General features: G+C 39.3%; 41 protein-coding genes (1 of these 41 running past the window's edge). 5 read left to right on the top strand and 36 right to left on the bottom strand.

Translation table 11 applies throughout. The features are described from left to right. The 12 genes from F564_RS0100005 to F564_RS0100070 all read right to left on the bottom strand — a co-directional run. A partial coding sequence (locus F564_RS0100005; protein ID WP_028120775.1) for an ISAon1 family transposase N-terminal region protein occupies positions 1 to 236 on the bottom strand: 236 nt, incomplete at its 3' end. Between the two features lie 212 nt (positions 237 to 448). Then, positions 449 to 1,249, bottom strand: a complete 801-nt coding sequence (locus tag F564_RS0100010; RefSeq protein WP_034980346.1) for a Cof-type HAD-IIB family hydrolase — start codon at positions 1,247 to 1,249, stop codon at positions 449 to 451. Positions 1,250 to 1,318: 69 nt separating this feature from the next. Beyond that, a complete protein-coding gene (locus F564_RS0100015; protein WP_051259501.1) occupies positions 1,319 to 2,392 on the bottom strand; it encodes a UDP-glucose--hexose-1-phosphate uridylyltransferase in 1,074 nt (357 codons plus the stop codon). Beyond that, complete coding sequence (gene galK, locus F564_RS0100020; RefSeq protein WP_028120778.1) at positions 2,352 to 3,539, bottom strand: galactokinase; 1,188 nt, start codon at positions 3,537 to 3,539, stop codon at positions 2,352 to 2,354. Before galK ends, F564_RS0100015 begins: the two co-directional genes overlap by 41 nt. Before the next feature lie 113 nt (positions 3,540 to 3,652). Then, entirely contained in the window at positions 3,653 to 4,606 is a 954-nt protein-coding gene (locus tag F564_RS0100030; RefSeq protein ID WP_028120779.1) for a transketolase family protein, read from the bottom strand. 335 nt (positions 4,607 to 4,941) lie between these two features. Further along, entirely contained in the window at positions 4,942 to 5,790 is an 849-nt protein-coding gene (locus F564_RS0100040; protein ID WP_028120780.1) for a transketolase, read from the bottom strand. Between the two features lie 3 nt (positions 5,791 to 5,793). Continuing rightward, entirely contained in the window at positions 5,794 to 6,447 is a 654-nt protein-coding gene (gene fsa / locus F564_RS0100045) for a fructose-6-phosphate aldolase (protein WP_028120781.1), read from the bottom strand. Positions 6,448 to 6,494: 47 nt separating this feature from the next. Next, the gene (locus tag F564_RS0100050) at positions 6,495 to 8,528 is read right to left on the bottom strand and encodes an alpha-glucuronidase (protein WP_028120782.1); all 2,034 of its coding nucleotides are present in this window, start codon (positions 8,526 to 8,528) and stop codon (positions 6,495 to 6,497) included. A gap of 134 nt (positions 8,529 to 8,662) precedes the next feature. After that, positions 8,663 to 9,628: a glycoside hydrolase family 43 protein gene (locus tag F564_RS0100055; protein WP_028120783.1), complete on the bottom strand. Its 966-nt coding sequence runs from the start codon at positions 9,626 to 9,628 to the stop codon at positions 8,663 to 8,665. A 35-nt stretch (positions 9,629 to 9,663) separates the two neighbouring features. After that, positions 9,664 to 10,785: an endo-1,4-beta-xylanase gene (locus tag F564_RS0100060; protein WP_028120784.1), complete on the bottom strand. Its 1,122-nt coding sequence runs from the start codon at positions 10,783 to 10,785 to the stop codon at positions 9,664 to 9,666. 253 nt (positions 10,786 to 11,038) lie between these two features. After that, positions 11,039 to 12,493 carry an MFS transporter gene (locus F564_RS0100065; protein ID WP_028120785.1) on the bottom strand — a complete coding sequence of 485 codons (1,455 nt, stop codon included), beginning with the start codon at positions 12,491 to 12,493 and terminating at the stop codon, positions 11,039 to 11,041. A gap of 82 nt (positions 12,494 to 12,575) precedes the next feature. After that, a complete protein-coding gene (locus F564_RS0100070) occupies positions 12,576 to 14,486 on the bottom strand; it encodes a sialate O-acetylesterase (RefSeq protein WP_028120786.1) in 1,911 nt (636 codons plus the stop codon). Between the two features lie 829 nt (positions 14,487 to 15,315). Between F564_RS0100070 and F564_RS0100075 the strand changes: the two genes are divergently transcribed. Next, positions 15,316 to 16,002 (top strand): NUDIX hydrolase, encoded by a 687-nt coding sequence (locus F564_RS0100075; RefSeq protein ID WP_028120787.1) that lies wholly within the window; start codon positions 15,316 to 15,318, stop codon positions 16,000 to 16,002. Positions 16,003 to 16,048: 46 nt separating this feature from the next. On the opposite strand, the gene F564_RS0100080 is transcribed toward F564_RS0100075, so the two are convergent. The 21 genes from F564_RS0100080 to F564_RS0100185 form a co-directional block, all read right to left on the bottom strand. After that, on the bottom strand, positions 16,049 to 17,776 hold the full coding sequence (locus F564_RS0100080; RefSeq protein ID WP_028120788.1) for a sodium:solute symporter family transporter: 1,728 nt from the start codon (positions 17,774 to 17,776) through the stop codon (positions 16,049 to 16,051). Between the two features lie 3 nt (positions 17,777 to 17,779). Next, entirely contained in the window at positions 17,780 to 18,862 is a 1,083-nt protein-coding gene (locus tag F564_RS18450) for an aldose epimerase family protein (protein ID WP_228373815.1), read from the bottom strand. Between the two features lie 97 nt (positions 18,863 to 18,959). Beyond that, positions 18,960 to 20,456 (bottom strand): L-arabinose isomerase, encoded by a 1,497-nt coding sequence (araA, locus tag F564_RS0100090; protein WP_028120789.1) that lies wholly within the window; start codon positions 20,454 to 20,456, stop codon positions 18,960 to 18,962. Positions 20,457 to 20,546: 90 nt separating this feature from the next. Then, positions 20,547 to 21,245, bottom strand: a complete 699-nt coding sequence (locus F564_RS0100095) for an L-ribulose-5-phosphate 4-epimerase (RefSeq protein WP_028120790.1) — start codon at positions 21,243 to 21,245, stop codon at positions 20,547 to 20,549. Between the two features lie 389 nt (positions 21,246 to 21,634). Further along, entirely contained in the window at positions 21,635 to 23,332 is a 1,698-nt protein-coding gene (locus tag F564_RS0100100; protein ID WP_028120791.1) for a ribulokinase, read from the bottom strand. Positions 23,333 to 23,664: 332 nt separating this feature from the next. Beyond that, positions 23,665 to 26,391 (bottom strand): T9SS type A sorting domain-containing protein, encoded by a 2,727-nt coding sequence (locus F564_RS0100105; protein WP_154656766.1) that lies wholly within the window; start codon positions 26,389 to 26,391, stop codon positions 23,665 to 23,667. An 806-nt stretch (positions 26,392 to 27,197) separates the two neighbouring features. Then, positions 27,198 to 29,726 carry a glycosyl hydrolase 115 family protein gene (locus F564_RS0100115; RefSeq protein ID WP_028120793.1) on the bottom strand — a complete coding sequence of 843 codons (2,529 nt, stop codon included), beginning with the start codon at positions 29,724 to 29,726 and terminating at the stop codon, positions 27,198 to 27,200. An 80-nt stretch (positions 29,727 to 29,806) separates the two neighbouring features. Then, on the bottom strand, positions 29,807 to 31,519 hold the full coding sequence (locus tag F564_RS0100120; protein WP_028120794.1) for a GH35 family beta-galactosidase: 1,713 nt from the start codon (positions 31,517 to 31,519) through the stop codon (positions 29,807 to 29,809). A gap of 153 nt (positions 31,520 to 31,672) precedes the next feature. Next, positions 31,673 to 33,394, bottom strand: coding sequence for a glycoside hydrolase family 43 protein (locus F564_RS18455; protein ID WP_034980371.1), 1,722 nt, complete (start codon positions 33,392 to 33,394; stop codon positions 31,673 to 31,675). A gap of 22 nt (positions 33,395 to 33,416) precedes the next feature. Further along, positions 33,417 to 34,703: an MFS transporter gene (locus tag F564_RS0100130; RefSeq protein ID WP_028120795.1), complete on the bottom strand. Its 1,287-nt coding sequence runs from the start codon at positions 34,701 to 34,703 to the stop codon at positions 33,417 to 33,419. Further along, positions 34,704 to 35,339 (bottom strand): bifunctional 4-hydroxy-2-oxoglutarate aldolase/2-dehydro-3-deoxy-phosphogluconate aldolase, encoded by a 636-nt coding sequence (locus F564_RS0100135; RefSeq protein WP_028120796.1) that lies wholly within the window; start codon positions 35,337 to 35,339, stop codon positions 34,704 to 34,706. It lies immediately after the preceding gene. Beyond that, positions 35,336 to 36,343, bottom strand: a complete 1,008-nt coding sequence (locus F564_RS0100140; protein WP_028120797.1) for a PfkB family carbohydrate kinase — start codon at positions 36,341 to 36,343, stop codon at positions 35,336 to 35,338. The genes F564_RS0100135 and F564_RS0100140 overlap by 4 nt, the downstream gene beginning before the upstream one ends. 4 nt (positions 36,344 to 36,347) lie before the next feature. Beyond that, positions 36,348 to 37,766 (bottom strand): glucuronate isomerase, encoded by a 1,419-nt coding sequence (gene uxaC / locus F564_RS0100145; protein ID WP_051259502.1) that lies wholly within the window; start codon positions 37,764 to 37,766, stop codon positions 36,348 to 36,350. Positions 37,767 to 37,877: 111 nt separating this feature from the next. Next, positions 37,878 to 38,693, bottom strand: a complete 816-nt coding sequence (locus F564_RS0100150) for an SDR family oxidoreductase (RefSeq protein ID WP_028120799.1) — start codon at positions 38,691 to 38,693, stop codon at positions 37,878 to 37,880. A gap of 65 nt (positions 38,694 to 38,758) precedes the next feature. Next, a complete protein-coding gene (gene uxuA, locus F564_RS0100155; protein ID WP_028120800.1) occupies positions 38,759 to 39,928 on the bottom strand; it encodes a mannonate dehydratase in 1,170 nt (389 codons plus the stop codon). Positions 39,929 to 40,013: 85 nt separating this feature from the next. Beyond that, on the bottom strand, positions 40,014 to 41,963 hold the full coding sequence (locus F564_RS0100160; RefSeq protein WP_028120801.1) for a RagB/SusD family nutrient uptake outer membrane protein: 1,950 nt from the start codon (positions 41,961 to 41,963) through the stop codon (positions 40,014 to 40,016). Between the two features lie 11 nt (positions 41,964 to 41,974). Next, positions 41,975 to 44,842, bottom strand: coding sequence for a SusC/RagA family TonB-linked outer membrane protein (locus F564_RS0100165; protein WP_028120802.1), 2,868 nt, complete (start codon positions 44,840 to 44,842; stop codon positions 41,975 to 41,977). 79 nt (positions 44,843 to 44,921) lie between these two features. Next, positions 44,922 to 46,250 carry a xylose isomerase gene (gene xylA / locus F564_RS0100170; RefSeq protein ID WP_028120803.1) on the bottom strand — a complete coding sequence of 443 codons (1,329 nt, stop codon included), beginning with the start codon at positions 46,248 to 46,250 and terminating at the stop codon, positions 44,922 to 44,924. A 108-nt stretch (positions 46,251 to 46,358) separates the two neighbouring features. After that, complete coding sequence (locus F564_RS0100175; protein ID WP_028120804.1) at positions 46,359 to 47,843, bottom strand: xylulokinase; 1,485 nt, start codon at positions 47,841 to 47,843, stop codon at positions 46,359 to 46,361. 19 nt (positions 47,844 to 47,862) lie between these two features. Next, positions 47,863 to 48,588: an NUDIX hydrolase gene (locus F564_RS0100180; RefSeq protein WP_028120805.1), complete on the bottom strand. Its 726-nt coding sequence runs from the start codon at positions 48,586 to 48,588 to the stop codon at positions 47,863 to 47,865. A 594-nt stretch (positions 48,589 to 49,182) separates the two neighbouring features. Beyond that, the gene (locus F564_RS0100185; RefSeq protein ID WP_028120806.1) at positions 49,183 to 50,766 is read right to left on the bottom strand and encodes a Na+/H+ antiporter; all 1,584 of its coding nucleotides are present in this window, start codon (positions 50,764 to 50,766) and stop codon (positions 49,183 to 49,185) included. Positions 50,767 to 51,190: 424 nt separating this feature from the next. Here F564_RS0100185 and F564_RS0100190 point away from each other — a divergent pair, with 424 nt between their 5' ends. The 4 genes from F564_RS0100190 to F564_RS0100210 all read left to right on the top strand — a co-directional run bounded on the left by F564_RS0100190 (position 51,191) and on the right by F564_RS0100210 (position 56,094). Further along, complete coding sequence (locus F564_RS0100190) at positions 51,191 to 51,736, top strand: YceI family protein (protein WP_028120807.1); 546 nt, start codon at positions 51,191 to 51,193, stop codon at positions 51,734 to 51,736. Positions 51,737 to 51,755: 19 nt separating this feature from the next. Next, positions 51,756 to 53,039: a hypothetical protein gene (locus tag F564_RS0100195; RefSeq protein ID WP_028120808.1), complete on the top strand. Its 1,284-nt coding sequence runs from the start codon at positions 51,756 to 51,758 to the stop codon at positions 53,037 to 53,039. A gap of 146 nt (positions 53,040 to 53,185) precedes the next feature. Then, positions 53,186 to 53,686, top strand: coding sequence for a YceI family protein (locus F564_RS0100200; protein ID WP_028120809.1), 501 nt, complete (start codon positions 53,186 to 53,188; stop codon positions 53,684 to 53,686). A gap of 260 nt (positions 53,687 to 53,946) precedes the next feature. Then, positions 53,947 to 56,094, top strand: coding sequence for an endonuclease MutS2 (locus F564_RS0100210; protein ID WP_028120810.1), 2,148 nt, complete (start codon positions 53,947 to 53,949; stop codon positions 56,092 to 56,094). A gap of 37 nt (positions 56,095 to 56,131) precedes the next feature. Here the strand turns inward: F564_RS0100210 and F564_RS0100215 are convergent, their stop codons facing one another. The 3 genes from F564_RS0100215 to F564_RS0100225 form a co-directional block, all read right to left on the bottom strand. Then, the gene (locus F564_RS0100215) at positions 56,132 to 56,509 is read right to left on the bottom strand and encodes a hypothetical protein (protein WP_028120811.1); all 378 of its coding nucleotides are present in this window, start codon (positions 56,507 to 56,509) and stop codon (positions 56,132 to 56,134) included. Between the two features lie 71 nt (positions 56,510 to 56,580). After that, entirely contained in the window at positions 56,581 to 57,195 is a 615-nt protein-coding gene (locus F564_RS0100220; protein WP_028120812.1) for a DUF1684 domain-containing protein, read from the bottom strand. Between the two features lie 130 nt (positions 57,196 to 57,325). Next, positions 57,326 to 57,671, bottom strand: partial view of an AI-2E family transporter gene (locus tag F564_RS0100225; RefSeq protein WP_028120813.1) — the 3' end only. Its footprint extends 806 nt past the window's final position; the window shows 346 of its 1,152 coding nt (coding positions 807-1,152); the start codon falls outside the window, past its right edge; the stop codon is at positions 57,326 to 57,328.

The raw sequence follows: 57,671 nt of genomic DNA on the forward strand, positions 1-57,671 counted from the left end.
CTGCGTTTGATGTGGAGTTTTACTGTTTTTCCACGCAGAGGAAAATCATCAACGGTTATTTCCGGAACAAAACCTTTTGACTGTAATAGCAGAGAAGAAAACTCTTTCGGAGCAGTATTTTTCTCTTCAAAATAGATGTGCAGGATTTGGTTTTCTTCTTCAAATTTTACAATCTCAAAATACTCAATGAGAAGTTCCGGTAAAAATAATTTAAGGAGTTCGACATCATTTAACATCCTTCAAAATTATTAATTTTTATCTTTCTCCCCAAGTTTTGGAATTGATCCCATAAAATACAGCAAAACATTAGCTCCAATAATATTGGAAAATCTATTTTTCATCATTTTGTTCTTGAGTCAATTTGCTTTCCCCATTTCCTCATAATCGTCAACTGTCAAAATATTTTTTTGACGGGATACCTTGAACTAAAATTGTAACGCCATCGTTGTCATTTTGATTTTAAATACTCGTTTATGATTTCCACCACACCAAAGTCATTATTGGAAGGAGCAGAAAAAGATGCCACCTCTTTCACAGAAGAATGTGCGTTCTCCATCGCATAAGAATACTTTGATTTTTCAAGCATTGTGATATCATTCATGTAATCACCGAATACCATCGTTTCCGAGGGCAAAATATTCATTTTTTTCTGGATGATTTCTAGTGCTTTTCCTTTGTTGATGTTTCGGTTCATGATATCAACCCAATATTGCCCGGAAACTACGACTTCAAGATTTTTATTTTTAAAATGTTTGAGATAAGGAAAAAGGTTTTCTTCGGAACCTTCCGGATGATAGATTGCAATTTTAAATACGTTATCATCCACCTCTTCTGTTAAGTCGTCTATTTTCTGATTTTCTGTATAATATCTGGTAAAATAATTGATGAATTTTTCATCGTCACTTTCGTAATAGGCTTTTTTCTTTGCAGACAGTACCGCTCTTGCGCCAGGAATTTCCCTAATAGTTTGGATGATTTCCTGTACGAATGAATTTTCTAATTCGTCAGCAAAAAGCTCCTCATCTTTATAAATGACATAAGCACCATTTTCCGCAATGAACCCGATTTCGTTTTCTATTGCTTTAAAATAGTGCGTAATTCCCGGCATCTGTCTGCCACTGGCAGGAATGAAAAGGATATTTCTTTTCTTTAGCTCTTCATAAATAGCAGGAAAATCCGGACTGACTTCATAATTTGAATTAAGAAAAGTACCATCCATATCTGTGACAATCAGTTTAATATCTGTCATAAGTATCTTGTAAAAAAGACTAAACGAATCTTTTTGATTTAATTAAAATTAAAATTTGCTGTTTAAATATTATTGGTTTTTATAATGTGTAAGCGGAACATTTTTCAATATTTCTGCACTTTGTTCCGGTGTAATATCCCGTTGCGGTTCTGCTAACATTTCATAGCCTACCATAAATTTTTTCACTTCAGCATTACGCAGCAATGGCGGATAAAAATGCATATGAAAATGCCATTGCGGATGTGGTTTTCCATCGGTCGGCGATTGGTGAATCCCTGCTGAATATGGAAACGAAATCTCAAAAAGATTGTCGTATTTTGTGGTTAAATCCTTTATTATCCCTGCCAAAGAAAGCTTTTCCGAGTCAGAAAATTCTAAAATATTTTCAGCGTTTTTTTTACTGACAATCATGGTCTCGTACGGCCAGACTGCCCAAAACGGAACCAATGCGACAAAATCTTCATTTTCCAGAATGATTCTTTCGTTGATTTCCAACTCTTTTTTTACATAATCTTTGAGAAGAGAAGTTCCATTTTTTTCAAAATATGCCGTGAGATTTCCTTGCTTTCGCAAAACGGTTGACGGAATCGAAGATTGCGCCCAGATTTGTCCGTGCGGATGCGGATTGCTGCAACCCATCACACTTCCTTTATTTTCAAAAATCTGTACGTGATTGATGTACTCCAGATTTCCCAACTCTTCGTACTGCTTTTGCCAAACATCTACCACTTTTTTGATGTCATCTTGTTCCATTTCCGGTAAAGTAAGGTTGTGATTTTCCGAAAAACAAATGACTCTATTGATGCCACGTTCCGGTTTTAATGAAAAAAAATCTGACTGTTTATCAGAGAATTCAACCTCATTTTTCATCAAAGAACCAAAATCGTTTTCAAAAACAAAAACACCTTTATAATCGGGATTTATTTCCCCATTGGCTCGTACATTTCCGGAACATAAATAACAGTTTAGGTCGTGAGCGGGAAGTTGGTCTTCGGTCACTTTTTCTGTTTGTCCCTGCCAAGGTCGGTTGGCTCTTTGCGGAGATACCAGAAGCCACTCATCCAAAAGCGGATTGTATCTTCTGTGAGGATGCTGCTTCTGATTAAACGACAAATTCATTTCTTTTGTATTCTCTAATTCCATCCGATATTTTTACACGGTACACTTTCATTTCGATAGCAAAATCTGCTTTGTATTTTGCGGTGATGTTTTCAATCACATCATTCACATTTTCATCTTTAATAAGATTGATGCTGCATCCGCCGAAACCACCGCCCATAATCCTTGCACCCAAAACGCCGTTTTCCTTTAAAGTTTCTTCCACCATAAAATCAAGTTCATCGCAGCTCACTTCAAATTCTGTTGAAAGTCCGGAATGCGTTTCGATCATCAGCTGTCCCAAGTATTGCACATCACCTTCTGATAAAGCTTTGGCAGCTTTTTCAACCCTATTGATTTCCTTGAGAAGATACAGACATCTTTTGTAAGACGTCTCTCCCATTTCCGCTCTCACTTCATCCAGCATTGAAAAGCTAAAATCTCGGAATTTTTCTATGTCAGGAAACTTTTCCCACAACACTTTCTTTCCGTTATCAACATCATTTCTCCTGTCGTTGTAGCCAGAAGTCAGATGTGTATGTTTTACGCAACTATCGAAAAGCAACAGACTGCAACCGTCTATATGGGCTTCAAAATATTGATGTTCCAGAGAATTGCAGTCCAGCAAGATGACTTGGCGTTCTTTGCCGAAAACGGATGCGAACTGATCCATAATGCCGCACTTGACGCCAACAAAGGTGTGTTCGGATTTCTGACCAATCAGTGCCAATTCTTTTTTGGTTAAATCCAAATCAAAAATGTGGTTGAGAATATAGGCAAATCCGCATTCCAAAGCTGCCGAAGACGACAAGCCGGAACCCATCGGAATCGTACTGCTGAAAGCGATCTCCAAACCGCCAATCTTTTTTCCTCTTTCCTGAATAGCATTGAAAACACCCAGCAAATAATTGACCCAAGTCTGTGAAACCGGAGTTTGTTTTTGAGTAACATTAAAACTAAAAGAATCATCAAAGTCTTTCGCAAAAAAAGTACAAATTTCTGAGTCATCCACTTTTTTCACTGCAAAGCAAATATGTTTGTCGATGGCGGCAGGAAGCACAAAACCATCGCTGTAATCGACGTGTTCGCCCATCATATTAATTCTTCCCGGCGCCAGAAAAAAATGTTTCGGTTCTGCATTATATTTTGATTGAAACGCCTCTTTGGTACGATTGATTAACTTCTCCTGCATAGATGACTGCAATTTATGATTTTAAATCTTTTTTGCCAGGAATGCACAAAAATTTTTTTAGAAAAAATATCAAATTTCATTCGTGAATTCGTGGCAGATTTTAAATCCAGCAATTACTTCCTTTTCATTACTTTTTTTGCAGCCTCAATGATGTCATTGGCAGTCAATCCGTATTTTTCCATCAGTTGATCGGGTGTTCCGCTTTCTCCGAAACTATCGTTTACGGCAACATATTCCTGAGGCGCAAGATATTCTGTAATCAAAAGTTGAGCAACGCTGTCTCCTAAACCTCCTAATCTGTTGTGTTCTTCTGCAGTTACCACGCAACCCGTTTTCTTTACAGATTTTAAAATCGCTTCACCATCCAAAGGTTTAATGGTGTGAATGTTGATAATTTCTGCATCAATTCCTTGTTCTTCTAAGATTTCTCCGGCTTTTATTGCTTCCCAAACCAAATGTCCGGTGGCAATAATCGTTACATCTTTTCCTTCATTCACCATCCAGGCTTTCCCGATTTCAAAAGTTTGATTTTCATCCGTAAAAACAGGAATCACAGGTCTGCCGAAACGCAGATAAACAGGACCTTCGTAATCTGCAATAGCAATCGTTGCCGCTTTGGTCTGATTGTAATCACAAGTGTTGATAACGGTCATTCCTGGAAGCATTTTCATCAAGCCAATATCTTCCAAAATCTGATGTGTTGCACCATCTTCACCTAAAGTCAGTCCCGCGTGGGAAGCGCATATTTTCACGTTTTTATCAGAATATGCCACCGACTGACGGATCTGGTCGTACACTCTTCCGGTAGAAAAGTTGGCGAAAGTTCCCGTAAACGGAATTTTTCCTTCGATGGCCAAACCTGCGGCGATGCCCATCATATTGGCTTCTGCAATCCCAATCTGGAAAAAACGTTCCGGTGCTTTTTCGATGAATTTTTCCATTTTCAAAGAGCCGATAAGGTCGGCGCAAAGTGCTACGACATCAGGATTTTTGTCTGCCAATTGGGCCAATCCGGCTCCGAAACCGCTTCGGGTATCTTTTTTTTCTGTGTAGGTGTATTTTTTCATGTGATTAATCTGTTGATATTTGTTTTAAACGCCAAGAGCGCAAAGATTTTTTTAACTTATTGGGAAAAATTTTCAGTCGCAAAGGCGTTTGACTTCGCCGAATCTTCGGTTTTGCTCAGCAAAGGAATTTAATCATTAGATTTTTAGATATTTTTTTAACAGCGAATTGCTCGCAGCCCGACCTGAGTGGAGCTCTTTTTCTGTTATTGCGATGGTCTAAAAGTTCTACGGGTTGCTTCAAGTGGTTCGCAATGACAGAAAAAAGCGGGAACGGAGGGCGGAAATAGCTGCCCAAACCTAATGTAGTGGTTCGGCGTAGTCAAATTATTTAATGCCTAATAATCGCCTAAAGTTTCTTCGAGTTGGTTTAATGCTTTTGCTAACTGGTCGTCGTTAGGTGCTTTTCCGTGCCAGGCGTGGCTTCCCATCATATAATCGACACCGTAGCCCATTCCGGTTTTCAGGAGAATACAAATTGGCTGACCTTGTCCGGTTAATGATTTTGCTTCGTCCAGAACTTTGAGAATTTCTTCTATATCGTTTCCGTTTTCTACTTCCAGAACTTTCCAGTCGAAGGCTTCGAATTTGGTTTTAAGATTTCCTAAAGTAAGGACTTTTGAAGTTGGACCATCAATCTGCTGACCGTTGTAATCTATGGTTGCAATGAGATTATCCACCTTATTGTGAGAGGCATACATGATGGCTTCCCAGTTTTGCCCTTCCTGCAATTCGCCGTCGCCGTGAAGACTGAAAATGAGATTCTCATCTTTATCCAGTTTTTTACCAATTGCGTGACCAATGGCTACAGATAAGCCCTGACCAAGTGAGCCCGATGCAATCCGGATTCCCGGAAGACCCTCGTGTGTGGTTGGATGGCCTTGCAATCTGGAATTCAGTTTTCTGAAAGTCACCAATTCTGATTTATCAAAATAACCTGCGTGTGCCAAAACACTGTAAAAAACAGGCGAAATATGACCGTTGGAAAGATAAAAAGCATCTTCACCTTTGGCCTTCATATCAAATCCTTCTTTTCTTTTCATCACATCAAAATAGAGAGCGACCAAAAAATCTGCACAACCAAGCGAACCGCCGGGATGACCTGATTGGCAGGCGTGAACCATTCTTACAACATCTCTTCTTACCTGAGAAGCGATATGATTAAGTTTTGAAATATCGTGTTCCATCAATTATTTCATTTTTTGTGAATCTTTGATGAACTGCTCCAATCCTGAGTCTGTCAAAGGATGTTTCAATAACGAAAGAATCGGCTGAATTGGGCAAGTTACCACATCGGCACCGATTTTTGCGCAGTTGATGATGTGCATACTATGTCTTACCGATGCTGCCAAAATTTCGGTTTCGAAGCCGTAATTATCGAAAATAAGACGGATTTCTTCAATAAGATTTAAACTGTCTGTCGAAATATCATCCAATCTTCCCAAAAACGGAGAGACGTAACTCGCACCCGCTTTTGCCGCCAAAAGAGCTTGTCCGGCTGAAAAAATAAGGGTACAATTGGTTTTGATGCCTTTATTAGAAAAATATTTGAGCGCTTTCACGCCGTCTTTTATCATTGGGATTTTCACGACAATATTGGGATGAATCGCTGCAAGGATTTCACCTTCTGCAATCATTTCTTCGTAAGTTGTGGACAGGACTTCCGCAGAAATAGCACCATCAACAATTTCGCAAATATCTTTGTAATGTTGCAAAATCGCTTCTGTTCCGCTGATGCCTTCTTTTGCCATCAAGGATGGATTGGTTGTAACGCCATCCAGAATTCCGAGGTCGTTAGCCTCCCTGATTTGCTCTAAGTTGGCTGTGTCAATAAAAAATTTCATTTAAGTTTAGGTTTTAATATTTATTTAATTTTTCTTCGAGAAATCTATTAATTATGGTGTCCCATATTCAGTTTTATTTTCTTTAGGTTTTCCAAATTGTGAACAGGTTTTTCAATATTATTTGGAATTGCTTGTTTTGAAAATGTTTGGAAATACAGCAGACAGGCATCTTTCCACCAGACGGCATCTTTTTCTTGGATCTCCAATTTTAACTTGATAGATTTGAATCGCTCATCATCTACATAAGTTTGCAGCTTATCCCAGTTTTTCTGGTAATCCCGAACGTTTTTCACACCTATGTCATATTTAAAACACAATTCTTCCCATAGCGTTTTTCCGTCTTTCATTTTGAAATTCCACGGCACGTGGTGAAACCATAGAATCAAATTTTCTGGCGTTGTTTGGATGTTTCCGTAAGTTTCATTTAATGGGGGAAAATAGAGCGAAACGGCATTACTTCCTGTCTTGGTTCTGTCAAACCCTACTCCATTAGCATCCGCTTTGTGGTAATAAACTGGTGACCAGTCTGGTCTGCCGTTTTTGTAGTCGCCCCAAGGTTCCGGACCATAATGGTGTCCTGAAGCAAAAATGTGGTGAAGCCCCAAAGGCATCATATAATCCACAGCTGTTTCTCGTGAAGAAAGCATTAATTTTTTAACCGGTGTTACGAAATCCTGTTGATTTGTAAAAGTCATTTTGATCCATTCATCTGCAATCTGTTCGGAAGACAAATCGTGGTTCCAGGCCAGACGTCCGAAAGCATACCAATTGGCTTGAGCGAAATGATGTCCCGTCCAATTGGTATCTTCCCCAATATTGGCTACGCCTGCAATGGCAGTGATTTTATTTTTAATCAATGTTCCATCGGTGATTTTTGCAATCGTAGAACCTTGGCCTAGTGCATGCGTATCACTGTCAAGATTTTCTTTAAATAATGGCGCCAAGAACACCAGATGATTTGAGAACCCTAGATATTCTTGAGTGATTTGAAACTCCACCATCTCGGGTGTTTTCTTCAAAGCTCCAAATAATGGATTAAAAGCTTCTCTGGGCTGGAAATCTATGGGCCCATTTTTGATCTGGATGATGACGTTATCACGGAATTTGCCATCTAACGGAACAAACTCCAAATATGCTTGCTTAGCACGATCCTCATTACTCGGACTGTAAACAAAAGCACGCCACATCACGATGCCGTTATACGGTTTCAAAGCATCTGCCATCATATTGGCACCATCTGCGTGGGTTCTGCCGTAGTCCTGTGGACCGGGTTGACCTTCGGAATTGGCTTTTACCAAAAATCCTCCAAAATCTGGAATCCGTTTATAAATTTCAGATGCCTTATTTTTCCACCATTTTTGAACATTTTTATTCAATGGGTCAGAATTTTCTAACCCATCTAAAACTTTGGGTGATGAGAAATTCACAGCAAGATAAACTTTGATTCCGTAAGGGCGAAAAATATCTGCCAAAGCTTTCACTTTTTCCAAGTAATCTTTTCTAAGCATATTGGGAGACGCATTCACGTTGTTGAGCACCACAGAATTAATTCCTATGGAAGCATTGGCTCTTGCATATTCTTTGTATCTCGGTGAAATTGTATTGGGCAAATCTTCCCATTTCCAAAGTGAATGCCCGGCATAACCGCGCTCGATGGTTCCGTCCAGATTATCCCAATGGTTGAGAATTCTGACGTCGTAGGAAGGTTTTTCGGTAATATTGAGATTTGTTATTGATGAATGGGTTTGCTGCAAACGCAAAAGATGATAGACACCGTAAAGCAAACCGATTTCTTTTTCCGCAGCAATAATAATTTTACCTGAACTCGATTTGATTGTATAACCGTCTTTCAGATTTTTTAATGATTTCTCGGTTCGAAGTTCAATTTCCTGACCTTGCCAATGATTCATCAGTTCTTTTTTGGCAATATTCAGAGTCGGATTGTTCCCTTTGGAAATCATTTTATCTGCCGAAATCCCATGCTTTGCCGGAAACCGAAGCCACAATTGGCTACCGTCTTCTGCAAAAGTTGTGAGTGGAATCATTAGAAATAATAGAACATAAAGTCGGAAATTTTTCATTGAAAACTTTTTTCTATAGGTTGTACCTACATTTATGGATATTGAACCCTTCGGGTTCGGTTGATTCTCTTACATACTCCATAGGATTCACCTATGGCTATTATTTATTGAACTCTTCGGGTTCTGAGGGATTTTTATTCTAACCCTTCTATGGTTTTTATCTTCCCGTTTTCATCGTATTCCATTTCCACCACTTTCATACTTCTGAGCCATGTCTTGCCTTCACTTGGGACAGAATCGTGGAAGAACAGATACCATTTCCCTTTGAATTCTGCGATGCTGTGGTGCGTTGTCCATCCTACAACAGGCGTCAAAATCTCACCTTGGAAAGTAAAAGGGCCGTAAGGACTGTCTCCTGTTGCGTAGCAAAGCAAATGCGTGTCTCCGGTAGAATAAGAAAAATAATATTTGCCGTTGTACTTGTGCATCCAAGACGCTTCGAAGAAACGGTGTTTATTGCCGTGAAGCAAAGGATTTCCGTTTTCGTCGAGAATCAGAACGTCCTTTGGTTCTTCTCCAAACTCCAGCATATCCTCGCTTAATATTGCAACTTTTGAAGGAATTGCCGGCTCATCATCATTAGGAAGAATTGCAGATTCCAATGCTTTATTATTTCTGTAACGTTGCAGCTGTCCGCCCCAGATTCCTCCGAAATACATATAATGTTTGCCATCTTCTTCGAAAATACAAGGATCAATGCTGTAGCTTCCCAACATTGGATGTTTCTCGGGTACAAATGGCCCGTAAGGTTTATCGCTTACCGCAACGCCAATTCTGAAGATGTCATTTTTATCTTTTAAAGGAAAATACATATAATATTTGCCATTTTTGAAAGCCACATCGCAATCCCAAAGTTGTCTTCCCGACCAAGGAATATCTCGTACAGAAAGGACAACACCGTGATCTGTAATTTCAGCCTTTTCAACATCATCAAGAGAGAAAACGTGGTAATCATTCATATCAAAATGGTCGCCGTTATCATTTTCTTCGATGCCACTTTCGCGGTCGTGAGATGGGTAAATGTAAATTTTGCCTTCAAAAACGTGAACAGAAGGATCTGCCATGTAATCACTTGGAAATAGATATTTTGCTTGTTTCATTGCTTTATTTAGAAGTTAGATTTTAGATGTTAGACTTATTTTTCTTTTGTTAATTGAATGATTTTTTCTACCACAGGTTTTGCCTGATTATGCCGGTCGAAAAGCAACGGATAATCGGTTCTGCCTTTGACTGGGAAATCGTTTTTCCAGGATTGGGAATCGGTCGTTCCCCACAAGGTTACTCTTCGGATTTTATCCTGATGTTTCAGGAATACGCGGAAAAAAGCCAGATAACGGTTTTCCCATTCTGCTTTTACATTTTCGGGAAGTCCTGTTGTGTAGGGATTCATTTTTGCCTGATATTCTACAGTATCTGAGACATTGGCAGAAGTTCCCCAAGGTGACGGAAGTGCGCTGATTTCCATTTCGGTCACATTGATTTTTACACCGTTTGCTGCGTAGTCAAGAATTGCTTTTTCATATTCTGCAATTGAAGGTGTGTCGAGACCAACGTGGGTCTGCATTCCTACTCCATCGATGCGGATTTTTCTGGATTTCAGGTTTTGAACCATTCTGTTTACGGTTTTAACTTTTGCTGGAAACCATTCGTTGTAATCATTGTAATACAATTCTGCATTGGGGTCAGCTTCCTGCGCATACTGAAATGCTAATGGAATAAATTCTTCGCCCAAAATTTCGTAAAACTTAGATTTTCTGTAAGTTCCATCTTCCATAATAGCTTCGTTGACCACATCCCAACCTTTTACTCGACCTTTATATCTTTTAACCACCGTTGTAATGTGATTTTTCATTCTTTGTTTTAAGACTTCGGCAGAGACATCTTTTCCATCTTTATCTACGAAAAACCATTTTGGTAATTGCGAGTGCCAAATCAAAGTATGGCCGATGATGCACATTTTATTTTTCTCTCCGAAAGCCACAAATTTATCAGCATCATCAAAAAAGAATTTCCCTTCTTCAGGTTGAAGAAACATCGATTTCATACAGTTTTCTGCAACAATGGAACTGAACTGATTTTTAATAATTTCTACAGACTTTACATCAGTTTCGTGAATCTGCGGAAGACTCATCGCTGTTCCGATGTAGAATTTATTTCTGAATGCATTTTTCAGAGAATTGTCTGACGCTGCTGAACTTGCAGTTTTGCAAGAAACGTTCAGGGCTAGAATTCCTAATAATGCGACTATTTTTTTCATTGTTAATTTCTTTTATAATTTATCGTATCCTTAACAGATCGCCTCTACGAGGCTTAATGTTGATGTTTATTATGTGCTATTAACAGATCGCTCCTACGGAGCTCATTTTATGCTGAATCTCGCAGCCCGGCTTGAACGGAAATCCTTTTTTTGCGACTGGAAAAGCTTAGGCAAAAAGATTGACTTCGTCGAACCACTTCGTTAGGTTTGGGAGTGGAAGACGGATAAAGCTGCCCAAATTTCTATTATATTACTAATCTTTCGATTTTCGTCTTTCTTTAAGATCGTGCTCGATTTCTATTTCTTTTTTCTTGTCGATTTCGTAGAACATTAGCAGTCCACACGCTAAAAAGAACGGGATTGACGGGAATACGCTGACCAGCATTTTGGCTCCAGCGGAAACGGTTTCTGGTTGAACCACGCTCACTGCACCTTCTGACGAAATATAACCATACTTTCCAATAATGAATGCCACCAATGAACTTCCGATGCTTAATCCAACTTTCAAACCGACCATCATCGCTGAGAAGATAATGGCAGTTGCACGTCTGTTGTTTTTCCATTCTGAATAATCGGCGACGTCGGCAATCATCGCCCAAAGCAATGGTGTTCCGATTCCGTAAAAGAAACCGTGTAAAATTTGGGACAAGAACATCAATCCAACCGATTTTGGCGGATAAAATATAAATGCCAATACAAATAATGTTGAAATGAACAGTGAAGCGATGAACGCATCTCTTTTGCCATATTTATCTGCAAATTTTTTGGAAAATGTAATCCCGACAATCATCATAATGATTCCGCCAGCGTTGAACAATCCGAAACCTGCAGAACGAGGATCTTCTCCAAAGAAATTCATTCCAATGGAATTGAAGAAATTGGTAATAGGTGATATGAACTGCTGAAGCGAAGTTACGTCTGCATAATTGTTAAAATAATAAACATAGGAACCACCTTTCATTGCCAATGTAATGAAAATCAATGCCGTAACAACTAACATAATGATCCAAGGTTTGTTTTTCTTTAAATCTTTTAAATCAGCACTTAAAGTAGATTCCTGCTCGGGTTTTGGAATGACTCTTTCTTTGGTTGTGAGAAAAGTGATTAATAACATTACCGTTCCGATAATTGCTAACCAAGTCATCACCACCTCGATTCCTGCTGCTTTATCACCTTGTCCCGCAGATAAAATGATGGGTAACATAAATACCTGAACGAAGAATTGCGCAAACATCACAGCCACAAAACGGTAAGAAGAAATACTGTTTCTTTCGCTCATATCGCCTGTAATAACGCCACTCAAAGCAGCATAAGGCAAATTATTGGCTGCATAAAGCAAAAGCAAAAGCGAATAGGTAACTGCCGCATAAATCATTTTTCCTTTGTAAGAAAAATCGGGTGTGCTGAACGCAAAAAGTGCCGCTGCACCCAGTGGAATTGCCGTTAATAAAATCCACGGACGGAACTTCCCCCATTTGCTGCGGGTTCTGTCTGCCAAAGCTCCAACCATCGGATTGAAGACAAAACCAGCCAATAAGCCGACGGTAAGGGTAATGATGGATGCATCTTCTGGTTTTAATCCGTAAATATCGGTGTAAAAATAAGCTAAATACGTTACCAAAGTCTGGAATACCAGATTGGCGGCTAAATCTCCTAAACTGTAGCCGATTTTTTCAACGACAGATATTTTTTGAGATGAGTTGTTCATATGAAATTAGATATTAGATGATAGACAAATAGATGATAGATTAAAATCTTCTGTCTTTATTTTATTCTGTTTAGATTAATAATTATTCTGTAGTAAATGGTGATGCGGGAAGACTGGTTTTGTTTTTCAGATTTCCGTCAGGATTGTCTGCCCAGTCGTATCTTACAGAAACGGGATTTGAAATCGTCTCGTTCCAGACCATAATTTTGTTGCCTTCCATTTTTGCTTTTGCCCACTCGTATTTTCCGTCTTTCCCTTTGATGGCGAAGCCTTTCAGTTCTGAAACTGGTGCAAAATCATCAGTTCCATTTTTAAAGGAAAGAACGATTTTATTTCCTTCTACCTTCATTGATTGATAAACCGGTCCATCGGCGATGATATTTCTCTTATCCGCAACTTTCAGCGCCTGCAAAGCCAATCGTTCTCCCACTGTTTTTTTGTTTAAAGGATGAATGTCATTCCACTCTCCTATATCGATAATTACAGCCAATCCGGTGTTCGGAACTTTCAGAAAAACCTGACGCTGCTGTTCTCTCAGTTCTGCCCAATTGCTTTCAATAGGCTGTGGTTTTGGTTCCATAAAATTGGCTAATTGTACGGTGAAAAAAGGTAAATCTTTCTGGTTCCATTTGTTTCGCCAATCGGTGATCATTGTGGTCAGCAAATCGCCGTATTCTTTTGGTTTTGCGGTGTTGCTTTCGCCTTGATACCAAATGGCGCCTTTGATGCTATAATTGATAAGCGGATTAATCATTGCGTTGTACAATCCTGTCGGTTTCCATCGGATGAAGGTTTGTCCTGGAGCTATTTTTTCCATTTTAGCACCGATTTTATATTTCCATTCGCCTTCCAGATTTATTTTCTGACCGTCAATTTCCAGATAATAAGGTTTGCCGGCGATGAATTGACCTTTTCCGCTACCGTTGGAAATTCTAATCGCAATCACATTTTTTCCTTCCTTTAAAACGCCTTCCGGAATATCGTACCAACGTGGCGGATATTCGTAGGTGACATTGCCTACTTCTACGCCGTTGATGTAAGTGACGTCTGCATCTTTGATTCTTCCTAAATTTAAAAAGGCGGCTTTCCTAGCCTGATTTTTAGTTAAATTCATTTCTTTTCTGAACCAGACAGAACCTTCAAAAGAACCTTCTTCATCTTCCCAAGAACCGGGAATAATCATCGTTTTCCAATCAGAATCATTGCTGTCAAAATTTTCCCAATGCTGGTTTAATCCTATATCGCTTTGGTCGAGTTCTGCATACCACGCTTTGCTCAACGCCTGTTCGCCAGATTCTGTAGATTTTATCAAATCATCATTCTGCCATTTTTTGGCTTCGTCCAAATATTCAGGATATTTTTTCAGACTGTTTTCATCCATCCACGCCTGAATCGGTGAACCTCCCAAACTTGCGTGTATCATTCCAACCGCCACTTTATTATTTTCACTTAATTCTTTAGCAAAAAAATAGGCAACACCCGAAAAATTAAGAATGGTTTGTGGATTTGTCGCTTCCCATTTTCCGCCATCAAGCTCGGTTTGTGGGTTTTTAAAATTATACTTCTGAGGAACGGTGAAAAATCTAATGTTTTGGTTATTCGCATTGTTGATTTCATTGGCATAAAGCGGAGTCAATCTGCGCATCGGCAATTCCATATTCGATTGCCCGGAAGCCAGCCAGACGTCACCAATGAGAATATCTTTTAAGGTAATTTCATTGATGGTCATTGTGTAAGGACCACCGGCTTTCAGTTTTGGAAGTATGATTTTCCAGTTTCCTTTTTGGTCGGCAGCTGTGTTATAATTTTTATTGAGGAATTTCACGACTACTTTTTCTCCGGCATCAGCTTTTCCCCAAACATTCAGTTTTTGGTTACGCTGCAAAACCATTCCGTCTGAAACCAGTGCCGGAAGCGTGATTTTAGCTTCAATGAAAATGCAGACTGTGCAAAGAAGCAAAACCATAACGTTGGTGAAATTTTTCTCGTTCATATTTATTTTAAATATTTAAATCAGTTTTATTTTTGTTTCAATGCAGAGTCCGCACCTATTTTTACACAATTAACGCTTATTAAGATTCCTAAAGACGCTTCGACAAGTTCTGTATCAACGTCAAACCTGGCCAAGCTTATTTTTTTCAATTGCTTCAGGCTTTAGCCCTATCATAAATTTTGGCTGAAGACTTTTTATGTTGATATTTCTTTAAGACGGTCTAAAGCCTGCTCCTATTGATATTTAATCTACAAAAGGCAAGCGAAGTCATTCCCCAAAAAAAGACCAGTGCTTTTTATCCATTAATAAATGTCATTTCTACATTTCTAAAATAAAAGAAAGTATTCAGATGGCAAACAACTTTCCTCGTTTGGAAATAAAAGCCATCGAAAAATCACATGATGACGATGCCGTAAGGCTATAAAAAACCCGACCTTATCATAAAAAACAAGAATAGACAAATAGTGGAATATCAATTCAATAAACTTAATCTCGTCATTATCAAAATACACAGAGTCGCTTTATAAAAAACATTGAAAATTTGACCGTCATACTTATCGTATTTTAAACAATATCCCGCCAGCTAATTTACCCGACATCATCCCTAAAACTTTAACATAATTTTAACATTGCATTCATATGGGATTCATAGCTATTTTGGCAAATCAATTGGTAAAACGATGAAAACAATCCCCCAAATCACTTCTAACACCATCAAATAGTTAAAAAGAAAGGCGACTACGGGAAATCAAGTTTTCAATACACACTTATTCATTATCAGGATAAAAATTTATTTTAAAACAATTAACTTTGTATCAAATCATTTCTGATGGAAGAAAATTATCATTGTTATCCCAAACATCTTGTTGCAGTAGATTGTATTATTTTCGGTTTTGACGGAGAAAATCTGAAAATTCTTCTGGTACAACGAAATTTTGAACCTCAAAAAGGAGAATGGTCACTGATGGGTGGATTCATAGAAAATGAAGAAAGTTCTGACCAGGCCGCAAACCGTGTCCTGAATACCTTGACCGGGCTTGAGGACATCTACCTTGAACAGCTGAAAACCTACACAGATATTGACCGTGAGCCGACTGCCAGAATTATGTCGATTTCCTATTATGCACTGATTAACATTAAGGACAATATTCAGATTAATGAAAAATACAGTGCTAAATGGTTTGACCTCAAAGACCGTCCCGACCTTATTTTTGACCACAATGCAATGGTAAAAGATGCTGTTCTGAGATTGAGAAGAAAGACAACGACAAAACCCATTGGCTTTGAACTCCTGCCTGAAAAAATCACAATGAAAGACCTTCAGAATCTCTATGAAGCTATTTTTGACGAAAAATATGACAAGCGTAATTTTACCAGCAAAATCAATGCATTGGACATCTTGGTTAATACCAATGAGAAAGATATGAGCTCTTCTAAAAAAGGGTCTTTTCTCTACACTTTTGATGAAGAAAAATACAATAAGAAAATTGCGGAAGGTTTTATGTTTAGAATATAAAAAAATAGGATGCCAAAACGACATCCTATTTTTACCAATGATCAAATTACCAGAATCTTACATAAAGAGCAGTAAGCATTAGTAATGTAATCACAATCATCACCAAAGTTCTGTTATCTACTTTGAACATCGTTGCATCAATCGCAAAAGCTTTTGGATTCACTTTCGGACCTGCCAAACTTAGCATCACCATCACAGCCACTGTGATAACGAACGACCATCCCATATTTATCAAAAATGGAATTTCTGTAATGGTTTGAACCACGCCGTTCTCTAGTTTTTCATACGTGAAAGCGGTGTACAACCAAGTTTCTTTCCCGAAAATATCGACTGCGAAACTGTTGAAGAAAATAGCCAGTAAAAAGCCCAGAAGAACGCCCACCAAAGCAGCAGCTCCTGTGGTTCTCTTCCAGAACATTCCCAACAAGAACATTGCAAAAACGCCCGGACTGATAAATCCTGTATATTTCTGAATAAATGTGAAACCACCTTCGCCTCCGATTCCCAAAACATCCGTCCACGTAAATGCCAAAGCGACAGCCATTGCGATGATAATTGCCCAACGCCCCGTTCTCACCATCTGGATTTCGGTCGCATCTGCTTTCAGGTATTTTTTATAAATATCCAAAGTGAAAATGGTAGAAATACTGTTTACTTTTCCCGCCAAAGATGCTACAATTGCTGCCGTAAGTGCTGCTACTGCAAGACCTTTCAGACCGGAAGGTAAAAATCCCAAAATAGCAGAATATGCACCATCCTTCACACCGTTGAAACCAGGCAACTGACCTTTTGTATATAAAACATACGCTGCAATCCCCGGAAGCATTACAATAATCGGCATAAACAACTTCAGAAATCCAGCGAATAAAATTCCGGTTCTTGCGGTCTTCAAATCAGCTCCCAAAGCACGTTGTGTGATGTATTGATTACAACCCCAATAGTTTAAGTTTACAATCCACTGACCGGCAAAATACATCGCTAATCCCGGGAGAACGACATATTTCTGAACACTCAAATTTTCTGGCATTGCCAAAGTAGTAGTTGTTGTGGTCGGCTTATCAAGCATTAAATTAAAATGCTGTGGTGCCTCTTTCATCAAGGTCTGGAAACCTGCGAAAGCATTTCCTACAGCCGCTCCGTTGATTCTCTGGTCAACGATTTGCAAAGCCATATAGACCGTTGCAAAACCTCCGATGATCAAAACGGCAACCTGAATCACATCGGTGTAACCGATTACCTTCATTCCGCCCAAACCAATCAGCAAAGCCATCAGAAGCAATCCAATCATAATGATGTGCAGATGATCTCCGCCCAACAAAGTATCGATTGCCAAAGCGCCGAGATAAAGAATCGAGGTCAGGTTTACAATCACATATAGAAATAGCCAGAAAACCGCCATAATCAATGAAACCGATTTATTATAACGGGTTTCCAGAAACTGCGGCATTGTATAAATTTTATTTTTAAGATAAATCGGAATAAACCAAATCGCAATGATAATCAAAGCAATGGCAGCAATCCATTCGTAAGCTGCAACGGCAATTCCCACGAAGAAACCTTCGCCACTCATCCCGATAAACTGTTCCGCAGAAATATTGGATGCAATCAAACTAGCACCAATCGCCCACCAAGTGAGTGATCCTTCTGCCAGAAAATAATCTTTACTGCCTGTAGATGCGGATTTTTTTCTGTTATAAATCCAAATTCCGTATCCGGCTACCACCACAAAATAAATAAGAAATATGATGATATCAATCGTCGCTAAGTTTCCCATATTTTATTTTTTAACTGAGAATTTATAAATCGTTTTAGTCTGGTATTTTTCGCCAGGCTTCAGTTCTGCTGAAGGGAAAGAAGCCTGATTAGGAGCATCCGGGAAATGTTGCGTTTCTAAACAAAAACCAGTTCTGAATTCATTTTTGCCGCCACTTTTGGTATCGAATTTACCATCCAAGAAATTACCTGAATAAAATTGAACACCAGGCTGATCTGTCAAAACTTCCATTTCTCTTCCCGATTCCGGATGGTATACTTTGGCGATGCTTCTCATTCCGCTTCCGTTCAGTACCCAGTTGTGATCGTAGCCTTTTCCTTTTTTCAATTGGTCATCATTTGCATTAATATCTTTTCCGATTGGTTTTGAAGTGGTAAAATCAAACGGACTTCCTTGTACTGCTTTTTCTTTACCCGTCGGGATCAAGGTTTCATTCACAGGTAAGAATTTGTCTGCATAAATTTGTAATTCGTGATCGGTAATTGTTTTAGAAAAATTTCCTGAAAGATTGAAATACGAATGCTGGGTAAGATTCACAACCGTTGCTTTATCCGTGGTTGCTTCGTAAGAAATCTCCAAGGCATTGTCATCCGTCAAAGTATATAGAACCGTTGTCGTTAATTTCCCTGGATAGCCTTCTTCGCCGTCTGCACTTGTATAAGTCAGTTTCAACGTGGGAGATTTTGCATCTTTTACAGGCTCGATATTCCAGAATTTGGTATGGAAACCTTCTTTTCCGCCGTGAAGCGTGTTGGGTACGTCGTTTTTTTCAATGTCATACGTTTTGCCTTCCAAAGTGAATTTGGCGTTGGCAATTCTGTTTCCGTAACGGCCAATCAAAGCACCGAAATAGTAGGGATTTCCGTTGAAATAATCATCAGGTTTCGTAAAACCTAAAACAACATCTTCGTACTTTCCGTTTTTGTCGGGCGCGGTAAGTGAAGTGATAATGCCTCCAAAATTGATAACGTCTACCTTCATCCCATTTTTGTTGGTCAAGGTATATTTTTGAATGGAATCACCTTTCGCTGTCACTCCGTAGTTTGAAACCTGTATATTTTCCATATTCTTTTTTTTGAATCTCATTACCATTTTCTTTTTTATCACATCCTAAAACACTTAAAAATGCAATAATAATCAAATTATAACTTATTTTTTTCATACTTTAAATGATTTTGCAAGTTTAACGATAATATACTTCATTCCATCGAAGCGTATTCTTAAAATCACGAATTTTTGTATCTTCATCAATAACCAATGATTCTATGCCTGCCATTTCGGCAAAATCTTCCAACTGTTCTGCACTGATGTTCTCGCTGTAACACGTATGATGCGCTCCACCAGCCAAAATCCAAGCTTCCGCAGCAGTGTACAAATCAGGAAGCGGTTTCCATAGAACTCTTGCCACAGGAAGTTTGGGTAATTCTTCGGTGATTTCCAACGCTTTTGTTTTATTAATTAAAAGCCTGAAATGATTTCCAAAATCCATCAGAGCAGCATTTAAAGAATCAATATTTCCTCTGGAATTGAAAACCAAACGTACGGGATCTGCTTTTCCACCAATTCCCAAAGGATGGATCTCGCAAGACGGTTTTCCAACCGCCAAAACAGGATCAACTTCCAGCATATGAGATCCTAAAACCGAAGGATTTGAAGGATTGAAATGATAGGTATAATCTTCCATAAAGGCATTTCCACCTTCCAGACCTTGTCCCATTGTTTTCATCGCACGAACGAGGGCTGTTGTTTTCCAGTCGCCTTCTCCGGCGAAACCATATCCTTTTTCCATCAACCTCTGAACGGCAATTCCAGGAAGCTGATCCAACCCGTGAAGGTCTTCAAAAGTATCTGAGAACCCTTTGAAATTGCCGTCTTTGAGGAATTTTTCTAAACCTAATTCTATCCTGGCAGCGGCCTCAAGCGATTTTCTGTTGCTTCCGCCTGAAAGAAGAGATTCTGCCATTTTGTATGAAGCCTCATACTCTTCCATCAAAGTTTTAACCTCGCCATCGCCAATAGAATTAACAACGTTTACCAAATCCCCGATTCCCCAAGTGTTTACTGAAAATCCGAATTTGGTTTCTGCTTCTACTTTGTCGCCATCTGTCACGGCCACATATCTCATATTATCCCCGAAACGGGCGAATTTTGCACCTTGCCAATCGTCCCAGCCTGCTGCGACGCGGCTCCAATCTCCGATTTGTTTCTGAACTCTTTCGGCTGCCCAATGTCCAACAACCACTTTTCTGTTTTTGCGAAGACGGCTTACCATAAATCCGAATTCACGGTCGCCGTGTGCTGCCTGATTCAGGTTCATAAAATCCATATCCATCGTGGACCACGGGATATCCTGATTGAACTGCGTGTGAAGATGCAGCATTGGTTTTTGCAAAGCCGTCAATCCACGAATCCACATTTTTGCAGGTGAAAAAGTGTGCATCCAGGTTATGATTCCGATACAATCTTTTGCAAAATTGGCAGCTGTAAGGGTTTCGAAAATTTCTTCCGTGGTTTTTACGGTTGGTTTTAAAATAACCCTTACCGGAATAGATGAAGAAGCATTGAGAGCTTCCACGATTTTTTTTGAATTTTCCGCAACCTGAGCCAAGGTTTCAGGTCCGTATAAATGCTGACTTCCGGTGATGAACCAGATTTCTTTTGTATTGAGAGGTGTTAACATATTTTTATAAATGATAAATGATAGATGATAAATTATAACTGATGATTGATTTTTTAAGCCAATTGCTAATCGCCAAAAGCTAAGAGCCATTTACTGTCCGTAATAGGCGTTTTTGCCGTGTTTTCTTTCGTAATGTTTTTTGATGAGTGAATCCTTTAATCGAGGTGCCTCTGGGTTGATTTGTCTTGTGCGATAAGCCATTTCCGCAATCGTTTCCAGAACTTTGCTGTTGTAAACGGCTTTGTCCGCATTTTTACCCCAAGTGAATGGGCCGTGATTTCCGATAAGCACCATTTCCACTTCTTCGTAAGACAACTTTTTTTCTTTGAAGCAATCCAAAATCTGGATTCCTGTGTTGTACTCGTAATTTCCTTCGATCAAATCATCGCACATTGGTGGTGCGCAGGGAATATCTGTCGTAAGATGGTCTGCGTGTGTCGTCCCGAAAATAGGAATATCCATTTGTGCTTGTGCCCAAGCGACCGAATAAATGGCGTGCGTATGGGAAATCCCGCCAATGTTTTCCCAGTTTTTGTAAAGGTAGGCGTGGGTTTTGGTGTCGGAAGAAGGTCTTAGATTTCCTTCAACCACATTGGCATCGAAATCTAAAATCACGATGTCTTCGGGTTTTAAAAGTTCGTAAGGCACACCGCTTGGTTTGATGGCAAAGATTTCTTTTTCACGGTCGACTGCACTGACGTTTCCGAATGTGTAAACAACGAGCTTCAAGGCATCCAACTGCATATTGGCTTCGTAGCATTGTCTCTGGAGTTCTTTGTAGATGCTCATTTTATTATATTTTTTAACGCAAAAGAAGCGCAAAGTTTTTTATTTATTTTTTAAAGTTTTCTTTGTCATTCCGTAGGAATCTAAACCGCTTAGATTCCCACGGAATGACAAACTTCTTGGTTATAACCTTCTTGTTTTATGATGAATCTGCAGCCCGACCTGAGTGGAGCTCTTTTTGTGTAGCAAAGCGAAACAAAAAAGCGGGAACGGAGGGCGGATATAGCTGCCATAAAAATTTTGGTTATTGTTTTTTGGTTGTTGATCGTTGGTTTTAATTATCTATTCAATTAACAAGTCGCCTCTACGAGGCTTGATGTGTATGGATTATATTTGGCTATTAACAGTGCGATCCTACGGAGCTATCAAATCCTGGTTAAAATTTCTATCAACTATAAAATGTCAACTTTCAACTTCTTTTTTGATTTGATATTGTTTTCTGCAAAGTCGGCAAGAATCTGATATTGATTCATTAATTCTGCATATTTTTCTACATGTTCTGCCTGCGGGAAATATTCGGCTTCGAAATCCGAACCCATTTTCTGACTCGCTACCTGCACATTTGGGTAAATCCCTGCTGCAACGGCTGCATAAATTGCGGCGCCCAAAGCCGGAGCTTGATCAGACGCTGCGACGATAATCGGCATATTGAGGACGTTTGCCAAGGTCTGCATAATGAACGGCGATTTTCTGGCAACACCGCCAATTCCGATGACTTTTTCGATTTTCACGCCTTCATCTTCAAAGCGGTCGACGATTTTTTTGGAACCGAAACAAATGGCATTCACCAATGCTTTGAAAATATGTGGTGCTTTTGTACCTAACGAAAGGTTGCTGATAGCGGCTTTCAGTTCCTGATTGGCATCGGGTGTTCTACGTCCGTTAATCCAGTCTAAGGCAATGGGAACAGCTTCGGAAAGTGGAATTTTTTCGGCTTCCAAAGTCAGATTTCGTATGAGATTGTGTTCTATTTCTTCTTTTAATTGTTGTTTTTGATGGTCATCAATGACCTTAGAATTGATCAGAATATTGTGCGTTGGCCACATCAGAATATCTTTGTACCAAGCCAACAAATCTCCAAACGCAGACTGACCCGCTTCCAGACCAATCAATCCAGGAATGACTGAACCATCAACTTGTCCGCAGATTCCTTTCACCGTTTTGTCTCCGATCATTTGGTTGGGCGCCACCATAATATCGCAGGTGGAAGTGCCCATAATTCGGATCAGTGTATGTTCTTCCACTTTTGCACCAACTGCTCCGGAATGGGCGTCGAAAGTTCCTACGGCAATCACTGTATTGGTAGTTAAACCCAATTTTGCTGCCCATTCTTCGTTTAAATTTCCTGCAACCTCATCGGAAGTGTAGGTTTTATCGTACAATCTGTCTCGAAGTTCTGCTAAAGACGGATCTAACTGACCGAGGAAATCCTTAGATGGAAGTCCGTCCCACGACTCGTGCCACATCGCTTTGTGACCCGCTGCACAACGGCTTCTTTTGAAGCTTGCCAAATCCTGATGGTCGGAAAGCAGAAATGTGATATAATCGCAATGCTCCATCCAACTGTACGTGGCATTTTTCACCTTCTCGTCTTCTCGGTTGATGTGAAGGATTTTTGCCCAAAACCATTCGGAAGAATAGATTCCACCTTCAAATTTCGTATAATCTTCGCCCACCCAGTTTCTCGCTAAATGGTTGATTTCTTCCGCTTCATCAATGGACGTATGGTCTTTCCACAATACCATCATTGCATTAGGATTATGTTCGAAACCAGGCGTTAAAGCCAATGCAATTCCATCTTTATTTACCGGAAGCGGTGATGAACCTGTGGTATCAATGCAAATGCTGACCATACTTTCAGGAGCTACTCCACTTTCTTTTACCACATCGGAAATGGTTTTTTCCAAGCCTTCGATATGGTCTAGTGGATGCTGACGAAATTGATTGAGTTCCGGCTGACAGAATTTTCCTTCTTTCCATCTTTGGTAATAGCTTACGGCTGTTGCGAGTTCGGCGCCGTTTTCTGTATCAATCAGTACTGCACGTACGGAATCTGTTCCATAATCTAATCCGATAACGTATTTCTTCATTGTTGCGCTGAATTAAATTTTAATAAAATGTTTACACTTCTCCAGTTGGGAGATTAAAACAAATATAAATTTTTATTTTTAATAAATGTAAATATTACACTTAATATTGTTTTTTCTATTATTAATGGTGCTTTTCACTTATTTTATCTTTAAAACCACAAAAGAGTTGGGTGCGATTTGAACAGAAAATTTCCCTTTTTTAATCACAGAATTCTCTTCAGGAGGTTTTATGTTTTAAAAATCACACTTATTTGTATTCCTCAAAATAAAAGGCCATCAGAATCACCCGATGACCTTTTTTAAAAAAATAATTTGAAAAAATATAACTGATATTATTGCTTGATCAATTTGTTTTTGATTGTTTTTCCTGATCCTGAAATCTCTATAAAATACAGTCCAGAAGGAAGTTTAGAAACATCAATTTTGTTTTTACCATTGCCAAGTCTGCCTTTGTAGTAGATCATGCTACCTTTTGTATCCAAGACAGAATAGACTGCATCAGCCGATTTCCAATCTATAAAAACCTCATTTTTAGCGGGATTGGGATAGATCTGAAATTTGGAATTAAAAGCATCTCCCGCAGCAAGAGTTCCAAATTCTAATGGCAGCATTGACGATGAATAGGCATTTTCTTCAGAAACATAAGCACTGAAAGAAGAGACACTTTCGTTTCCAGAAGTAATTTTGTAGAATCCCGTGGTCCCGTTGACTGTTTTCAAAACATAGCCTCCAGAATAAACTTTTACCGTACTGTAACCTGCATTGAGTTGATTATAAACAAGCGCCTTTGGTGTAGAAACTGCTCCTGAGCCTGTGAAAGTAAAAGTTCCATTTCCTGTAATCAATACAGGGGTATTTGCTGGGATTTTCCCATTTTGAACAGCTGTGCATACAACTTTAGCTGACGAAATCATCATATGGTAAGCCTGTACGCCATTTGGAACAGTAGCCTCAAACGGAATAACGATAACGGCATATCCATTAATGGTCTTGGTGTACGAAGCAGTGGTTGCCGTGAAATTAATCGGCGCATTAAAATCCCCTCCCTGATCTGACAATTCCAATGAAGCGCAGGTATTTCCTGAAACAACATTTGAACTTGCTGCTTTGGTATTGGTACGGAAACCAGACCCATTGCTGACATAGAAAAGGCTGTTGGTATTTGTCATTTTGCTTTTCCAATTTGCGGAGGTGTTGATATTTGTTACGTTGGTAAAATCCAATGATGTGTAATAACTGTTTTCATAAACATCCATCAGATTGCTGTCTCCGTCGGAGTAAACGCCGGCAAATCTCATTGCTTTCTCATTTGCAATACTGAAATAAACATCTCCAAAATTAAAGGTCAGGATTGAACTGAAGTTCCCATTTCTAAGTCCAATAATTCCTTTACAACCAGTCGTAAGCACAGCTCTGGAAATATCAAAAACCAAGTCAAAATTAGCAGATCCAGATGATGGCAGGTTTACCGTTCCGTAGTTGTACGACTTCACAACTCCAGCATTATCTACGTAATATAATGTTGTATTAGAGGAAGTTGCAAGGTTACTGGTGGTATAGCTATTCACGTGGAAAACCAATTTGTTATAACGATCATCTAAGCTGACATATCCGCTGGCATCAGTTGTGTTGGAACTAATTAATGGCGTAGAGTTGTACAAGGTAGCCGTTTTGCCACTCAACTGGTAAGTTGTTCCAAATGCGGAATTGGTAACTGTCTGAGTCTCGATTTTATTATAATTAAGATCTTGACCGGTCATACTGGATACTTGTCTCACATTACTCTTATTGAAAACAAAGGTGATAACGCTGGAAGGATTCACCTGAATGGTAGGACGGAAGGTCTCTGTAAAACTCAGGTTTGATGACACCATATTCGTTGTTTCATTGGTCAGAATCTTCTGAGCCGATGTTGCATAAAAAGGTAAATCTACTTTAAGTGAATAGGTGCTAGCTGAGGAATTGAAAACCATCAATGTCACTTTATCAGCTGTTTCATTGATATAAGCCGATCCTTGCATAGAACCCTGATCGCTCCATATGGCATCCAGTCTTTTGGAACCTGTGGTATATTTTGCAAAGTGCGAAAGTATATAACCTCTTTTGGTGATCTCACCTGCAACGGTTCCAAACTGGCCATCTCCCATCATACCGTAATATCTTTTCGTGGCGTAATGGATCCAGGCATTTCCTCCACCTACCAGAACATCATTGACACTTTTTGCAAAGTCAAATGCATCTGTACTCCAAGAGAAATTTCTTGTTCCACCATTTGCGTTCCAGTTGAGCAGAAACTCTGTCATCCAGATTTCTTTATTAGCAGTCAGAAAACCTTTGTATGCAGATCCTATTCCGCCATATTGATGCCCTGCATAGATTTCAAATTTCGGTAATACATCGGTCGCGAGGAGAGCACTAGCATAATTATTGGACATCCCTACCGTTTCTGGCGCAATAATTCTACAGGATATAACATCTGAATAATTTTTTAAAAAATTGGTGATCTGCGCCGGTGTGTAGGTACAGCCCGCATAACTTACGACATAATCCGGTTCGTTCTGAAGTGATATAGCATACAGTTCTACACCATTATTTCTAAGATAGACTACAAAGTCATTAAGATAACTGGCAAAATCTGCATAATTTTCTTCTTTTAAAAACCCTTCAACGCCGTTATAAGTTCCGGCCTCGTTACTGTTGGTCTTCCACTCGGCAGGTGGAGACCATGGGCTGGCAAAAATAATAAGTCCCAAAGATTTTGCTTTTTGCGCAGTGGCTAATACTGCACTCCAGTTTGCCCGGGTTGTGGGAATATAGAGTCGCATCATATTGTATCCTGCCTCGCTGTTTGTACCCCACATTTTATCTATTTCGGAAGGAGTCATATGATCATAGGCAAACTGAGGACTGCATACAAAACCTCCGAAACCAGTGATTTTTTGTCTTGGCCTGGTATTGTCTATACGGACTTTTGGCGTTTGCGCACTGATCTGAAAGGCCAGGAGAGCAATTGCAATAAGAGCAATTCTGTCGATTAATTTTAGGATCGTTTTTTTCATAACGTCAAGTTTTGTTTCCAATATTTTTTTTTGAATTTCAAAGATTTTTCTGTCTCTTCATCTTTTAAAAAAAAACACATTTTTTTACCTGACGCTCTGTTGTAAAGCACCTGTCCGACTGATGTGAAATTTTTTGAATGACGTTTACAGAATCAAACTTAGCATCTGCCTTATACTTTTTTAGCAGATTTTAGCAGTTGTTAAAAACTGACTACAATTAGTTAATAAGCCTCATCGCATTTATATTAATTTTATCATTATACACCACTAATATAACAAATAATAACCAAAAAAATCTATTTATTTGAAATATCGATAATAATACAGTTGTTTTTATTTAAAATACGCAATCATTTAAAGTGGTAATATATGATTATGTTATCATTCAGTTAATGATTACGTAATAAGGAACGTAGTCTTTGAAGGAAATTTTGAACAAGACAAGATTTCCGACTGTATTTCATAAGTTATTGATATGATGATAAGCTTCTTAAGAATTAAGTTAAAAAAAAATGATAATAACAAAAAAACAAATGTTTGACTGCTGATTTTGGCGTTATAAATGTCATAAAAAGCCCATTAGAATCTCCAAAATTGGCCCTTTACAAGGCAAATTCTACCGTCGCTTATTTTTCCTTGCCAACGCTGTTTTTTTTGCTGACAGAAAACCATTACAAGCCCATTGTTTTCTTTCGATAAAAGGCGAATGATATTTGTCTAAAACTGATAGACCAATAAAAAACCCTTTCAGTATTTGAAAATCTGAAAGGGTCTATCTCCTTATGATATTTGAACTAGGAAGCTTTTTACTTTACTGAAAAATTACTTTCAGGCGCTCCCAAATAACTTGGTTCAAGTCCGCCCGTATCAATCAATATTTTTTCCAATACAACTCCCGGCTCCAATACTCTGAAGCGAAGCGTGTGTTTTCCCGGTTGCGAAATCTGATGTTTTGTAATGGATCTAATGATGTGTTCCGACTGCCATTTTCCCAATTCACCTTTGTAATGCCCATTGAAATTAACGATTTGCGGAGGTCCGCTATCGAAAGAAACCTCATAACGCAATCCTTTGTTGTAATTGAAATTAAGGGTTGGAGCTAAAAGCAACTGAACTTCAAACTCACCTTTGGATTCGAAATTAATATCGTATTCCAAATAGATCTTTTCATCAGCTTTAGGATAAACATTTTGTGGAAAAGTCGTAATACCAGATTTTGTTTTCCCGAAATCAGGAATGACTTCCCAATGAATCCGGTCAGAACTATTCATTCTTGCAAAATTTTCTGCTTCGATAGAAACATAACCGTCTTTCTCTTGAAATACTTTTTCCTTCGGCATATTGGTTTCAGAAAGGTAAGTGACTTCAGGCATTATGTTTTCTTTTCCATCGAACCAGGCTTTGTATCCTATCTTCATCTGATCCATCATATGTATCCATTTTCCGGCAGCAATCTCGTGGTTGTATTGGTCATCAAGATACGCATTTCTTTCAAAACTTTCTTTCACTCTATCTGCATAAAAGTTGGCTTTGATATCATTTTTAGCAGCCAATTCCTTGTTTTTAGCAACGGCGTAATACATTTCGTACAAATTGCTGCAGGCATCAATCGGGTAAAGAACCAGTTGGTAATAAGCATCCTGACACTCTGCGGGAATCTGGTCTTTCAAACGTAACGCATCTACTGTCAATGCTCGGTAATCATTCAAAACGGTTTCAAATTCATTGTACTTTTCCAGACTGAATGTTTTGCTGTCAAGCGTTTCCGGTGTAACTCTGCGGTTGTATTTGGCATAAAGGTTAATCATTCTTGCAATTTCCTTAGAATGTTTTTGACCAAACTGCTGAGCAGACCATTTCTCGGTATATTCCAGAAGATTTTTAGAGTTAAACTGTTTCGGATTCCAAGCCATTTCCAGGAAAAAACTGATTGGAAATTCCATTGGTTTCAAATCGCCAACATTCACCACCCACACTTTATCCACACCGTGTTCATAGGAAAGATTCATCTGTTCCCAAACGCGTTGTATCGGACTGATATTGATCCATTTTGAATTTCTCGGTCCGCCCACATAATCGAAATGATAATACATTCCGTAACCGCCTTTGTGTAAAGGCTTTGTAGGATCCGGAAGTTTACGGACGTTGCCCCAGTTATCATCACAAAACAGCAGAATCACGTCATCCGGAACGCGCATTCCTTCGTCATAATAATCCTGCACTTCTTTGTACAATGCCCAGACCTGTGGTGTTTTATCGGCTTTTTTTCCAGTCACTTCCGCTAATATTTTCCGCTGGTCTTTGACGATATTCTCCAATAAAGAAATATTGGTTCCCTCTCCCATTGCTTGGTCGCCATCACCACGCATTCCCATAGTAACGAGTTTTTCCCAGTTTTTGCTTCGTACGATTCCAGTTTTCCAGAAATCCTGCAACACTTTAGCATTTTTTGAATAGTCCCAAACGTTCGGCAAATTGTTTTTTTTGATGTATCGGTGCCAATCTGTTTGAGCCAGAGCCATTGGTTCGTGGTGAGAAGTTCCCATTATGATACCCATTTCGTTGGCCAAAGGTCCGCTCATAACATCATCGTCATAGAAGGCTTTTCCCCACATTGCAGGCCATAGATAATTGGCTTTAGAGCGAAGCAACAGTTCAAAAACCTTTTCGTAAAATTGAGAATTGACACCGCCGAAAGTTGCTCTTGCCCAACCGCCGAGCGACGGTTCTTCATCATTCAGGAAAATCCCGCGGTATTCTACAGCCGGTTCACCGTCGGTAAAAATTCCTTTTTTGAAATATAGATTTTCTTTGGTTGCAACCGGAACATCTGCCCAAAAATACCATGGCGAAACACCAATCTGCTGAGAAACTTCATAAATTCCGTAAATTGTTCCCCGTTTGTCGCTTCCCGCAATCACAATCGCTTCCGAAACGCCGGGAAACGGATTGCTAACGTTTTGGATGATGTATTTTTCACGTTTTCCGGTTAAAGATTTTTCATCGATCTTTTTTTGTTTGATTAAATCATCAATGACAGACTTTGTCCCTACCGTTCCGATGATGATTAAAGGAGAATTCGTTCCCGAAGGATGATTCAGAATGTTGGGTTGCTCGCCTGTCACTTTCCGGAAATCGGATTGCAGGTTTTTGACAGCTCTCAGAATTCCTGCATCAATATGATTGTTTGCCAATAAAGAAACCTTCACGGATCTGTCTTTCAGTAGAATAGCATCAGTGGTCTTCTCTGTGGTGATAAATGGTTCGGTTGCCTTTACAGTAAAACTAGTAGCAAACAGTAATATGACAAGAAGTAGCATTGGTAATCTACTCATAATCTTTATTTTTTATGATTGAAAATGTTATAGATTCTGAAAATCCACCATGTTTATTTGGTTTTTTGAATCATCAAATCCTATTGATACTCATACAGTTTCACGTGCAAAATCTGAAATTCTTCTACACCTATCCGAACGTGTCTTCCTTGGTGCGTCTGATCTCCATTCAACCTTCTTATAAATGTAAAACTTCCATCATCATTAATGCTAATCTCATCCACAGTTCCGATTCCTGCTCTTTTCCCACCATACCAAGCATTTTGTTTCTGATCTGCACCGCCTTGTGCAACAAAACCATCTTCACCCAAATTCTTAGCAACAATTTGTTTTTTTTCTAGCTCTTTCTCAAATTCAATTACAACTCCACTACCGGCTATGAGATATTCATCTTTTGCCAATCTGAGTATTAGCCCGCCACCTTCTGGCCAAATGCTGCCATCTTTTGCCTTAGGATCCCAGGGTAGTGTATAATAATGTCTTGCCGTAATTTGCAGGTCATCAAATTTTAATATTCTTTCGGTATTTTTCTGATCAAATAGAAGTCCTTTTGAAAAGCCCTCACCCTGATATTTTGTAAGAATAGGAGTTAGCTGTTTCAGTTTAGAATAGGCGCTTGCCAATCTTTCGCTGCCTGCATCAGAATTATTTTCTATTGAAAAAGGGCTGTAGCCAATGGCATCGTGTTCACCAAAAGAATAAAATGCTTGTACACCATTGTTGATGGTCATCTTAACTTCTGGAACGAATAAAGGATTGTTGTGCAGCCTATATTTTGCTACCCAATTAGCATAATCACCGTCATACAAATCGGGCGCTAGAAGATCAATACTTGGAGCAGCGGCGTGCCACAAATCAATTAGATGCGCCAAAGGCCCACCTGATGGGTATTGACCCGGCAGGCGGCTTCTACTGTTCATTGCCGCATTAACAAAGAGAGGCACATTATAGATGGAACGCGAGGTTTTGGCTAATTTTTCCACATATAAACCATAATGATAAGCTGTAAAATATTCTTCTGTAAAGATATCATCTCCAAAGATTTCTTTCCAGTTACCTGTTGTTTTAAAACCTTCTTTGCCCCATTTTTCTACAAGCGAAGGGTGAAGGCTCTTTTTATTTTTAATTAGATATTTCATCAGCGATTCCGGTACTTTCGAATTAAATGAAGAATTGGCAGCTTTAGAATAGTCTCTTGCATTTTCCAACATTCCTATTTCGTTCTCAATTTGGATCATAATAACGGTGTTTTCGGATTGATCCACTGCAGCAATATGTTTTAATAATTGTGTGTAGACGTTATGATCTGCATTAAAGACATCTTCTGAAAAAGCACTTGCAATCTCCTGAGGTTTTCCAGCCTTTGTATATGCTCTCGGATATTTTTTATCATCTTTTTTAAACCATAAAGGCGCATAACAACTCATAGAATTTTTCCAGGCACCGAACCATAAAAGCACTATTTTCAAATGATTTTTTCGAGCTTGGTCGATAGCTTTATCAATTGTTTTAAAGTCGAATTCGCCTTGCTTTGGTTCTATCAAATCCCAGGAAACAGGAACTAAAACCGTATTCAGTTTCATCTTTTCAAGTTTAGGAAAATAAGTCTCTATGTCCGCAGCAGATGACGCAGATGAATTACCCAATTCTCCTCCTAAAACAAGAAATGGTTTGTTATCAACAATTAATTGGACAGCAGTTCCCTTCGTTTCCAGGTGAGGCATTGATTTCTGCGCCACCAAAAGAGATGAGACTACTAAAGAAAAAATGGGAAATATTTTATTAATTTTCATATGAATGGTGTTTTGCTAATAAGCGTTTAAATTGGGCTGGATCCATGATCACGGATACTATGAGCCAGAACTGCATCGATTTAAAAAGATTGTAAATTTTCAAAAACCCAGGTTCTGACCAGAGCGTAGGCAATAATAGAGGTCAAAAACCCTTTAATTATTAGGTTTAATATCGTTGGACAATGTGCTGTACAAACCCATCAAACTTCCTGTGAATCCACCTGCAACATCGGTAGAAAGAATATCCCCGGACACCGCACCGCCAAGGTTTTTGAAGGTTTTGCCATCCAGAGAGTAATTGAAATTAAGGTCATCTTTTTCACCAACCACCTGCAATTTAATGGGTTTTGAAAGATAAATTTTTTCGCTGGCAATTAGTTTGGACTCGCCTTTTTCTGTTCTTTCCAAAACGATGTAGAAGTCTTTGTTTTTTTTCGTAATTCCAAAAACATAGTTGAATGTTTCGCTTTGATAACAAGTAATTCCAGCCAGTTCCTTTTCAGATTTTGGTTTAAAATCAAGCGTTACGGAGGTTTCAAAATCTTCGTGCTGCAACCGGTGAAATAATGCCGAAACCGGAGCCAACGCTTTGATATTGGTTTCAAAAGGATTTACTTTTACGCCATTTTTAGCGGTTGTAATAAAGCTTTCACGCGGTCCACGCATTGCAATCCATCTGTAATCAAGGGTTTTATCACTCAGTTTATCGTTGTACGCGAAGTTTCCGTTCGGGAAAAATCCGTTTTGTCCAGAATGGTTCTTTACGCCTTCCGGTAATTTTAATTTGGGTTTCATCGGCACCAAACCGTTTTCAAACACAGGATACGTTCCGCTCCAGTCAACGGGAAGAATAAAAGTTTCTCTTCCGTGATTGACGCGTCCTTTTTCGTTGGGACGTATGGCCAAAAATACACCAAAATATTTTCCATCAGGAGTTTCCACCAAATCAGCGTGACCTGCCCAATCTACTTTGTCTTTTCTGTCTTTCGGGAAATATCTCTGCGTTAAAATAGGATTGTTTTTTGCAGGAATGAAGGGACCTTTCGGCGAATCTGACATAAACACAACTTCGCTATGATTGCCACCAGTGCCGCCTTCTGCACACATCAGAAAATATTTCCCGTTCTTTTTGTACAAATGCGGACCTTCTATCCAAATTGGTTTTTGAGAAAGATCAACGCCTCCATTCACAATAATTTTATCTGAACCAGCCACAACCTGATCTTTAGCCAAATCATAATCCCACATTTTGATCACGCGATGACCATTGTACTGCTCAGTTCCTTTTGGTGGCGCATCATTGTGAACGATATAGGCTTTACCATCATCATCAAAGAAAATGGAAGGATCGATGCCGTCAAAATTCAGTTTTTGAACTTCGCTCCAAGCTTTTGCAGGGTCTTTGGTTTTCACGACCATATTTCCTACTCCAGCAGCAATCTGCGTGGTAATCATATAAAATGTATCGTTGTACTTATTATATTTGATATCGGGCGCATAGATTCCTGCCGAAACACCTGATTGTTCTACTTTAAGCTGAGAAGGTCTGTCCAGAACGTGACCAATTTGCTTCCAGTTCACCAAATCTTTTGAAGTGAAAATAGGAACGCCCGGAAACATTGAAAATGAAGAATTGACCAAGTAATAATCATCTCCTTTTCTGGTAATACTTGGATCCGGATAGCATCCCTGAAGAATTGGTGAATAAAATTCGTTCTCTTTCAGTGGATTGTTTGTGTAGATTTTATCATTCCCGCGATAGGAAAAGTCCGAAAATGTCTGTCCGGAAATGCTGCTCACGGAAAGCAAAGTCGCCGCTGCAAATACATTGGTTTTATGCCTAAAAAATGACCTATTCATTATGTTCTGTTGCATATTTTTTCTTTTGATGTGATTGTTATTTGATGATGATCTCAGTTTTTTTCTTGTTAATGAACCAAATAATCCCCCAAGCCGCAACGTAAGATACGCCAGCAATGAAAAATATAATATTGTATCCACCGTTGATGTTACCTGCTTTCTTGAAGTTATCTAAGACAATACCGATGAAAAGCGGAAAAATAATTCCTGCTGCCGAACCGAGCATCCCGCCGAATCCAATAACCGAACTTACATAATTGTTGGGCAATTGATCTCCGACAGTCGTCATCAAGTTTGCGCCCCAACCTTGGTGCGCTGCGGTCGCGAAAGCAATGATAATGGTAATGAGCCACATATTGTCTACATATTTTGAGAACATTACTGGAACAACCATCAAAGCAAACAAAAGCATTGTTACACTTCTTGCTCTTCCAATTGCCCAGCCTTTTTTAATTAAAAATGAGGAAAGATAACCACCGCCAATACTTCCAATTGTGGTTCCACTATAAATGATAATCAACGGAATGGAAGGTTTTGTCATATCCATTCTAAAAACATCTGAAAAGTAAGCCGGCAACCAAAACATAAAGAAATACCAAATCGGGTCGGTCAGAATCTTTCCGATAGCAAAAGACCAGGTGACTTTGTATTTTAATATTTCTGACAACGGCACTTTGGATTGTTCCTCCGTTTTTCCGTCCTGATCACTTTTGATGTATGCTAATTCTTCCTGGCTCAGTTGTTTTGTTTTTTCCGGAATTGAATAAAATCTCCACCAAAGGACTATCCATAATAAACCGAGCGCTCCAATCCAAACAAAAGTTTCTCTCCAGCCGTAATGCGCTAAAATAATCGGAACGAGAAGCGGTGCCAAAATAGCTCCGACTGTGGCTCCTGAATTGAAAATACCGGTTGCCAGGGCTCTTTCTTTTTTAGGAAACCATTCTGCAACTGATTTTATCGCTGCCGGAAAATTTCCTGCTTCACTGATTCCGAGTGTACTTCTTGCAATCAAAAATCCAACGGTACTCTTTACAAAACCGTGTCCTATGGAAGCCAGACTCCAGACAATTAAGGAAACAGCGTAACCGATTTTGGTTCCTACCCTATCAATAAATCTTCCCATCGCAAGATAGCCGATGGCGTAAGTGGTGGTAAATGCCATTACGATGTAGCTGTAATCTTTTTCGTCCCAGCTGAACTCTTTTTCGAGAACAGGTTTCAGTAAACCCATGACCTGACGGTCAAGATAATTGATCGTCGTAGCGAGAAAGACCAAAGACAGCATAAACCATCTTATATTATGATTTCTAGGTGACTGCATTTAGTTTTGATTAAGTTGTTTTAATAAATTCTGAACTTTCTCAGTCAGCTGTTCTGTCGTAAAATCTGTTTTGATGAGCGAGCTTCCCAATCCGACTGCCATTGCGCCGCCTTTGAGCCATTCTGTAATGTCATCAAAATCAGCAGCAACTCCGCCGGTTGGCATAAATTGCATTCCCGGAAAAACGGGTTGTATGGATTTGATATAATTTCTACCCGAAGCATCTGCCGGGAAAATTTTTACCAAGCGAAGTCCGTTTTGGTAAGCCAAATTGACATCAGAAGGTGTAAAACAACCCGGGATCAAACTGATATTTTTCGCAACAGCGTGTTTAATAAGTTCGTCATTGATTACCGGTGTAATGATAAAATCTGCGTTGGCATTGGCATAATCATCCATTTCTTTAATATTTTTCACGGTTCCGATTCCTAATAAAAGTCCGGGAAATTTGGTTGCAGCAATTTCTTTTAGTTTAATGAAATTCTCCAATGCCCGAATGCCACGATTCGTGTATTCTATCACACGGATTCCTCCTTCGTACAAGGCTTTTACGGTATTCTCTGAAACTTCAAATGACTCGTTGAAGAACAACGGAATGATTTTCTGGTCTTTTATTTTTTGTAATATTACATTCATAATTTTTCGATATTAATACTGTCATTGATCGTATCACCTTTTACAAACAATTTTCTGAAAGCGACTTTTGTAGCATCTTCTAAAATTTGCTGAGCCGGATTTGATTTTAAAGCTCCGTGAATCAATGCGGCCATAAAAGAATCGCCACTTCCTACTCTTTCCTCAATTTTGTGTGAATGATATTTCTCTGAAACCAACAGCTCATCCTCAGCAAACAAAGTCGCAAAATAATTGACTTCTTCACCGCTAGTAAACCGGAATGTATTGGCAACCAATCCTACCTTCGGAAATTGCTTCTGAATTTCCAATGCTGATTTTTTCGCTTGCTTTAATAGGTTTTTATCATCAAAATTCCCATTCAATTCATAGTCTATCGGAATGTCCAAAAACTGTTGGATTGACCAGATATTTCCCATCAGAACATTCACAAAAGGCATCAGATTTTTAATTCTATCCGACGGATTTCTGCCATGCCAAAGGGCGGAACGGTAATTCAAATCGAGGGAAACCGTGATGTTTCTGCAGGCTGCTTCTTTCATTAAATCCAAACATTTCTGATACGCATTTTCACTTAACGCAGGCGTAATCGTGCTGATGTGAAGCCATTTTACTTCTGAAAATATTTCATCAAAGCTAAAAGTACTAAAATCCGATTCTGTGAAAACCGACGGAAAACGGTCATAAACCACTGATGCATTCTGCATATCACCGTCCGAAGAAAGATAAAAAGTTCCGATTCTCCCGTTATTTTTCTCCGCAAGGATTTCGATTTCTTTATTTTTTAATTGAGATTCCAATTGATTTCCGATAAAATTTTCGGGTAAAGCTGTGAGAAGTTTTACTGGGTTTTTCCATTGTGCAAGCGCAGAAGCCACGTTGTATTCTGCACCACCAATGAAAATTTTCATAGACTGCTCATTGAGCCAGTTTCCATCGGAATCTGGAGCAAAATGCAAAAGCAATTCCCCGAAACATAATATTTTATTGGAAAATGAATCTTGCATTGTATTAAATTTCAAAATAATTTTTCGTGTTGTGATAACAGATGTCCTGAATGATTTTGCCTATCCACTCTTCATCATTGGGAAGCAATCCCCTTTCCATCTCGTTGCCGAACATATTGCACAAAAGCCTTCTGAAATAATCGTGTCTTGAGAAAGACAGCAGACTTCGGGAATCTGTCAGCATCCCGACGAAAGTGCTGATGAGACCAATGTTGGAAAGTGTGTTCATCTGTTTTTTCATTCCGTCTAATTGGTCGAGAAACCACCACGCCGCACCAAACTGTACTTTAGACTTCATTCCGCCTTCATTGAAATTGCCTGCAAGTGTTGCTAAAACCTCATTGAAAGTGGGATTAAGATTATAAATAATGGTTTTGGTGAGTTGTCCAGCAGAATTCAGGTCATCCAGAAGAACGCTCAATCTTTGGGCAAAATATTGTTCGCTGATGGCATCGTAACCCGCATTCATTCCAATTTTTCTGAGCATTTCAGAATTATTATTTCGGGTTGCTCCCACGTGAAATTGTTGCACCCAACGTTTTTCAGCGTACATTTTGCAAAGCTCTTTCAACAGATAACCACACAACGCTTCCGGATTGGAGAATGTCGGAATATTGCCTTTCAAAAATTCGGAAAATTCGTTTTCTAATTCTATGTTCCATTTTGTGGTATCGGGAAAATACTCGAAGCCGTGATCGGCGACTTTAGCTCCAACTTCTGCGAAATCATTGATTCTGGATTGAAGCGCATTCAACAAATCTGAAATTGACTGAATTGAAATACCATTAACATTTTCAAGCTTTTTAATGCCTGACAAATATTGTTCGGGATTGGTGATATTGATGTAAGAATCCGGGCGGAAAGCCGGTAAAACTTTTGTATTAAAGCCACTGTTCTTTAAAGCTTTATGATAACTCAAATCATCTGCAGGGTCATCTGTGGTGCACAAGGCTTCTACTTTGAAATTCTGAATGATGGATTGTGGTAAAAATTCTTGTGCCTGAAGGCTTTCATTCATTTTTTGATAGACCGAATCTGCATTTTTCGGCGACAGATATTCTTTGATCCCGAAAGGATTTTTGAGTTCCAGATGTGTCCAGTGAAATAAGGGATTACGAAGCGTAAAAGGAACCACTTCTGCCCATTTTTTGAACTTTTCAAAGTCTGAAGCTTTGCCGGAAATGAATTGCTCATCAATCCCGAAATTCCTCATCGCTCTCCATTTGTAATGGTCACCATCCAGCCAAATTGCTGTCGGAGAATGGAAATTCTGATTATTTGCAATCACGTCCGGTTCCAGATGATTGTGGTAATCAATAATCGGCATTTCTTTCGCATAGTTGAAAAAGAGCTGTTCTGCCTTTGCCGATTCCAGCAAAAATGATTCTCCGAAAACTTCTTTATTGCTGATAGAATGATTCATTTTTAAATTTAAAATTGATTTGATTTTTATTAAAAATCTTTAAAAACAAGACCTTAACTGAGTGAGAAGTCATTAAGGCCTTGCAACCATATGAAGAAAATAATATTAATCTTAAACACCGCTGAATGCACTGAAACCACCATCAATAGGCAATAAGGCACCCGTTATAAAACTTGCGGCATCTGAACAAAGAAACTGGACAGCGCCGTTGAGTTCCTCTGCGTTTCCGAAACGTCCCATTGGGGTTTTGGCAATCACTTTTTTGCTTCGGTCGGTTAAAGAACCATCGGGATTCAATAAAATTGCCCGGTTCTGGTCGCCGATGAAAAATCCCGGAGCAATGGCATTGACACGGATTTTGTCGCCAAATTTCAATGCTACATCCGAAGCCAGCCATTGTGTAAAATTGGTAATCGCCGCTTTTGCTGCGGAATAACCAGCAACTCTTGTGATTGCAGAATAGGCTGCCATAGATGAGATATTCACAATACTTCCATTTCCCTGCTCTGCCATTAGTTTTCCGAAAACATAGCTTGGGTAAACGGTTCCGTTGATGTTGAGATGGGTAACCTCATCCCATCCGTCCATGTTCATATCGAAAAAAGACTGGTCGGGAGAGAGTGTTGCGGCAGGAATATTGCCTCCAGCGATGTTCAGCAGCATATCGATTTTACCGTATTTTTCTAGGACTTTTTTTGAAGCAGCTTCAAGACTTTCGATATTCATTACATTGGCTTCTACCGCAAATGCATCGCCACCTAAATCTGCCAGTTCTTTTACACGAGAATCCAGAGTCTCCTGATTTCTGCCAAGAGCAACAACTTTGGCTCCGGCTTCAATAAAACTTTTCGCCAGACTGCCGCCCAATACGCCTGAAGCTCCTGTAATGACGGCTACTTTATCTTTGATGCAGAATATGTCGTTCATTGTCATATAAAAATGATGATTGATAGTTGATTAATGATCATATTGAAACCCATTGGGGTTCTGTTTTATTTTTGCTCAGAATTGACGGCTGCCATTACACCTTCGATTTGTCCTAAAGCCAGCATCCTTCCAAGGAACGAATAGCCAGGATTGTAGCCTTTATCAATATCGTCTGTTAATAATCTCCCGTGGTCGATACGCATTGGTAAATCCGGATTTTCTTTTTCGAATACGCGGATCACGTCAATCAGTTTCCCTCTTCCACCTAAATGATGCGCTTCTATGAAATCTCCATTTTCGAAAACGTTGGTGCTTCTTAAATGAACAAATTTGGTTCGGTGCGCAAATTTCTGAGCCAGCTTGGGAACGTCATTTTGCAGATTAGCACTTAATGATCCTGCACAGAATGTGAGTCCGTTGTGTGGATTGTCCACTTCATTCAGGATCCAGTCGATATCCGCCTCGTTGGTCACAATTCTTGGTAAACCCAATAATGAAAATGGTGGATCATCTGGATGCACACACATCTGGATGTTCCATTTTTCGCAGACCGGCATTATTTTTTCGAGGAAATATTTCATATTCTGACGGAGCTGGTTTTTATCAATTCCGTCGTATAATGCCAGTAAATTTTTGAATAGCTGAACGGGATTTTCGTCTCCTTCCTTGATGTTTCCGTTCACAAACCCTTGTGTTTTTACAATGACAGAATCTATCAGATCATTGTTATCCTCTTCTGTCAAAGTATTTTTGAGTTCTTCTACTTTTTGAAGAATGTCTGTATTATAATCGTTTTCTGCACCTCTTCTTTGCAGAATATGAATTTCAAAATAAGCAAATTTGGCTTTATCAAAATAGAGTGATGACGAACCATCTTCCCATTGATGAAACAAATCTGTACGAGCCCAATCCAGAACCGGCATAAAGTTGTAACAAACCGTTGTTACGCCCGCTTTTCCCAGATTTTCCAGACTTTTGATATAATTTTCTATTAATTGATCTCTGTCCTCACCTCCGTATTTGATAGACTCGCTCACGGCAAGACTCTCCACGACAGACCATCGAAGTCCGAAACTTTCTATATCCTTTTTATAATCATTAATATCTTGCAACGACCAGACTTCTCCATTGGGAATATCGTGCAGTGCTGAAACGATGCCCTCTACTCCAATTTGGCGGAGCATATTTAATTTGATTTTATCCTTCTTCCCGAACCACCGCCATGTTTTTTCCATAAACTGTCTATTTTTTTTCATTAAAACAAAGCAGGCGTAAAATTGACACCTACTTTGTTTTTGATTGATATGAACTTAAAAATGATTAATTGTAACCAGGGTTTTGGTAAGCAGCCTTTTCTGCCGCCGACATATCCATTCTATCCAACTGAATTTGTGGAATTGGTCTCAAGTAATGGAATGGCTGGATACTTCTTGTATAAGTCACTGGTGTATGATCACCCACTGCTGTTCCGCCAATACTATATGTTTGTGACAGCTGTGACCATTTCTGGGTTCTTACAAGATCGAACCATCTGTAGCCTTCACCAAAAAACTCTCTCGATCTCTCAGCCAAGATATATTCTATTGTTATGTTCGAAGGCGTCGCAGCTATCATCGCAGCAGCGTTATCCTGCACTTTGGGCACATTTCCATTGTTGTCAAATCTCCATTTTCCGGCACGCGCTCTTAGCACATTCACTAAGTCTCTTGCAGTCATTGAACCAGATGCGCCTTTCACTGCAGCTTCTGCCGCAACTAGATAAAACTCTGAAAATTTCGCGACTGGAAATGGTCTTGGACTACCTCCATTGGGCTGCCCCAGGCCGGTGTAGCTAGATCTGTAATAGCCTATTTTCCATAAATTAGGATATGCATACCTGCTGATTCCACTAGGAGCAATTACAAAATCTGCTCTACTTGGAAGCACTCCGGCACCCACATTGCTCTTATAAACAGCGTTTGAATAATCTATGTTGGTTGAAGGATCATCATTTAAAAATGTAAGAATTGCACTTCCAGGAGTTACAGGCAAACCGTTTGCTCCATAAAGCGTCGTATAATTCAAAGGAGCTTTTTGCCAATTTGCCCGAAAAGTTGTTACAAAAGTACCATCATATCTTGAATCATTAACTTTATCTGAAAATGTATTTTTAATCACTTCGATTGGCGGAGCCATACATTTCCAAGGACGTCCATAAGCCTGTGCGGCTTCTCTTTGTACTGATCTGATGAATGTTCCTGACCACTGAGGATTTTGTGCGCTCTGAAGAAAGGTGTAATCCCAAGTCATCATCCAAGATGCAAAGTTACCTGGCGCACTTCCTGAATTGTAAGAAGCGCTAGATCCGTCGTAAAATTCGCTATTCTCTGTATGATCTGCAAACAGCAACATTTCTTTATTTCTATCATTAGAGCCAACATTGACATCGTAGAAAGTAGTTTGTAACTGATAGCTGCTTCCTGCACTATTAATGCCCTCCAAAGCAATATTATACGCTTCTTGAAAATACCATTGAGCACTTTTTCCTAAGGGATCTACTCTCTGAGATGCTGGATAGGTTGGGATATTATTAGGATTCTGCAGCCACCACGCATAGGTCAAATAAGCTTTTGCTAAGTAAAGTCTGGCGACAGTTTTGGTAACACCACCCACAACTCTTGGTGTCACAGGAAGATCTGCTATTGCTTGTTGCAAATCAGGTATAATGGCAGTACTGTAGACTTCTGGAACCGTGTTTCTAACAGACATTCTACTGGTGCTGGTGTTAAATTTCAAAACTCCAGAACCTAAGTCTAAAGGAACACCACCAAAGGTCTGCGTTAGAAGGAAATAATCAAATGCTCTAAAAAATCTTGCTTCTGCGATAATACGGTTCTCAACCCCGACAGCAGAACCTTTCTCAATGATACCGCTGGCTGTGTTGATATTACTAAAGACTGTATTCCATAAAATATCTGACCGGCTGGTAGAGGAGTTAAGCGAACCTGCATTGGTCATATCCAGGCTTTTAAAATTCCCATCTGCCCCGTGACCATACGTGTACTCATCTGTACCTGTTTCAAAAGCATTTAGAAAATATCCATTACCGTACATGTATCTCAAGTGGGCATACATAGAGGTGACACCACCTAAAACCCCATCTTTGGTCTCAAAAAAATCTGGCGTAAAGTTTTTACGCGGATTTTCTTCCAAAAGATCATTAGTACAGCCCGTCAATAATACCGCAACTGCTGCAATCTTTAGTACTTTAGTTATGTTAAAATTTTTCATATTATTTTTTTTTAGAAAGTTACATTTAGTCCAAGCATATAATTTGTAACGGCAGGTGAGTTCGTTCCAACAACGAGGAAACGATTTGGAAAGGAAGTCACAGCTTGATTTTCATTACCATAAGAGTTCGGCTCAGGATCTAAACCTGATTCTTTGTGATACGGGGAGAACAAAACAAAAGGATTTGTTACTGATGCATATAATCTTAATTTACTGATGCCTGCTTTTTGAAAAATATTTTGATTAAAATTATAGCCCAGAGTAATGGTTCTAATTTTCAGATATGATGCATCAAAATAAGAAAGTGTAGTACCATATTTCGGATTATTACTTTCCTGAACACCTCCTGGCTTTGGATATCTTACATCTGTATTTTCAGGAGTCCAATAATCAACATCTACGTTGTTTCTTCTGCCGCTCAACATGTTGAGGTAGCCGTTGTTTCCGTATAATGTACTGATCAGTATACCTCCACTTTTAAATGCTCCCACCACTGTAAGATCAAAATTTTTGTAACCCATTCTGCTGGTAAAACCACCTTGAAAGTCAGGATCTGCATTCAGAATCTGTCTGTCGTCAGGATTTATGGCACGTATTGGCGTTCCATCAGCGTTATAACCTCCTGTATAAAGCACTTTGATCATTCCTACATTTCCTCCTGGTTCCAAAGTGCTCAGGTAAGGATCTCCTTGTTGCCATAGCCCAATATTTTGATAGTCATAAATTGAATTAATTGAATGTCCAACAAATAGCATTAAGGATTTGTTATCTTGTTGACCGGATGCCAGCGAAGTGATTTTGTTTTTGTTTGTGTACAAATTGGCACTTAATTCCCAAGTAAATCCTTGTGGATTATTAAAAATCAATCCATTTAGTGAAATTTCAAAACCTTTATTCTCTGTACTTCCAACATTTCCTGTAAAGCTACCTACGCCACTTGTGGGTTGCAAATCAACATCTAATAAAAGATCCTTTGTTTTTGTCACATAATATTCTACTGTACCAGAAAGTCTGTTATCGAACAAGCCAAAGTCTAAACCATAATTAAAGGTTTCTGAATTTTCCCATCCTAATGTAGGATTTGGCAGTTTATTGACATAATATCCTGTCGTATTCTGAGTTCCAAAATTATAAGGATATGTGCTTAATTCTCCTAATGTAGAATAGGGATTAACTGCTTGATTGGCCGTTTGACCATAACCTACACGGAGCTTCATTTGGCTGATATATTTGGAATCTTCCAGCCATTTTTCATTCCCCATATTCCATCCTCCTGAGACAGCATTGTATATAAACCATTTGTATCCAGGTGCCAAAACAGATGATCCATCACCTCTTATAGAGGCAGAAAACATATATCTTTTATCAAATTCGTATTGCACACGGCTCATCCAAGAGCTTAATCCTCTCACTTCATAACCTTGGTTATTTGGATTAATGGTAATATCAGCTTGCGGAGCTTGTCCCAAGTTATAGAACTGAAAGGCATCTGATGGTATATTTCTAGCAGAAATAGATGAACTACTGAATTGATTTTGTTCCTGAGACTGTAACGCTACAACATTAATCTTATGTCTGCCATCAATGGTTTTGTCATAGGTTAAAATATTTTCATTAACCCAATGTCTTGTGATAGAATTTCCTATTGATGCGGCAGATGGGTTATTTTCTTCTGAACTGAAAATCCCTTTTCCTGTGTAAGATCCAGTATTTCTGAACCGTATATTCAATCCGACATTAGTTCTAAATTTGAGCCCATCGATCCAAGGGAATTTGAATTCACCAAATATATTGTTGTAGGAACTAAAACCTATAGCTCTGTCAATCCAAGCGTCACCTAAATTATCAATAATATCTTTTGTATACACAAACTGATTATCGGCAGACATCCGGACAATTTTCTTTAAACTGCCATCTGCATTGTATGGATTGGCAATCGGTGTATTACTCAAACTGGTGTAGAGCCCCAGATTACTCCCATTTGTAACTGTGTATGAATTGTTAGTTGTTATGCCAACTTTAAAATATGGTCCCAGATCCTGATCAAGGCTACCTCGTAGATTAAATCTTTCGAAATCCTGACCTGGCAGTACACTTTGTTCCTTGTTGTACCCCAATCCAAAATTGTAAGAACTTGTTTCTGATCCGCCAGAAATTCCTATATCATGATTGGTGGTTATACCCTTCCTGTAAAGCAAATCTTGCCAATCTATATCCACATCATTAGATTCGTCTACTCCATTTTGAGGAAAAAGATTCGCATCTTGACGAAGTTTTATAAATTTTGCGGCATCCATCATAGGATACTTTGAAAAGATAGTCGTAAGACCTGTAAATGTATTGTAAGAAAAAATCGCTTTTTGTCTTTTCCTTCCTGTTTTGGTAGTAATGATGATGACGCCATTTGCACCTCTGGATCCGTAGATTGCTGTTGCAGAAGCATCTTTTAAGATATCCATACTTTGGATATCATTTGGACTGATGTCTGCAATTGATCCTATAAAAGGAATACCATCCAAAACTATCAAGGGGTCATTAGTAGCCAAAAGAGATCGCGTTCCCCTAATTCTAATCTGCATTGGAGCACCAGGCTTACTGGAGGTTTGCGTCAGCTCTACACCAGCCGTTCGGCCTTGCAATGCCTGGGTAACGTTCCCAGTGGGCACTTCTCTTAGTATATCACCTTTTACAGTAGCTACTGATCCCGTCACAGACTCTTTTCTCTGAGTTCCGTACCCGATGACAACAACTTCTTCTATCTGTTTTTCTTTTGCAGCGGTATCTTTTTTACTCTGTCCATAGGTCAGCCCAGAAGGTAGCAGAGCCATTGCAAAGAAGAGTGCTGCTCTGTTGGTTTTACTTAAATGAAATAGATTCATAATTTAGTTAATTTTAAAGTTAGTGTTATAAAAAAGCCAATCTCATTGAAATAAGTAAATCAGCTTCTCTATTGTTTTTTTAGATGTGCATGTTCACAAGAGCCTCGAATAATTCCTGTTTGCCACTTTTTGGCTGAGGCTCTCCTGTTGTATGCGCTATCTTTTGTAAATCCTCTAACGTAAGTTTACCTTCTTCAAAAGCTTTCCCATTTCCATTGTCAAAAGATGAATATCTTTCTGTTCTCAGTTTGTTATAATCAGAATTCTCCAGCACGTCGGCTGCTACCAATAATCCTTTTGCAAATGCATCCATCCCGGAAACGTGTGCGATGAAAAGGTCATCTGCATCTACAGAATTTCTACGGATCTTCGCATCGAAGTTGACACCTCCGGATCCCAAGCCACCACCTGGAAGAATAACCAACCACGCTTGTGCTAATTCTAAATAATCTACAGGAAACTGATCTGTATCCCATCCGTTTTGGTAATCTCCTCTGTTGGCATCTATGCTTCCCAACATACCGGCGTCTACCGCAGCTTGAAGCTCGTGTTCAAAGGTGTGACCTGCCAACGTCGCGTGGTTCACCTCCAGATTAAGTTTGAAGTCTTGATCCAAACCATAATTTTTCAGAAATCCAATCACCGTTTCTGCGTCATAATCATATTGGTGTTTTGTAGGTTCCATCGGTTTGGGCTCGATCAGGAAAGTCCCTTTGAACCCTTGGCTTCTAGCGTAGTCGCGAGATATCGTCAGGAACTGGGCAAGATGTTCTTTTTCACGCTTCATATCGGTATTTAGAAGGCTCATGTAACCTTCTCTTCCTCCCCAGAAAACATAATTTTCTCCTCCCAACGCAATCGTTGCATCGATAGCATTCTTGACCTGAGTTCCGGCACAAGCCACAACGTCAAAATTTGGATTTGTAGAGGCACCGTTCATATATCTCTCGTGGGTAAAAACATTGGCTGTTCCCCAAAGAAGTTTGATGCCTGTTTCTGTTTGTTTTTCTTTTGCGTAATCTACCACGGCCTGAAGATTTTTTTCATAATCTTTCCAGTTATCAGCAGGATCTACAAGATCCGTATCATGAAAGCAGTAATACCCGAATCCCATTTTTTGCATAAATTCAAAGCCTGCATCCATTTTGTATTTGGCTCTGGAAACAGCATCAGTGGACTGACTCCAAGGATGATGAATCGTGGGTCCGCCAAACGGATCACTGCCGTCTGCACATAGGGTGTGCCACCAGGCCATAGCAAAACGCATCCATTCTTTCATCGGTTTCCCCATCACCATTCTGTCTGCTTCATAATACCTGAATGCCAAAGGATTTCTACTCTCTTTGCCTTCAAATTTGATCTGTTCGATACCCGGAAAAAACTCTTTTGTTTGTGTTAAAATGCTCATATTTATTTAATTTATTTTTAGTTTGTCTCTTTGATTTTTGGTACAGAATTCCTGTCCTACTGATATTTGAGACCAGTAAGTCTGTTGCAAATTCGGTTGTGATTTTGATTATAAAATTTCTCTAAGATGCTCCTGCCATCTGTCGTAGGCTTCCAGATATTGTTCTCTTTTTTCCAACTCCGGTTCTATCACCGCTATTTTTTCAAGTGAAGAAAATGCTTCGTCAGAATCTTCATAAAATCCGATTCCGATACCCGCTGCCCTTGCTGCGCCTACTGCGCCATCTGTATCATAAAGTTCAATAACAGCATGGCTCACACTGGCCAGTGACTGGCGGAAAATTGAACTTAAAAACATATTGGCATTACCAGCACGGATCACATTGATGTCCATTCCCATATCTCTCATAATATTCATCCCGTATTCATAAGAGAAAACGATGGCTTCCTGTGCTGCGCGGAGCACATCGCCTTTGGAATGAATATTAAAATTGATCCCGTGGATAGAGCATCTGGTGTCTTTATTTTCCAAAACGCGCTCTGCACCGTTGCCAAATGGAATAATACTCAAACCTTTTGATCCAATTGGCGAGAGTGATGCCAACTCATTCATATCACCATAAGAGGATAGTGATGTTGCAAAATTGTGCTTCAGCCAGGAGTTAAGAATGCCGGTTCCGTTTATACAAAGCAAAACGCCCAATCTCATCTGCTCTTCCGAATGATTGACGTGAGCGAACGTGTTGACTCGGGACAGTTTATCATAATCTAGCTTGTCCAAAACGCCATAAACTACACCAGACGTACCTGCAGTGGAAGCAATCTCACCAGGATTAAAAACATTAAGAGACAAGGCATTATTTGGCTGGTCACCAGCTCTGTAGGAAATAGGTGTTCCTTCTTTCAATCCCAATTCTACTGCTGCCGATGTAGATACGGTTGACTGGATCCCAAAAGTGGGAACGATTTCTGGAAAGAAACTTTTGGGAATCCCATAATAATTGATCACATCTTCGGAAATACAATTGTTTTTAAAATCCCAGAATATACCTTCAGAAAGACCTTCTACTGTGATGCCTATATCTCCGGAAAGCTTCATCGCGATGTAATCTCCGGGTAGCATTATTTTATCAATCTTATTGAAAATATCCGGTTCATTTTCCTTAACCCAAGCTAATTTTGAAGCTGTAAAATTACCTGGGGAATTGAGAAGATGTGAAAGGCATTTTTCCTCTCCAATTGCTTTGAAGGCTTTTTCGCCGTAAGGAACAGCGCGGCTGTCGCACCAGATGATGGATGGGCGCAGAAGATTCTGATCCTTGTCCACCAAAATCAATCCGTGCATTTGCCAGGTTATTCCGATACCTTTGATATCTTCGGCATCGATCGCAGCGTGCGACATTACGGACTGATGTGCCAGTTTCAGATTTGTCCACCAATCGGCGGGATTCTGTTCTGCCCAACCGGGATTAATAGCCGTTATTTTCATCTCTTTTTTCGGAGAAAAATCAGAAGCTATCACTTTTCCACTAGAAGCTTCTATGAGACAAACTTTTACAGAAGAACTGCCAATATCATATCCTAATAAATACATAATTTGTAAGAAGCTTATTTTATTTGATTAATTTATTTTGAGTCTTTTTATAGATCTTGGGTTCGAATTTGTAATATCTGGCTGCACGGTGCGAAACATTACTTTCTATCTCATCCAATGCGATGATATAGCTGAATGATGATATTTTTTTATGAAAATTCTTGATATCAATTTTCTTTTCGCTCAAAGCGTTATAAAGCTGATACAATTGTCTGATGGTAAACTTCTTTGGAAGAAGCACAAAAATGATCGAAAAATCAGAATCAATCCATTTTTTGATTTCCATTAGAGACTCCTCGATGATCTTGTTATGATCAAATGGTAATTTTGGAAGCTTATCGATCGGATGCCAGTCAACCGTATCATATTTGGTACTGTTGATTTTGTGATCTATACGGCACAGAGAAAGGTAAGCCACTGTGACAATTCTGTCAATATTATGTTTATATTCTTTGCCCATCCACCTGATATCGTTTTGATTGCTGGCGCGGTTTGGATCTGCAAAACATTTGAATTGTTTCAGCACCATCTTTTTGATCCCCGTAAGCTCATACAACACCCTATTCGCCGCATCATCTACATCTTCATCACTGAAAATTAAACTCCCTGGCAATTTCTTTTGCTGAACAATAGGTACATCGTCCACGTGGCGTTGCACCAAAAGAATATTAAGTTTATTCTCCTGATCAAAACCAAAGACAACACAATCAACGGATAAATAGGTATGAATGAAATTTGGATTCATTTGACTGTTAACATTTACGTAACATCACAAATATAAAAATACAATCGATAAAAAAAAATAAATTTTCAATTACTTACTATCTATCAACAATTTACATATCTATTTATGATGATAAGATTCGCAACAAATATATGATAAGCTTATCATATAAATAATGATATCATCATATAAATACGTTGTGATAATGAGCGTAATCCGCATCGATGCATTTAATTTTCTTATCGATATTTAATATAAATTATGATAAGAAAAACTTAAAATAAATTGTATTTTTTTTAAAGAAGAGAGAGAAAAAAGCACTTTTTATTTAAAAAATGTGTTTTTAACACTTAATTATTGGGCAAAATGTGATTGCAAAACCCCAAATTGTTTACTCAGCTTCGTAAAAAGTGGATCTTTTTTAATTAAAACCATGTTTTCACTATTCAAAATACACAAAGCGCAATTGATCTTTTTAAAAAAAAAGCTGTTTGTAAAACTCTTGCCCCGCAGCTGAATTCTGATATTTAATCAAGATTATCATTGATCAAAACTAAAGAAGCCAAAACGAATGAGCTTATTTTTAGCAATCTTTATCACCATCATTTCATCAGATCAAATCATTTTCAACCGCTCTTCCTCAAGATCGAGCTGGAACAATTGCTGGCGGATGATCTCTTCATTGATCTTGGGATCTTTATTCAATTCTGTAAGATATTCCCGTTGACTTTCCAGCAGTTCTATAAAGATGCCTTTTGTCTTTTCATTCATCCAGCTGTCATCTGTCGCTTGCGCACGTTCCTCCCAATGTTTGAGAAACATTTCCAATCCGGAATGACCTTTGGGCTCATTCTCGTATTTATTCTTGAGGATATGATAAACGTGCTGCTTCAGTTCTTTTTTGATCCTTTGTTTTGTCAACGTTTCACTCTCCCCGTCGGAAATACCTTCAAACAATCCAGACCGCCTGATGATATAAGGCAGCGTAAGGCCTTGCACCAGAAGCGTCAGAAGAATGACAACGAAGGTGATAAATAAAATCAAATTTCTGTACGGGAAAGGATCGCCATTGCCCAAAGTGAGAGGAATTGCCAAAGCCGCCGCCAAAGAAACCACACCGCGCATTCCCGTCCAGCCAAGAAGAAGAGGCATGAGCCATCTTTTTTTCCACGATGACGCATAAGGCTTTACACTTGGCCGGAAAATGATGGTCGAAATCAATGCAGCGTAAGAACTGATGACTCTAGCCACAATCAGAATCACCGTCACCAAAACACCATAGCCTATCGCAGTCTCCAGCGGAATTTGATCCTTCCTCAGTCCATCTACGATCTCCGGAAGTTCCAGCCCAATAATGAGAAAAACAACACCATTGAGAATGAATATGAAACTTTCCCAGACGCTGTACCCATGGATTCTGCTGGTGCTGTCTAGAAATTGAAGCCGCCTTACCGACATAAAAAGCCCACCAGCGACAACCGCCAAGACACCAGAACTGTGAACTTGCTCCGCAATCCAATACATCACGTAAGGCTCTATGATCGTCAAAGCAATATCAGACGGTGCATCTGTGGGAAGCAGTTTGTGTGCTTTTACAAACAACCAACCCAAAAGCAAGCCCACGCCTAGACCACCAACAAGCATCCACACAAAACTCACTATGGCATCCTGCCAAATGAACTGCCCTGTTCCCACTGCCACCAAAGCAAACCGAAAAATAATCAGTGATGATGCATCATTCAACAGACTCTCACCTTCCAGAATGGTGGATGTGGATCTGGGTATTTTCACAAATTTGGTAATTGCTCCCGTACTTGCCGCGTCTGGTGGAGAAACGATGCCGCCAAGCAAAAACCCCAAAGCTATTGTAAATCCAGGGATAAAGTGATTGGTAATCAATGCTACAGAGAGCGCCGTAAAAAAGACGACCAGAAAGGCAAAACTTCCAATGATGCGCCACCATTTCTTCATCTCTTTGAAAGAGATAGACCAAGCAGCTTCAAACAGTAAGGGTGGAAGGAATATAAAAAAAATAAGATCAGGATCAATTTTCACCACAGGTAAGCCTGGAATAAAACCAATTCCCAAACCGCCTACAACCAATAAGATAGGGTAAGAAATTCTAAGTTTGGCCGCAAACATATTCAAAATAACGATGACCGCGACCATGGCCAGGAAAAAAGGTAAAAGACTATGCATTAGTAAGTTTTGTACATTAAAATACAAAAGTAACAATTACAGGCATTTATTACTATGCTAAGCCCTACAAGAAGCTATACAATCAGCATCCAGTGTGACATTTTATAAATTCATTAATAATTTAACATTTTTTATAATATTTAAAAAATTTCAATACTGATTTTAATCAGCTATGCACCACCTAACAAATGTCATATTTCACAATTCGTCAAATATTATGAATAAAGGCAAACATGATATAAATAAAATTTTAACATTTAGATGAAATCAATAAGATAAATCGATAAAAATTATCAAAGCAACAACAATACCTCTTTATAAGATTTTTGTCATCATAATATAATATTGTATTTGTTATTAATCTTATACCTTTGACATATCAAAAATGAAAAATATTTAATTATAACAATAAAATTTTATTAAAATGAAAACAACGAAAAATCTAATCAGTTTAGCATTATTATTAGGCGTAACTCTTCTTCCACAATTATCATATGCTCAAAAAATAACTCAAAAATCTACCAATGTAAAAATAAACGGCACCTCTACTTTGCACGATTGGAACATGACTTCCACACAGTCGAATTTTACCGGAACCATTAGCGGAAACATCATTACAGATGTTAGGTTTGTCATGAAAGCAGAAAGCCTGAAAAGTAAAGAAAATGCAATGGATAAAAATGCCTACAAAGCATTGCAAACCTCCAAATATCCCGAACTTATTTTTACAACGGCTTCACTTCCGGCAAGCGGAACAGCATCAATCACAGGGAATCTGACCATCGCTAATGTGACCAAAACAGTAAAAATACCGGTAACAGTTACTAAAACAGGTGCTTCTTACAGTATTAAAGGTAATGCAAAAATTAAAATGTCAACATTCGGCGTCAAAGCACCCACATTTATGATGGGAACCATCAAAACCGGAGACGACCTTTCTATCGACATCACGATCAACGCCGCTAACTAACATTAAATATCTATTTATCATGAAAAGAAATCTACTAAAAGCAAGCTTAATCACTGCTTTATTAACAGCCACATTGGGATTCGCACAGGAAGGCAAACTGGATAATTTGAAACCAAGAGATAAACGAGGGATTACTGTTTTCGAAAACCCAAAAGATACCGTATCAACCTTTGATCACCTGAGAGTGAAAGTGGGTGGCGCATTTGCCTTACAATTTCAGGCCATACAACACGAGAACAACGCCACACCTGTCATGGTAGCCGGCGTGAACACCACCAAATTATTTGACATAGGAAACAATATCAACCTTCCTACCGCAAACCTGGACTTAGATGTGGCCTTGTACGACGGGATCAACCTTCACCTGAGAACCTTCCTATCATCCCGTCACCACAATGAGACTTACGTGAAAGGTGGTTATTTACAAATCGACAAACTGGACTTTATAGAAAAAGGTTTTGCAGAAAACATTATGAAGTACACCACCATCAAAGTAGGTCAAGATCAGATCAACTACGGTGATGCACAACTCAGAAGAACCGATAATGCTTATGCCATCCTGAACCCATTCGTAGGCAATTACCTAATGGATGCCTATGCAACATTCCCTTTCGCAGAGGTCTATTACAGAAGAAACAACGTGATCGTCATGGGCGGCGTTACAAACGGCAGACTGAACCAAACGGCAACAGGAGGCACAAGTCCCGGGATCTATGGGAAATTGGGCTACGACAAACAGATCAACGAGGACCTTAGAATTAGACTAACAGGATCTGTCTATAACATCGCAAGAGCACCTCGACTGGATTTCTACAACGGAGACAGAGCTGGTTCTAGATATTATTTCGTCATGGAAAATACAGCAGCCACCTCTTCTGCACAGATGAGATCTGGAATGGTAGATCCCGACTTCTCAAATACCTTGACCACATTTATGATCAACCCGTTTGTGAAATACAAAGGATTGGAATTCTTCGGCATCTTTGAATCTGCTTCAGGACGTAATCTTGTAGAAACAGAAAGAAGAACCTACAACCAATATGCAGCAGAATTGCTTTACAGATTTGGCAACACAGAGAACTTCTACTTCGGCGGACGATACAACAAGGTAGACGGAAAACTGGTCTCAGGAGAGGACATCAGTGTAGACAGATATAACATTGGCGGCGGCTGGTTTATGACCAAAAACATTCTTACAAAACTAGAATACGTCAATCAGAAATACGATGGATACCCAACAACCAACATCCGTAGAGATGGCAAATTCAGCGGCGTTGTCGTAGAAGCGATCATCTCTTTCTAAAACATCCACTTTACACAGCAGAGGAAACTCGCGGGCTTCCTCTGCTTTTTTAAAATAAAGCCTTAGCAATCAACTAATTGAAGCGCACAAACAACCACTCAAACCAACGACTGCGCAGGTTATTCAGAAAACTAAATATCACCCCAATGAAAATTTTTTATTTACTTTTCGCATGCTGTACTTTTTTTGCAAACGCCCAGGAAAACTACGTCCAGATCAATGGCAGTACCAATGTAAACCATTTCCAATGCGTCAACAACAAGTTCAAATCAGAAACAGGTCTTTATAATTTTTCCGAAAAAAAACTGCCCAATATCATTCTAAGGGTCGCAGATTTTGATTGCGGAAACAAGATGATGACAAAAGATTTTCAAAAAATACTGAATGCCGAAAAATATCCCCATATGACCGTCAGATTCATCAACTTCACAAAGACACAAAACAGCTTTCTCGCCGTCATCGAAGTGAAAATGATGAACCAAAGCAGAAGATACAATGTAGAATTTGGGATAGAAAACAGCAAACTAGTAGGGCGTAAGAATGTCAAATTCAGTGATTTCAACATCACACCACCGACAAAAATGGGCGGAATGATCGTCGTCAAAGATGATCTCAACCTCACCTTCAGCCTATCCACAAAAATTTAATACTTTTTCATATAATTAGATTTTTCATTGCAGCATCACTGGCTTTCCGGTGATGCTGTTTTTTTATTGGGGCGTCTTTATCCGTCTACAGCTCCCGCTTTTTTCCGGCATTGCGATCGCCGTGAAACCATCTGTAGAACATGGCCAGAACCGCAATGCCAGAAAAAGAGCTCCGCTTGCGCCGGGACGCGCTTCGCAAGGGTCAACATTTCACAACCAAATCAAATGACAACATCAATTCTAATTCGTAAATTTGCATTGTGAATATCAATCAAGCAGACCTTAATGAACTAGAATTTCCGGAACTTCTTTCGGAGATCGCACCTTTCGCATTCTCGCCAAAAACGGCAGACAAAATCATGGAACTTCGCCCAATGCCGATTGACGAAGCCGAAATCTCATTAAAAAAAACCTCAGAATTCCTTTCAAGTTTTGAAGGCGCAGCGGCCATTCCCTTCGATGAATACGAAGACATCGAAGAAGAACTGAAACTGATGCTGATCGAGAATTTCCGACTGGAAAACAAATCCTTCATCAGGATCAAAACAATGACGGAACAAGTCGGAAAACTGCAGCGGTTCTTTCCTCAGCTTTCCGAGATCTTCCCAACCCTTCTGGAAGAAATCAAACACCTCGAATTCCGAAAAGAAATTGTTGACAAGATCGACAAAGTCTTCAACCGTTTCGGAGAAGTGAAAACCGAGGCATCACCACTACTGAAAACCCTTAGAACAGAGATCCAACACGCCAGAAAAGCCATTAGTGAAAATTTCAACCGCGCCTTATTCAATTACGGACAAAGCGATTTTCTGGATGACATTAAGGAAAGCATTATTGAGGATCAACGCGTTTTGGCAGTCAAATCGGGATTTAAGAAAAGAGTTCCGGGTAGGGTTTTAGGGATTTCAAAGACAGGCTCTATCACCTTTATCCAGCCGGAAAGCGTGGTAAAACATTATTTCAAACTGAAAGAAAATCAGGAAGAAGAGAAAAAAGAAATCGATAAGATCCTCAGAAAACTGACCGCCGACATTGCAGAATTCCAGCCACAACTCACAGATTACCAGTCTTATATCTTCGATCTGGATTTCATCAGAGCCAAAGCAAAATTTGCAGACCAAGTCAATGGCATTTTACCAAAAATCAACCGTCATCAGACTTTGAGATTGAGAGAAGCTTTTCATCCGTTACTTTGGATAAGAAACAAAAAAGAGAAAAAAGAAATATTTTCGCAAACGATTTCATTAACAGAACACAACAGAATCGTCTGTATATCCGGACCAAACGCCGGTGGAAAATCCATCACCTTGAAAACGGTTGGCCTTCTGCAACTGATGATCCAGAGTGGCATCCTTGTGCCTTGTCATCCAAAATCCGAGATGTTCTTCTTCGAGAAAATAATGACAGATATTGGCGACAATCAATCCATAGAGAACCACCTTTCTACCTACTCTTCCCGACTGAAAAAGATGTCCGGAATGATCAAAGAGGCCGACGGAAAATCACTGTTGCTGATCGACGAATTCGGGACAGGATCGGATCCGGAATTGGGCGGCGCTTTGGCAGAGAGTTTTCTGGAATTCTTCTATGACAAAAAGAGCTTCGGGATCATTACAACGCATTACACCAATATCAAAATTGTTGTAGAAAATCTGCCCGCAGCCACCAATGCGGCGATGCTTTTTGACGAAAACTCGCTAGAACCTTTGTATAAATTAGAAGTTGGCCAAGCCGGAAGTTCTTTCACTTTTGAAGTAGCAGAGAAAAACCGAATCCCGAGATTCATCATCAATTCTGCCAAGAAAAAAGTGGAACACGACATCGTGAACCTTGATAAGACGATCGTGAAACTACAGCAGGAAAAATTCGAGATAGAAAAAATCAAATCTGATCTGTCAGAAAAACGAGATTCTGTAGAAGATAAGCGTGATAACCTTCACAAACTGAATGAACAGCTTCAGCAGAAATTGCACAATTTCCAAAAATTATATGAAGACGAACACCGCAAACTGCAGTTCGGAAACAAGATAGAAATTTTCATAGACAGCTACGTCAAAGGGAAATCCAGAAAAGATGTGGTGAAAGATTTCGTAAAAATTCTTGAACAAGAAAAATACAGAAAACTGGGCGTAGACAAAGACGAAAGCAAGCGTCTGCAAGTCATCAAGCGTAAAATTACGCAACAGCTGAAAAAAGAAGATGTGCAGGAAAAAATCGTAGAAACCAACGAGAAGCTGGAAGAAAAACGCGTCGCAGAAAGAGCCGTCTGGATGAAAGTTGGCCAACGCGTCCGAATCAAAGGCAGCGCGAGCGTCGGAACCATAGACGAGATCAAGAAAAGTAAAGTCACCGTGAACTACGGAACGTTCAAAACCACGATCGATTCCGGGGAATTGGAGAGGATTTAAAAAAAAAAAGCGATCAAAATTTTGATCGCTTTTAATTTTATGCGTGAAAATGTGATTTCACTTCCTCAAGAACTTGTTCTTCGCTCAGTTGCGAATCTGTTCCTAGTTTGATAGTCAGGTTTTTGTACTGAGGCGTTTCCAAAAGGTGGTTTCTCAACTCTTCCTGAGAAGTTCCTGGTCCTGTAATGTACAGATCTGTACTGTTGGTAATCAGTTTTTCTATCTCTTTGTAGAATTTCAGTTTGTTGGATTGCTCTGCGTTGTTCGCTGCATTCTCGCTGGAGTTACCGTGTTGGATTTCCGCTTTTACCGTATCCAGCACTGCAAACTCTGTTACTTCCTGTCCATCGTGATTAGTTACTACTATTGCCTTTGTGCTGTCTATCCATAGTCCAGCTGCTTTTTTATCGCTCATAATTTTTTGATTTAAGGGATAGGTTTCAAGCTTCGTGCTAATGTGCTGTTAAAGGAAGTTAAAGTTGGAAATTAAGGATGATAAACATCTTCATACATCACGCCGGCTTCTATTCTCACAGGCAATTTGTTATTCTCCGGAACAATTGGACAGTTGTAATCAAAAGCGTTATAAGCGCAATAGGGCTGGTAAGAAAGGTTGAAATCCAGAATGATCTCGTCATTTTTCGGGATCTTCAGATCCATATATTTTCCGCCGCCGTAGGTTTCTTTGCCATTGGTCTCATCGCGAAAGGGCAGAAAAAGATGGTCTTTATACTGCTCCAACTTCATCAGATCCAGACTTTGATAAACAGTTAAAGTATATGTTTTACCATCTAATTGAAACTCAGCTTTTCCATATTCCTGATACTGTTTGAATGCCCCGGAAGAAGTTGGCAACTCAAACGGAACAGGGTTTTTAGTCTTTACAAATTTTGATGTAACGTTGTAGTCCCAATCCACCGGAAAGAACGGGTGTTTTTTGAAATTCGCCTGGTTATCGCCTCGCAACGGCGATTCTTTGGGGTTCAGATATTCCGCATTCAGTTCTTTTTGGAACTTTTTAACAGCAGCAAGATTTTGTTTTTTGGTCTGAGCATTCAGAAACAAAGAGCATATTACGAATAGTAAACTTAGTTTTTTCATCGTTTTCATTTTAATATTTGGGCAGCTTAATCCGCCTTCCACTCCCAATCTTTTGTTCGTCGTTCCTCCTCGCAAAAGGATTTCCGTTCAAGTCGGGCTGCGGGATTGTATACTTTTAGAAGTTTTAACATTATTTAGTCGGTTCATCTTTCGGATCAGAAATTATTTCCACTTTTTCGATCTTCGTTTTCTTCACCAAAAAATACTTGTCAAAAGTTGATTTGAATACCGGAACATCATCATCTTCTCCCATCAGAAATCCCCAGGACTGCAAACCCTCTACTCTATCAAAAATGATTTTAAGAATCGCTAAAACAGGAATTGTCAACAGCATTCCTGCAATGCCCCAAAGCATCTCTCCAATCACCAGACCAATGATCACAATCAAAGAATTGATCTTGACTTTGGAGCCAACAACTCTTGGCATAATGATATTCCCGTCGATGGCGTGGATTACAACAATTGCAATGACAATA

This window comes from Epilithonimonas tenax DSM 16811 (assembly GCF_000428485.1).
GTDB classification, from domain to species: Bacteria; Bacteroidota; Bacteroidia; order Flavobacteriales; family Weeksellaceae; genus Epilithonimonas; species Epilithonimonas tenax.

Excerpts from the sequence above, each read along its gene's own strand:
- F564_RS0100200 (WP_028120809.1), top strand. The coding sequence starts at position 53,186 with ATGAAAATTTTTTATTTACTTTTCGCATGCTGTACTTTTTTTGCAAAC.
- xylA (WP_028120803.1), bottom strand. The coding sequence starts at position 46,250 with ATGAGCATTTTAACACAAACAAAAGAGTTTTTTCCGGGTATCGAACAG.
- F564_RS0100190 (WP_028120807.1), top strand. The coding sequence starts at position 51,191 with ATGAAAACAACGAAAAATCTAATCAGTTTAGCATTATTATTAGGCGTA.
- F564_RS0100150 (WP_028120799.1), bottom strand. The coding sequence starts at position 38,693 with ATGAACGACATATTCTGCATCAAAGATAAAGTAGCCGTCATTACAGGA.
- F564_RS0100120 (WP_028120794.1), bottom strand. The coding sequence starts at position 31,519 with ATGAAAATTAATAAAATATTTCCCATTTTTTCTTTAGTAGTCTCATCT.
- F564_RS0100175 (WP_028120804.1), bottom strand. The coding sequence starts at position 47,843 with ATGTATTTATTAGGATATGATATTGGCAGTTCTTCTGTAAAAGTTTGT.
- F564_RS0100220 (WP_028120812.1), bottom strand. The coding sequence starts at position 57,195 with ATGAAAAAACTAAGTTTACTATTCGTAATATGCTCTTTGTTTCTGAAT.
- F564_RS18450 (WP_228373815.1), bottom strand. The coding sequence starts at position 18,862 with ATGAGATTCAAAAAAAAGAATATGGAAAATATACAGGTTTCAAACTAC.
- F564_RS0100010 (WP_034980346.1), bottom strand. The coding sequence starts at position 1,249 with ATGACAGATATTAAACTGATTGTCACAGATATGGATGGTACTTTTCTT.
- F564_RS0100065 (WP_028120785.1), bottom strand. The coding sequence starts at position 12,493 with ATGAACAACTCATCTCAAAAAATATCTGTCGTTGAAAAAATCGGCTAC.
- F564_RS0100215 (WP_028120811.1), bottom strand. The coding sequence starts at position 56,509 with ATGAGCGATAAAAAAGCAGCTGGACTATGGATAGACAGCACAAAGGCA.
- F564_RS0100140 (WP_028120797.1), bottom strand. The coding sequence starts at position 36,343 with ATGCAAGATTCATTTTCCAATAAAATATTATGTTTCGGGGAATTGCTT.
- F564_RS0100135 (WP_028120796.1), bottom strand. The coding sequence starts at position 35,339 with ATGAATGTAATATTACAAAAAATAAAAGACCAGAAAATCATTCCGTTG.
- F564_RS0100015 (WP_051259501.1), bottom strand. The coding sequence starts at position 2,392 with ATGGAATTAGAGAATACAAAAGAAATGAATTTGTCGTTTAATCAGAAG.
- F564_RS0100075 (WP_028120787.1), top strand. The coding sequence starts at position 15,316 with ATGGAAGAAAATTATCATTGTTATCCCAAACATCTTGTTGCAGTAGAT.
- F564_RS0100115 (WP_028120793.1), bottom strand. The coding sequence starts at position 29,726 with ATGAGTAGATTACCAATGCTACTTCTTGTCATATTACTGTTTGCTACT.
- uxuA (WP_028120800.1), bottom strand. The coding sequence starts at position 39,928 with ATGGAAAAAACATGGCGGTGGTTCGGGAAGAAGGATAAAATCAAATTA.
- F564_RS0100130 (WP_028120795.1), bottom strand. The coding sequence starts at position 34,703 with ATGCAGTCACCTAGAAATCATAATATAAGATGGTTTATGCTGTCTTTG.
- F564_RS0100105 (WP_154656766.1), bottom strand. The coding sequence starts at position 26,391 with ATGAAAAAAACGATCCTAAAATTAATCGACAGAATTGCTCTTATTGCA.
- F564_RS0100100 (WP_028120791.1), bottom strand. The coding sequence starts at position 23,332 with ATGAAGAAATACGTTATCGGATTAGATTATGGAACAGATTCCGTACGT.
- uxaC (WP_051259502.1), bottom strand. The coding sequence starts at position 37,766 with ATGAATCATTCTATCAGCAATAAAGAAGTTTTCGGAGAATCATTTTTG.
- F564_RS0100095 (WP_028120790.1), bottom strand. The coding sequence starts at position 21,245 with ATGAGCATCTACAAAGAACTCCAGAGACAATGCTACGAAGCCAATATG.
- F564_RS0100050 (WP_028120782.1), bottom strand. The coding sequence starts at position 8,528 with ATGAAAAATTTCCGACTTTATGTTCTATTATTTCTAATGATTCCACTC.
- F564_RS0100165 (WP_028120802.1), bottom strand. The coding sequence starts at position 44,842 with ATGAATCTATTTCATTTAAGTAAAACCAACAGAGCAGCACTCTTCTTT.
- fsa (WP_028120781.1), bottom strand. The coding sequence starts at position 6,447 with ATGAAATTTTTTATTGACACAGCCAACTTAGAGCAAATCAGGGAGGCT.
- F564_RS0100040 (WP_028120780.1), bottom strand. The coding sequence starts at position 5,790 with ATGGAACACGATATTTCAAAACTTAATCATATCGCTTCTCAGGTAAGA.
- araA (WP_028120789.1), bottom strand. The coding sequence starts at position 20,456 with ATGTTAACACCTCTCAATACAAAAGAAATCTGGTTCATCACCGGAAGT.
- F564_RS0100070 (WP_028120786.1), bottom strand. The coding sequence starts at position 14,486 with ATGAACGAGAAAAATTTCACCAACGTTATGGTTTTGCTTCTTTGCACA.
- F564_RS0100195 (WP_028120808.1), top strand. The coding sequence starts at position 51,756 with ATGAAAAGAAATCTACTAAAAGCAAGCTTAATCACTGCTTTATTAACA.
- F564_RS0100080 (WP_028120788.1), bottom strand. The coding sequence starts at position 17,776 with ATGGGAAACTTAGCGACGATTGATATCATCATATTTCTTATTTATTTT.
- F564_RS0100180 (WP_028120805.1), bottom strand. The coding sequence starts at position 48,588 with ATGAATCCAAATTTCATTCATACCTATTTATCCGTTGATTGTGTTGTC.
- F564_RS0100030 (WP_028120779.1), bottom strand. The coding sequence starts at position 4,606 with ATGAAAAAATACACCTACACAGAAAAAAAAGATACCCGAAGCGGTTTC.
- F564_RS0100185 (WP_028120806.1), bottom strand. The coding sequence starts at position 50,766 with ATGCATAGTCTTTTACCTTTTTTCCTGGCCATGGTCGCGGTCATCGTT.
- F564_RS18455 (WP_034980371.1), bottom strand. The coding sequence starts at position 33,394 with ATGCAACAGAACATAATGAATAGGTCATTTTTTAGGCATAAAACCAAT.
- F564_RS0100160 (WP_028120801.1), bottom strand. The coding sequence starts at position 41,963 with ATGAAAAATTTTAACATAACTAAAGTACTAAAGATTGCAGCAGTTGCG.
- galK (WP_028120778.1), bottom strand. The coding sequence starts at position 3,539 with ATGCAGGAGAAGTTAATCAATCGTACCAAAGAGGCGTTTCAATCAAAA.
- F564_RS0100055 (WP_028120783.1), bottom strand. The coding sequence starts at position 9,628 with ATGAAACAAGCAAAATATCTATTTCCAAGTGATTACATGGCAGATCCT.
- F564_RS0100060 (WP_028120784.1), bottom strand. The coding sequence starts at position 10,785 with ATGAAAAAAATAGTCGCATTATTAGGAATTCTAGCCCTGAACGTTTCT.